The following is a 56919-nucleotide window of genomic DNA, read 5'->3' on the forward strand; positions in this document are numbered from 1 at the left end:
GCAAAACCGAAGATGGACTCATCAATATCCCAGATAAAGGCCGCCTTATCTTCGTAGTAGACGTTGTTGTCGCCGCCTTTGTCATTGGGGTCTTTGAGCTTTTTCCAACTTCCGTCCGCCTGTTTTTGGTACGGAGCGCGTTGGTAGTTCAAGGTCGCATCCTTGTACTGCATCAAGAAGTAAACCATGTCGCCGGCATAGGCGGCTTGGATGGTTCCGGTGGTTTCGCCCTTGCCACCAAAGTTCCCACCCTTGACGAACTTGAGATCGGTTTTGGGGGCGGCGGCCCAAACCGCATCGTTTGCCATACCGTCCAAAGTCGGAGCGGCGGCGGCCTTGACGGCGTTGACGGTCAAGCTTTTGTCCTTGGCCTGTCCGTCGGATGCAACGGTTATCAGGCCCATGGCTAACGCGGCACAGGCTATCGGTGTGATGTACTTCATCGCTCTCTCCTGTTGTAAGCTTCCTGTTGTAAGCTCTTGTGGTTTCTGTGGTCTTTTGGCTATTCGTCGACCGTTCGGCTCAACCCGTCCGGACGGCGGTCTTACTTATCTTTGTTAAGAGGGTGGGGCGGATGTTCGTGCCATCCGGTGATCATCATTTTGAACCCGGCACTGGCGGTGATCCCCATGGTGCCCATGTAAATGTGCCCCAGCATGAACATGGAAAGCAGGAACCCAATCACGTAGTGGCCGACGGCGATGGGAACCAAACCGTAAAAACCGAACAGCGTTTCAGGCACCAGTTCAGGGAAGAAAAAGGCGATCCCGGTGATCGTCAGAATTGGCATGGCGCCGTACATCACCAGCAGATAGGTGATCTGTTGCAAGGCGTTGTACTTCAGTTCCGGAGTCGGCAGCACGGGAGGCTGTTCGCCCTTGAAGATGCCGCTGGCCACGAAGGCGTTCTGGCGGTTGATGTTGTCGGCCAGGTTTCCGAGATCCGGCAGGTACTGCCGCCAGTTGCCGGTCTGAGCATTCCACAGCAGGAACAAGGCATAGAGCACTGCCAGCACAATACCGGCCACGTTGTGCACGGTGCGCGCCAATTCAAACGGCAGGATCGGAACCGGAGAGTCCGTGAAGTGCAGCGCCGCTCCGGAAATCATGAGCAGAAGCATCAAGAGCGCATTCGACCAATGCCACAAACGCAGCCACAAGGGCAGAATGTAGGTACGATCAGTCATGGCGGCGGCTCCTTCGACGGTAGGCGATGATCCGGGCCAGGGTGTGCACTCCGATCCCCGCGACAACCAAAAGGGTGATTCCGCCAAAAGCGAGGTCCAGGTAGCGATTGCGGGTCGCGCCGACCACATAGGCCTCGTTGAGGATGACGCTATTGATGAATCCTAACTTCTCCCGTTCCTGCCCCACCAGGTGCGCGTACTGACGCAACCGCAGCGCCGAGTCCACGGTGTGGCAGGCGACACAGTCCCGCAAGGCCCCTTTGGCGCCCATGATGTTGTGAGACAACAGCTGTTTTTTCCAGGGTGCCGTGTGGCAGTCAACGCAGCGGACTTTTGTCCAGTGGGCCTTGAGGTTGGGCAGCCATTCGTGGTTTTTCTCCAAGTCTTCCTGGCGTCCGCGCCCCAACGTGGCGAGGCTTGAGGTAATGCCATGGCACTGTGCGCACATGGCGTTGTCCTGTGCCACCGCTTCACCCACTGTCTTGAATTTGCTGGCTTTGAGAAATACATGCGGATCGTGACAGGAATCGCACGCGATCTTCGTCGTCATTTGCTTGTGATGAACACTCTCCATGTATTGTTCCTCAATGTAGAGGAACTCCCGGGTGTGGCATTCATCGCAATTATTGATAATCGATTTGCCTTGTTCGAAGTGAGGGTACTCTTTGTATCCCGTCACATGGCAAGCCAGGCAATCGACCAGACCATGGCTCGATGCCTCATAGACTGTCTGATCGACAAAGAGACCCTGCATCTGCTCGTACTCGAACTCTTTTTTTTCGAGCTTGGCGATCCCTGTTTCCGAATGGCATTTCAGGCACGCCGACTGGATACTTCGGATGTTTTGCAGCTCTTCCGGGGTGAGAGGCTTGGCCTCTTTCGCCAAAGCGCTGGAAAATCCTGCAAAAAGCGCAATTGCCACCCCCCACGCCACAAGGTGACGCGCCGAAGCACCCATCATCTGATGGCCCCCTTCCTCAAAATAATTCGAGAAATTACTGTATAAATGTACACTAAAAAAATAGATTGAATCAATTGATATTTGTCATTTTATAATCAATACTAAATTAGTCGGGTTTTATTTTCCCATTGTTTACAATGAAATGTAAGGAAAAATGGGTTGTTATGCAAAAAATGACTACCCCTATGCGTAGGAAAAAATTTAAATCCATTGATCAAAATAAAATAACATACAAAACTAAATATTACATAAATCGAATACATTAATAATTACATTTAATGTGATTTTGTGTATGGTGTTATGTTGTTTCCTTGCGGAATATATTAAAATATAGGTGAGTGTTATGTTGTTGTAAATTATATTATTAGAATGTATTTATTCATAAATAGTTTTGAATGCAGATATTTTATACTTATTGGATGCTTGTGGGTTGTTTGTGATTTGGGTAGTCCTCTTTCACACATCATCACAGTGTGAGATTTTATTGCGGATATTATTGAATGGTCTTGCAAAAATCGATGAGGGTCTACCGCATCCGCCCACCTCAACAGGCGGCGCGCCGCACGCTTTGTTCGGAGGAGCGGGGTGGGCAGAGGGTCATCGGGGGTCCACCAGGTCGAGGTGGCATGCGCGCGCCGACCTGATAAGATTCAAGCGAGCTTTGATCAACTTGAACGCTTGCATGAAGGCTGTCTTGCGCGCCCTGTGGGCACGTGCAAGACCCTGATCATAGTCGGGGCGGGCGGTTTTCCAGATCATGGCTTGGGTCATCGGGTCCTCCGATCTTAGCAGAGATGTATGAATTAGTTTGATTTGTTCATTTAGCCACTCATATTCCGGCTGAATTGGTCAATTTTCACGATTTTGCTCGCATTTTTGAGGCTTCACAAACTACAATTCCTGATCATATGGATTAGAAAAACTAATTTGGAAATCGACGTGGCCGACGATCAGTTGCCGCCTTTGAACAGTTTGCGGGCCTTCGAGGCCGCCGCTCGCCATTTGAGTTTCAAGAATGCGGCGGAAGAGCTGCATGTAACACCGGCGGCGATCAGTCAGCAGATTAAGAATCTTGAATTGCTGGTGGGCGCGCCCCTGTTTCGCCGTCAGCCTCGTGGGCTGCTGTTGACCGACGAGGCTCAACAGGCCTTGCCGCTGATCCGGTACGGATTTCAATCCTTGGCGGCGGGTTTCGGTAAGATGTCCCGCCGCACGGCGGAGGGGCGCTTGACCATTGCCGTGCCGTCTGGTTTCGGGGCCCGTTGGCTGGTGCCCCGACTGGCCGAGTTCCAGCAGAGAAACCCGAAAATCACGGTGCATCTGGACGCTTCGGACCGATTGGTGGATTTTGCCCGCGACCATATCCACATGGCCATTCGCTATGGTCAGGGCGACTACGCCGGTCTGCATGAGGAACTGGTTCTGGCCGAGACTGCCTATCCGGTTTGCAGTCCGGCATTGTTGCGTGGGGAAAGACCGCTCGACGAACCAGGCGATCTCGTTCATCACACCTTGCTGCACCATGGCCGGGAAACGGGCCTGGAGCGACGCCCCTGGTGGTCGAAATGGATGAAAGCGGCGGGGGTGGCGCCGACAAATACCGAGGAGGGGATGACGTTCAATCTGATCAGCCTGGTGATCGCCGCTGCCGTGGCCGGGCAGGGAATCGCGCTGATCAGCAAGGTCCTGGTAGAGGAGGATCTGGCCGCAGGGCGCCTGGTTTTGCCCTTTGGTGGCTATTGTCCGCCGGACTGGCGCTACGGCTATTACGTTCTCTGCCGTCCGGATGCGGTTTCAGATCCGAAAATCGAGTTGTTCAAGGCCTGGCTGCATGAAAGCGCCGAGGCCTATCGCCTGGGTGGCAGTTCGTCGAAGTGAGGTAGCGTGCCGGGATCGGTATGCCAATCGGCGCGTGAGGCGCAGAAAATATTCTGCGTGGGCCGCAGGCCCGGATCCTTGTCCATGGTGCCCGCTGGAACGACCACCGCTTTTCCGGATTTGCCCAGCCAGGGCATCGATGAACCGCAGACCCTGCAAAAGGCGGTGGCGAAATGTTTGGATTCTTCGGGTTCATAGCGCCCGACAAGATCGGCTCCGGCCAGCCACCGGAAGCCATCGGGCGGTACCAGCAGATTTGAGGCGAACATGGCGCCGCTGACCTTGCGGCAGCGTGAACAATGACAGTTTTGAAAGACTCCGAAGGTCTTGGTGACGGCATAGCGCACCGCCCCGCAGAGGCAACTGCCGAATACGCTGATCGGTTGCGCGATCAAACCCTATAGCCTTTAAAACGGAATTTCGTCGTCCAGGTCGGAGCCTGGTGCGCCGCCGCTGCCCGCCGAGGGACCCCAGTCCGGACCGCCGCCGCCTTGTTGGCCGCCGCCACCGCCTTGTTGGCCGCCACCGCCATAGCCGCCACCGTTCTGATTGCCATAGTCGCCACCGCCACCGCCTTCGGAGCGCCCGTCAAGCATGGTCAGTTCGCCCCGGAAGCGGTCCAGAACCACTTCGGTGGTATATTTCTCGATGCCGTCCTGACCGGTCCATTTGCGGGTTTGCAGCGCGCCTTCCAGATAGACTTTCGAGCCCTTGCGCAGGAACCGTTCGGCCACATCGGCGAGGCGCTCATTGAAGATGACGATCCGGTGCCACTCGGTCTTTTCCTTGCGCTCGCCGGTCTGCTTGTCTTTCCATGATTCGCTGGTGGCGATGGACATATTGACAATCTTGCTGCCGCTCTGTGCGAAGCGAATCTCAGGATCGCGGCCCAGATTGCCGACGAGAATTACCTTATTGACGGAACCGGCCATACTATCCCCCGCGTTTTGCCCATGGCTTGAAAACCGCCGCACTCTACACCGTCAGGCCAGGGAGGCAAACCCCCATGGCGTGATATTGAGGCCAAAATAGGGTATAATGAATCTCTGAATGGTTCATACCCCGACGTCGGGAGGTCTGAGATGAAAACAGTTCTTTCCGCCATGGCGATCCTGGTCTTGCTGGCCGGTTGCTCGGGCATTCCGCGATTGCATTCCGAGGAAATCATTGGGATTGGTGCCGGAACGGCGTTGGGCGCCTATTCGGGGCAGAAGTTGTTCGGCACCTACGGCGCGGCCGGAGGCGCCGTGATGGGAGCCGCCTTCGGCATGTATTACGGCGATGCCTGGGCCGATCAGGATCCGGACCGCTACGACCCGGCTCTTTGGCCCTGATTGAAGACGTTTCCCATCCAACCATCGCCGCAATTTCATTCAGCCAGTCATTGCGCGCGCCGGTCAACCCTGATCTACTGACCGTCGGCCATTTTGGCTTGATTGCTGGGCATGCAAGGAGAGGCGGGTTTGGGGCGCATTGATATTGCAACATTGACCGGTATGTTGGTCGGCGTTGCCGTGGTTGGGCTGGCCATCTATACCGGGTCCAATTTTGGCATATTCGTGAACGTGCCTGGCCTGCTGATCGTGTTCGGCGGTACTTTTGCCGCGACCTTGGTCAAGTTTCCCTTGGCCGGTGTGTTCGTCGCCTTGCCGGTGGGCGCCAAGGCCGCTTTCACCAACGAAAAAATCAAGCCACGCGCCTATATCAAAGAATCCCTGCGCCTGGTCAAAAAGGCCCGTCAGGACGGCCTGCATACGGTCGAGGACAACAAGATCGCCAACCCGTTTTTTAAAAAGGGCGTGCAACTGGTGGCCGACGGGCGCGATCTGCCCTATATCCGTAAAATCTTGACCCAGGACATGGCCCATTCCATCGCTCAGCATGAGCAGGGCGCCAAGATCTTCCTGGCCATCGGCGAGGCGGCCCCGGCTTTCGGTATGTTCGGGACCCTGGTGGGGTTGGTGCAGATGCTCTCGACCATGGATGATCCCACCAAGATCGGCCCGGCCATGGCCATTGCCCTATTGACCACATTGTATGGCGTTTTGATCGCCAATCTGGTGGCCTTGCCCATCGCCGACAAATTGGAGAGCAAAAGCCGCGAGGAACGGGATTTGCGCTATTTGGTGATCGAATGCGTGTTCCAGATTCAGCAACGCACCAATCCAACGGAGATGATCGAGATCCTGGAAACCTTCCTGCCGGAAAAACAACGCCGGATCGGCGCTCCCAACGCCTATACCGACAGCAAACGCAAAGGGTAGGGCATGGAATACACCCGTGCGGAACCACAGCAAGAGGTCGAGACAAAGCGCAAGGGTGCGCCGCGCTGGATGTGGACTTTTGCCGATTTGATGTCCTTGCTGTTCGCGCTGTTCGTGCTGCTGCTGACCTTTGCCGAATTCGATCCCCAGCGGTTTTCCAGCACCGCTGATTCCGTGCGTGCCACCTTCGATGCGGATCAGGGGCGGCGCATTGTCCGCTCCATCGCGCCGGGTATCTTGCCGTTCAATGACGGCGATACGATTCAGGAAACCACCCTCGACGACGAGGAACTGCGCAAGGCCGAGGAACTGAAGCAGCGCAAGGAAGACACCCTGCACGACCTGCGGCGGAGCCTAGGGGGCGAAATCGACCGGAACGTGGTGCAATTGGAAGAGACGGAGCAGGGGATTTTGTTGCGTTTCCCCAGTGCCTCGGCCTTTCCCTCCGGCGGCAGTGACTTGAAGGGCGAGATCTTGCCTGCCATTGCCGAGACCGTTGAAGTGCTCGCCCGCACGCCGGGCCACATCGAGGTCTCCGGCCATACGGATGATGTGCCGATCTCCACCGCCCAGTACCGGTCCAACTGGGACCTATCCACAGCCCGCGCGGTGTCGGTGGTGCACGAAATGCTCGAATTGGGGCTGGAACAGGGGCGCCTGTCGGCCACCGGGTTTGCGGAATCCCGACCACTCAATGCCAATGACACACCCGGCAACCGGGCCAACAACCGACGGGTGGAAATCGAGCTGATCCTGGGGACGGAGGAATAGGGAGAGCGATCCCTGACGGCGCCCCTAAACCGCTTTCAAAACGGCCGCGTCAACGTGATTGAGAGATTGGGCCACGACATAATAGGTTCCACCCGGTTGCAGGGGCCGATGGCTCGTCGCTATTGATCGGAATAGGATGCTCGCCCGACAATCACGAAATTTTTAATTTAATTATAAGACGCATTCTCATATACTGAGGCAGCTTGGGGAAGCGGCAATAGAAGGGGTATGCAAATGCTCGAATCATATGTCGACCCTACGAAATTCTTGGAAACCGCATTGCAGGGCCGGGCTGTCTCCCTCGAACGGTATGTGTTCGCCGACGGCGACGTCATCTTTGAAGAAGGGGAGGAAGGGTCTCAGGCCTATTACTTGTTGTCTGGCGCGGTGGAAATCCGCAAGACCTGCCAACAGGCTTTCGCCATTCGCCTGAATAGGATCTGCACGGGGCAGGTGTTCGGTGAAATGGCGTTGATCGACGGCCAACCGCGCATGGCGACAGCCAAGGCAATCGGATTGACGGAATGCATTGCCTTGCCGCGAGATCTGTTTTTAGGTGAATTGTCCAAAGCCGATCCCTTTACCCGTTTTATGATGAACACGTTGCTCATCCATGTGCGCACCATGGGGGTCCGAATGGCCGCTCAGGCAGATCTGGCCCGGGTACCGTTTACCGAGCGGTTCGCCAACGCCTATGTGGCCCATGGCCGGGGGGTGAGCGATATTGACTACTTTTTCTGCGATGGCGACGGCGACAGGGTGGAAATCGCCGCCGACATTATTTACGAGGACCCGGTCTGCCGGACTTGGAATTCCATTTGCTCCAAGCTCAGCTATGTGGATGACCTGAATGTGCTCGACGGCATGGAACTGCGCAGCCTGCACAAGCTGATCGGTTCGGAAATTCTCAGTGGACGGGAGTCGGAGTTCATGGATCTGATTTACCAATCCGATGATCTGCGGGACCTTCTGACCGAGCGGGCGCGAGGGATCTGTGCCCAGCGCTGCGGATCCTAATGCCTTACGCGTTTCATATGATCCCCCGCGGCGTCAAGCTCCCTCACCGATGCGCCACATCGCTTTCAGGACCTTTCCCGGCGGTTTGATTCACCGGAGACCATCAAAATGGGTCAAATGAAACGCCAGGGGCTTGTCTTATGAAGAAGGTGTCCAAGGGCTGTAAGCTCAAGGATGCCAGGGTGTGGCTAACATGTTGAAAGCTCAAAGGCCCTCATGCTGAGCTTGTCGAAGCATGTGTCGCCACGCTCGCGAAATCGGACTTTTTCGGCAGCCTGTTAAACCTTGAATCCAATGATCGAGATATCATCCCGCCGAGGTTCCCGCCCTTGATAGTGTTTCAGGGCTTCGAGAATGGCCTGCTTCTGATCCGGCATGGGGTTTCCCGCAATGGATCGGAGCAAGGTCTTGAAGCGTTTCTTGCCAAACATGCGGCGGCGCTCACCGCCGATCTGATCGGTCAAACCGTCGGTGCTCAGGTAAAAGGCGCATCCTTCGGTGGACCCCACATCGATTGTATCGAAGGTCTGATCCAAAGGGATATTCCGATAACCAATCCCGCATCGGTCTCCTTTGATGGACTCGATGGTGTCCGCGGACGCCACGAACAGGTCGAACTTGGCCCCCGCGAAGCTGAGGCGCCTCGTGCCGCGATGAATGCGGCAGATCCCCATATCCAGACCATCATCGGATTCGCCGTCCGTGCGATGCTGACGCAGCGATTTCTGTACGCTTTTGTTGATGATGGACAACATGCGGCCCGGGTCACCATCGGGTTCCTCGCGGCTGGCCCGGTCCATGGCCCCCGTGGCGATCATGGTGAGGAAGGCACCGGGAATGCCATGGCCGGTGCAATCGGCCAGGGCGATCAAAAAGCCGTCCGGTAACCGGCGGTACCAATACAGATCACCGCCGACCCGATCCCGTGGTTCCCAAATGACAAAATGTTCCGACAGGTCTTCGTCCAGAAAGGAGGCCGGTGGTAGAATCGAGCGCTGGATCCGCGAGGCGTAGTCAATGGAGCCACTGATGATCCCATGGGCCTTGGACAGATTCGCCTCGGCCCGTTGCCGCTCCTTGATATAAGCGCCGACCTCATGGCTGACCTGATCGAAGGTGCGTGCCATCTCGCCGATTTCGTCCTGGCGGTCCGTATGGGGAATATCCGCCGCCTGATGGGTCTGGCCAAATGTGGCAAAGGCCTCGCTGATTTGGGCCAAGGGGCGGATGGTCACCGAGGACAGGAAGTAGCCACCCAAGGCCAGCGCAAGGGTGACCGCGAGACCGATCGCCGTCATGTCCCGGCGCAGATCCACGATGGATTGTTCGATCTCCTTGCGGTCCATTTCGGCAATCAAGGCCCAACGGGTGCCGAGGAAATCCAGCGGCTGATAAGAGGAGAGGGCCTCGTAGCCACGGTAGTTGATGGTGATTCCGATGCCGGTCTCGCCTTCGAGGGCACGGGCAACGGCCTGGGTATTGACCGCGCTTTTCAAAATCGTTGACGGGTCCGAGAAGCGGGAATCACTGCGCATCAGCTGATCGTTACCGACCAGATAGGTTTCGCCAGTTTCCCCCATGCCGTCGGTTACCTGAAGGATCTTGTTGATCCGCGCGGTGGGCATCTGAATGGCCATAACGCCGACGGGATCGCCGCTGTCCAGGACCGGCATGGCCAGGAAGGCGGCGGGGCGGCCTTCAAGGGGCCCATAGGGAGAGAAATCGATGAAGATCGCCCGGTCTTGATCGTCTGCCGGGTCGTCGACGGCGTCTAGGACCCGGCGGAAGGCCCGGCCGATTCCCTCGTCTTTCCAGGCGCCATCCATGACGTTCGTGGCAAATTCCCGGCCTTTGTCGGCGGAATAAATGAGATCGCCGTCCAGGGTCATCAGGGAGATATCGAAGTATCCCAACTGCTCGCGGACCAACTGGAACCAGTCGTTCAGCCTGAAGTGGGTGCGGGCATAGTTCTGCAGTCCGTCAATTTTCAAGGTCTTGAGCGTTTTTAGGTCACCGGTGGGGGTGACCGCATTGTACAGGCGTTGCAGGACCTCGGTTTTTCGGTCCGGGGGAAGATCGATTCCCTCCCAGGCCGCCTCCGTTTCGAACAAGGTGTTTTTCACCGCCGAACTGGACGCCAGAACCGCCAGGGTCTGCTCCGTTTGCTTGAGGTAGGAGACCAGGGCCGTGTGGCGGATGGTGCGCAGGGTCTGGAGTTGTTCCTCCGCCTCGTCGAGCAGGGATCCTGACAGATTGACATAGCTGATCACCCCAAACGTGATGGCGGTGATCACGGCGCTGAAGGCGACAAACAGCGGAAATTTCAGTCGGAAGGTCATCGGTCCGTTCCGCGGTTTCAGCGCCTTTTCGCAAGAGCTGCGTTCAAACGGCGGATGTGATCGTCATCCGTGGCTTTGGAGCAGATCAGATAGCGTTTGCCGCCCGGCGGCATGTCTTCCAGTTGCAAGAGGGCGATGTCGTTGCCCGCCACGCCCAGCATATGGATCAGTTCCTCGGCTTCTTCCGCCGAGACAATCATATAGTCGAAGCGCTGCCCCAACAGCATGCGGATCATGCCCACGTTGTCCTGGGACGAGGTCACGGCGGCCAGATCGTATTTTTTCAACAGCGGATCCACGTACGGACCATAGGAAAAGCCCAGCTTGCGGCCCATGGTCAGGGCTTTGTTGGACAGCAGCGCCTCCACCGACTTCATTTTCAGGGCGGTGACGTTGTCCGCCCTCACCAGCGCCACTTGAGGGGCATCCTGATAGACGGCCTCGGTATATTTGCCGAAGGCCTCCCGCTCGGGGTTCTTGAACCAGCCGGCGGCACAGACCGGCTCGCGATTCTTCTGGATGGTCTTGAGATGCCGGTTGGCGGCCATGATTTTCCATTTGAACGGTAGGGCGGCTTTTTCGAAGGCCTCGGCGATGGGGGTCGCGACCTTGCCGGTAAAGCCGCCGTCGAGTTCCTGCACGTAATAGGGCGCGCGCTCGAAAATGAGTACCTTGAGCGGCTTGTCCGCCGCCCATACGGAAGCCGAAAGACTGGCCGCAACCAAGACCAAGAGAACAAGAGCAAAGGGCCGTTTCATAGGTCAATCCTGACGGGTTGCCGATCAAAGGGGAAAATATCGGCATAGCTTAGCCGACCCGCTTTCGCCGGGATACGTCTTTTTGCTTGTTGTCCTGGCGGGAATGGAGACAAAGGGCGTAGAGAACGGACTCGATTTCCGCCGCCATCCGGGCCATATAAGCGGCCATGGAAAAGCTCATCGTACGCGGCGCCCGCGAACATAATCTGCGTGATGTCACCGTCGAGATTCCCCGCGATCAACTGACCGTCATTACAGGGCTGTCGGGCTCGGGAAAATCCTCGTTGGCCTTCGACACCATCTATGCCGAGGGACAGCGGCGCTATGTGGAGTCCCTGTCGGCCTACGCGCGACAGTTTCTTGAACTGATGCAGAAGCCGGACGTGGACTCCATCGAGGGCCTGAGCCCGGCCATCTCCATCGAGCAAAAGACCACGTCCAAGAACCCGCGCTCCACGGTGGGCACGGTGACCGAGATCTACGATTATATGCGATTGCTCTGGGCGCGGGTCGGTATTCCCCATTCCCCGGCCACCGGCCTGCCCATCGAAAGCCAGACGGTGAGCCAGATGGTCGACCGGGTGATGGCCATGGAAGAAGGCACGCGGCTCTATCTGCTGGCCCCCATCGTGCGCGGTCGCAAGGGGGAGTATCGCAAGGAATTCCAGGAGTTGCGCGGCAAGGGCTTCGCCCGCGTGCGGGTCGACGGGGAGATGTATGACATCGAGGAAGTCCCCGACCTGGATAAAAAGATCAAGCATTCCATCGAAGTAGTGGTGGATCGTCTTGTCCTGCGCAAGGAACAAGGCGAGGCGGCCGTGGCCTTGATGAAGCGCCTGGCCGATAGCTTCGAGACGGCGCTCGATCTGGCCGACGGCCTGGCCTTCGTCGAGGATGCCAAGAGCGGTGAGAGTACGACCTTTTCCGCCAAGTTCGCCTGTCCGGTTTCCGGCTTCACCATCGAGGAGATCGAGCCCCGGCTGTTCTCCTTCAACAATCCCTTTGGTGCCTGTCCGTCCTGTGACGGCTTGGGCACCGAGATGTATTTCGACCCGGAATTGGTGGTCCCGGACGACCGGCTGTCCTTGACCGATGGCGCCATCGCCCCCTGGGCCAACGCCTCGTCGCGGATGTATCGGCAGACGCTGGAGAGCCTGGCGGTGCATTACGGCTTCGACATGGTCACGCCTTTCGGCCAATTGCCCAAGGCGGCGCAAAAGGTGGTTCTTCATGGATCGGGCGATGAGGTCATCTCCTTCGTCTATGCCGAGGGCAAGAAGAGCTATTCGGTCGAAAGGCCTTTCGAGGGCGTCATTCCCAACATGGCGCGGCGTTGGCGGGACACGGATTCCGCCTGGGTGCGCGACGAGTTGGGCAAGTACCAGACCATCACCACCTGCGATGCCTGCGGCGGGCGGCGCCTGAAGCCCGAGGCTCTGGCGGTGAAGATCGACGGAAAGGACATTTCCGAAGTGACCCAACTGTCCATTCGCGGTGCCCTGGAATGGTTCAGCCAACTCGATAACCACCTGTCCGACCAGCACAGCGAGATCGCCCGGCGCATCCTGCGGGAAATCAACGAGCGGCTGGGGTTTCTGGTCAATGTGGGGCTGGATTATCTGACCTTGTCGCGCACATCGGGGACTTTATCCGGCGGCGAGAGTCAGCGCATCCGCCTGGCATCGCAGATCGGCTCGGGCCTGACCGGGGTGCTCTATGTGCTCGACGAGCCCTCCATCGGCCTGCACCAGCGGGACAATGACCGATTGCTGGCCACCCTGGTGCGGTTGCGCGACCTGGGCAACACGGTGATCGTCGTCGAGCATGACGAGGATGCCATCCGCTCCGCCGATCATCTGATCGACATGGGGCCCGGCGCCGGGGTGCATGGCGGCAAAGTGGTCGCCGAGGGCACGCCCGAAGAGGTCATGGGCGTTGCCGACAGTCTCACTGGCCAGTATCTGATCGGCATGCAGCAGATCCCGGTGCCCAAAAAGCGCCGCAAGGCCAAGCGCGGGCGTAAGTTGAAAGTTATCGGCGCCGAAGCCAATAACCTGCAAAAGGTCGATGCCACCTTCCCGCTGGGCACCTTTACCTGCGTCACTGGCGTATCCGGTGGCGGCAAGTCGTCACTGGTCATCGAGACCTTGTGGAAGGCCCTGGCCCGTCGCCTGCACGGTGCTCGGTTGCATGCCGGGCCGCATCAGCGGATCGACGGGATCGAGCTGATCGACAAGATTGTCGATATCGATCAGTCGCCCATTGGCCGCACGCCGCGCTCCAACCCGGCCACCTACACCGGCGCCTTCACCCCCATCCGCGACTGGTTCTCCGCCCTGCCCGAGGCCAAGGAGCGCGGCTACAAGCCGGGGCGCTTCTCGTTCAACGTCAAGGGCGGGCGCTGCGAGGCCTGTCAGGGCGATGGCGTGATCAAGATCGAGATGCATTTCCTGCCCGACGTCTATGTGCAGTGCGACGTCTGCCACGGCAAGCGCTACAACCGCGAGACCCTGGAAGTGACCTTCCGGGGCAAGTCCATCGCCGACGTGCTGGACATGACGGTGGAGGAGGGGGCGCAGTTCTTCAAGGCCGTGCCTTCCATCCGCGACAAGCTGACCACCCTGGAACGGGTCGGCCTGGGCTATATCCACCTGGGCCAGCAGGCCACCACCCTGTCCGGCGGCGAGGCGCAACGGGTCAAACTGGCCAAGGAGCTGTCCAAACGGGCCACCGGTAAGACCCTCTACATCCTCGACGAACCGACCACCGGCCTGCATTTCGACGACGTGCGCAAGCTCCTCGAAGTACTCCACGCCCTGGTGGAGACCGGCAACACGGTGGTGGTCATCGAACACAACCTGGAAGTCATCAAGACCGCCGACTGGATCCTCGACATCGGCCCCGAGGGCGGCGACGGCGGCGGGCAGATCGTCGCAGCGGGCACGCCGGAGGATGTGGCCGACGTGGCGGAAAGCTATACGGGGCGGTATTTGAAGGGGGTGTTGGGGGGGCGTTGAACCATGCGATCGGATATTTTAGGATAATATCGTGTGCTATCCTATTTATACGACCGGTAGGGTGTCATGACGAGATTTTCGATTGCCATGTCTGACGACCTAGGTGGCTACGTCCGGAACACCATTGCCGAAAGGCACTTTGACAATGTGAGCGAGTATTTCCAGCACTTGGTCCGGAGCGAGATGGAATCCCGCAAGAGTGATGCCCAATTGCGCGAACTCATTGACGAAGGACTGGCCAGCGGAGTTTCCGAACTCAGTCTAGACGAGATATGGGCTGGGGCGGCTGAAGATGGCGCGAACAAGAGTCCCTGACTATCTCCTGAGCCGGGCGGCCGCGGCCGATCTGAGGGAGATTGCCCAGTAAACCATTGAGCGGTTTGGGGTGGATCAGGCGGATACGTATCGGCAGGATTGCAGTGACTGTTTCGCGCTCATCGCGGCCAATCCTGAAATGGGCACCAAGCTCGACCATATTAAACGCGAAAGGCTTTTGACTCGGGATACGGCGTCACAATCATCGCAGCCACGCCAATTACTATATGGTGACCGACCAACGGCTTGTGGTCGTTCGGGTGCTTCATGCGAGCCGGTTGTTCCCTGGATCGGATTCCTAACCTTCCACCCCCAGCCTTTGATGCCATGCCGCGATACTCTCATCGGGATATTCTTCGAAGGTCTTGTCGCGCGGCCCGGCATGGACCGGCACCCAATCAGCCTTGGAGCCGAGCATTAAGTGAGTGCGTTCCGGCGGCACCGGTAGCGGCGTGTCGATGGCCGAGGCGAAGGGGTGGACCAATTCCGGCCAGCGCGGGTCCCAGGCCCACAGACCCGAGCCGCAGATTTTGCAGAAATGGCGCTTCATGGGGCTTGGGCGGGTTTCGCCCGTGTCCGGATCGGTAAGGATCACCTGATAAACGCTGAGGTTTTGCTCGCCTTGGATTTCGAGGGTTTCCGCCTCGCCTGACAGGTTGATCGCGTAGCCGCCGCCGCCCTGGGTCTTGCGGCAGATGGAGCAGTAACAACGATTATAGGGATAGGGGTGCGGCGAATGCAGGCGGAATGTCACCCCCTTGCAGTGGCAGGAACCTTCGAGCAGCATGAGCCTGTCTCTCTCTCCATCAATCCATGAGGCCATCATGACCGAAAGCGAGATCGTTCGGCAACTGCAAGCGGAAGGCTACGGCCAAGTATTCGTCTGGGAAGATGCTTCCGGCGCCCGTTATCCCCATCATAGCCACCCGGGCCAGACCGCCCATGTGGTGCTGGCCGGTGCCATCACCATAGCCACCGCCACTGGTTCCAGGACATACCGGGCCGGAGACCGCTTCGATGTTCCGGCGGGGGAAAGCCATGCCGCGGAAGTAGGGCCCGAGGGCTGTCGCTATGTGGTGGCGGAATAGTGTCGGTCATCACAGCCAGGAAGTCGGATATTGGTTATGATAAGGGTGAAAGCTTAGGAGGCGATCATGACCCGGACCGTTATGCCGACCATCCCAACCCCCATGGACCTTTGGGAACCGGAAGAGGACCTGACCGATCTGATCGCTGCCGCCATGCAGGCTGATGAAGAACTGCGTCGCCAGCGTGAACTGGAACGGGCCCCAATTCAAATTGAAAGGCCCTCCGAGGAGTGGCTCTATCCGCCCAAGGATTGAGGCAGCCATTGCCATCCGGTTGCCGGCATTATGGGTGAACGGGGACCCGAACAGGGTCGGGTCAACAAGGGGCATTGCTGTGCCGCACCCTCTGCTATACTGGCATCATGGCTGATGACATTACCGAATCACCTCTGCCGGAAATAGATCCGGCCACCGCCCTGGATTGGCAAATGCGGGGCGATGCGGTGATTCTGGACGTCCGCGAGGCGTCGGAATACGATTTCGAAAACATCCCGGGATCGGTGCTGCTGCCCTTATCGTTTCTCGACCCCAAACGGGCCCCGGCCATCTTCCACAACAAGGTCGTGGTGATCTGTGCCATGGGCAAAAGGGGCGCGGCGGCTCAGAAACAGCTCACCGAATACGGCATGCTGGAAATCTATAACCTCACCGGCGGCATCGCCGCGTGGAAAAAGGCCGGATTGGAAGTCCAGGGCGGCAAGTACGAGGCCATGGACTATTCCATTTAAGGCGAGCCTTCCAGGCACCCGCCGCCGCGTTGCGCAATCAAATCTCGGACCTGCGCCGATTCGGCCATCTGGCGCGCCACCAGTTCGCCGAACAGGCGATTTCCCTCCTTTGTCATATGGATGCTGTCCGTATAGTAGCGATGATCGCTCCGTATGAGGTCCAAGGTAGCGATCCTGGGAACGGCCTGTGCCTTCGAAGTTTGGTCGATTGCCTGATTGTAGACATAGGGCCCTTCGACAATATCCGAACGAGGGACACCCGGCAGGTAAAGCAGCCGGGAGTGAATGATCGCCATCTGTGCGGAGACAGACTGTTCCCGCCGTGCCCGGGGGGCCTGTTCCACGAAAACCGGCAGGGCGTCAACGGAGCGGGCCGTCTCGACAAATTGCTTCAGGTCGGTCTCCATATCGCCAAGAAGAGACCGGAAATCCATTTGAAATGCGCCCCTCTCGCGGGTGGCCTGACGTTGCAGGTAGAGGGCCGTGGCATTCTTTTCCAGCTTTAGCCAAAGCAGGGAGGCGCGGGCAAAGGCACTGGGTTGATACCCCTTGAAGGGGAAGCCCGCCTTCCGGGCCTGTTCCCGGGCCCGAAACACCAGATCAGAAGGCAGAAGGACCGCCAAGTCGGGGGAAAATCGCGCCGCGTCCTCTAGCAAGCGCCTGGTGAAGAACGAAATACGGTCACCGGATATGCCGGCATTGAAAAAGTCAAACCGGCATCGGGGAAAGCTCTTTTGGAGCAGATCCACCACCACATGCGGCCAGGTGTCTCCGTCGTTCCTTATATGCCGGTTCAAGGTGGTCGAACTGCCAAAAAAACCAAGGCGAATTACCCCTTCGGGTTTCGGTTTCCGGAGGGCGAGGCCGCGAAATCCATCTTCTGAAAAGACCAAGCTTCCCCATCGGCTGCCTGGGCGAGGGCGTTGACGTCCATCTATCGATTCCCAGATTTCCGCTACGCGACGGATTTCAATCGCCGGAATTGCGCCATAGGTCTTCCATTGCGCCCCCCGAAGCAAGACTTCACCGGCCAACAGCAAGAGCAATAGAAACGCGGGAATGGCGAGCGCGACGAGGATCTCCTTGGTCCTCGGAGAGCATTCTTCCCATTTGAATAGCAGCGCCGAAATCATCAGACCCTACATGGCCAAATAGTGAAAGTCGGCGCGTGGCTCGAACATTCCGAAGAGCGCCAGTCCCAGCATGGCCAACAACCATATAGCTGAAAGGGCGGAAATCTTGGCGGCGGAAAGGTCGGGAAACCGATGGCTTAGGAACCCGAAAACGCCTTGCTTCACATCAGGAAGCCGATGGTTGCTGTCTTCCATATGTCAAAAACCTCCGACAGGTTGGCCTTACGCACGATGGCAAAGCCGAACCAGACATAGTGAACGGTAAAGAGGATGGAAAGGCCGGTCAACGCGGCCCTTAGCCAGGGGGAGTGGATCGCTGGCAAAGAGGGTTTCAGGCTTTGGAACCGTTGCCAGATGACCAGGCCGATGCCGTGGTACAGGCCCCAACAGATATAGCGCAGGGACAATTCATGCCACAGGCCGAGAACAAGCAAGGTGGCAATGGCGCCCAAGGCCGGACTGCGGGTCACGGAAACCACCGAGGTATATATGTAATCCCGGCACCACCCGGTCAGGGAGATGTGCCAGCACTGCCAATACTCAGAGAGGTTCCGGCGGAAGAACGGCCAATTGAAGTTCTCCATGACCCGAAAACCGAGTAACCGGGAAAAGCCGATGGCAATGTCGGCGAACCCGGAAAACTGGAAATACAGGTTCAATCCACCCAGGACAATCCACAAATAAGCCGCCAGGGCGGTCTGTTCGGGCGGTAGCTGATCCACATAGTCGCCAAGCAATCCGTTGATCAGGTAGTTGCCCAGAAAGCCAATTTTCACATAGCCGTAGAGGATGCGCTCGATCCCCTCGGGCAGCATGTCCCGCTCCATGCGGGTCCGATACAGGTCTCGCTGGTAGGCGTCGAAGCGGTGAATGGGACCGACAAGAATGGTCGGCAGAAAGAACAGATAGCCGACAATTTCCATGGGGGTGGTCTCTTGAAATCGGCCCCGATATCGTTCGAACAACAAATGCAGACAGCGGAAGGTGTAATAGGACAGGCCCAGGGGAATGATGGCGTCGGAGATGATGGACTCGATAGACTGTCCGGCGGCATTCAGTTTGAAATAAACCAAAACCGAGATGAAGAGCAGGCCTGTTGCCGCAATGGTGGGGCCGTTGGGATCACGCCGCCCCGCCACATAGGTTGTCACCAAGGTGAAAAATGTCAGAATACCCGCCGACAAGGGGGATGTGCGGAGCAAAAATGCCAGGGTTAAAACAATCAACACCCGCGCACGCCAGCGGGCTGGGGCGAGCCAAAAGAGACTGAAGGTCCCAATCATCCACAGCAGATATTCCAAGGAAAGGTAATGCATGGGGGCTCAGTCCTCCCCATCCGAAGGCCGGGATAGGCGGTCTTCAAGAAGCCTTTGGAGATCCCCCAGGCATTCAATAATCATGATTTCCCGGTGACTTAACGAAAGGCCGAATTGGATTTCCGTCTCCGTCAAGAGCGTGACGAAAGCCAGAGAATCCCATCCCGTCGTGTTGCCTGGTGTCGAGCGGCGCGACAGCTGATCCGGCTCGACATTGAAGACGGATGCGGCAATGCCCCGCAATCGTTCCCATACCGAAGGCCCCTCGCCGACGGTCGAGGGGTCCGAGGTCGGCAGGGGAGACAAACGCCATTGACCGCCGAGCTTGGTCAGCAAAAAGGGGGGCAATCCAAGAGCTTCAAAGAACCGGGCGGTGATTTCAGGCGGTGGTGACGGACTCACGATCGCCAGTCGTTGGAAGCCCTCGTGGGGGCGACCATCGCTCAAATGGCGGTCCGCCTCGGCCCACCGGACGGCCCGGTTTGAATCAAGAAGGATATGGCGGGCCCGGGTCCGGTAGAGCGCGCCCAAATCGGCGGCGACCGAGCAACGACCGCGGTCGAGAAAGAGCACTCGGGACTGGTGTTTCAAAGTATGCAGGATGAGCGAAGCGGTGAGGGGGGCCGTTTCGGAATCATCAACGATGGCCAGGGTCCGTTCCGGCTCCAGGGGAAACAGCTCACGCCATTGGACTGCCTCCCGGGCCAGAGCGTTGTCACCGGTGGTCCGTTCCCGCATCAACAAGTCGAGCGCGGGCGAACCGGTCGGCGCCTGCTTTATCAATTTTGCCGCCAAGCGTCGCCGGGAGAGATTCATTCCGCCTTCCACCGCGGGCCATCTGGGACGAATTTCCATCAGGTCGGTGATGAGGGTTTCGACGGTGTACAGTGCGGTTTCTTGCATAGCCCGCGCGGTTTCGGCCAGGGCAGCGCGGCGAATTTTGGCGGTGCCGGTGGTGCGCGGCAATTCATCGACGGCCACCAGCTGGCGGGGAATCTTGAAGTTGGGTAGCCGGTCGCGCAGGTGATCGCGCACCACTTCGAGATTGAGATCAAGATCAGCGCCGTTGGTTTCAATGAACAATGCAGGCACAAACCCCTCGATTTCCGCCGGATCCGCCATGGCGGCCACGGCATAGGCCCGGGGCTGCATCAGGTCGGCGAGAGCTTCTTCCACCTCTTGCGGGGCGACCTTGAGGCCGCCCACATTGATCATGTCGTCCGTGCGGCCCACGTAGGTCAGGTAACCCTCCGGGTCCAAGGTGCCAATGTCCCCGGTGATCAGCCAGTCGCCGTCCCTTTTGGTGGTCCAGGCCTCCGGCTGGTCAAAATAGCCGCTGGCCATGTTGGGCCCCGAGACCTGGATCTGACCTTCTTCGCCACCGTCGATCGGTTGACCGGCGGAATCGGTCAGGCGCAAGGCAATACCGGGGGAAGGGCGTCCGACCGTATCGATTTTGTCCCGCTCGGCGTTCAATTCGAGAATGGTGCAGCGAATGGCCTCGGTCAGGCCGTAGCTGATGAAGCAGCGGGTCGTTGGGAAGGTCTCAAGCAGCGTTTCGCGATGGTGGTGGGGCAGGTGGCCGGATCCCAATTCGATCCATTTCAGGTTAGCGGCCGATTGTCGCAGGGCGGGCAGATAGCCCTCGATCAGGATGGTCATGGCGGAAACAGCCGCTGACAGCATGGTGCATTGCTTGTCGACAAGATCCTCGGCCACGGCAGCCGACGAAAACAGACCCGACCGTAAGACTGCCGTGCCGCCAAGGTGCAGGGCGCAACGGACACGGCCCAAGCCGAACCCATGTTCCAAAGGGGCGCTGACCAGATCGCGTACTGTGTCGTCCAGTCCCATGCGTTGGTTCATATAGGCAGCCGTACGGCACAGGGAACGATGGGAAAGCTGGGCACCCCGGCGGACACCCTGAGTGGTCCCGGAGGTCAGGATCAACAAGCCGATGGATTCCGGGTCCAGGTCGGGCAGGGTACCTGGTGCCTGGCTATCGAATGCGCTGACGTCGAAGCGATGCTTGGCGGATGCAAATGCCTCGGCGCGAAAGCTATTGCGATCCAGCAGGATGGCATGGGGACGAAAATAGCTTTCGGCGGCGCCCAGGTCTTCCTCGGCAGCGGAAACCGGTAAGACTGCGGCGCCTGTTCCCATGCCCGCCAAGACAGCGATCATCAGATCGATCTTGTTTTGTGCGACCACCATGACCCGCGCTCCAGGGCCGATGTTCCTGGCTGAAAGAAAGGCAACGCCTTGTCGCACGCGTCGATCAAGCGCGGCATAGGAAAGGACATCGTCGCCGTCAACGAGAGCGGGACGGTCAGGCACAGACGATGCATGGATCGCGATATGCCGGGGTAGAGGTGGATAGATCGAATGCATATTATGCGTGAAGTGGGGGTTGTATGCCGATATTACGTGCGGCCATGGTAGCGCGTTTAGGAACGATTGGAAAAGAAATTGCCGTCTCAGGGGGAGCCATACCCGCCGCCGCCCGGGGTTTCGATGACGAAAAGGTCACCGGCCGCCATGGCCACTTGGTCGTTTCCTTTCAAAGTATCGACCGCGCCATCGGCCTTTATGAGCCGATTGCGTCCCCGAGCCCCTGCCTGGCCACCCTTCAGGCCGTATGGATCGGTTTCCCGATGGGACGACAGGATGGTCGCGGTCATGGGCTCGAGTACCCGCATTTGACGGATGACACCATCGCCGCCGGGGTATTGTCCCGTCCCGCCGGAGCCGCGGCGGATGGAAAACGCCTCGATCCGGATGGGGTAACGCCATTCCAACACTTCCGGATCGGTCATGCGGGTGTTGGTCATGTGGCTATGCACGGCACTGGTGCCCGGATGATCGGGACCGGCGCCAGTGCCGCCGCAGATGGTTTCGTAGTTTTGATGGGTTTCGTTGCCATAGACAAAGTTGTTCATGGTGCCCTGGGATGATGCCAAGATTCCGAGGGCTCCGAACAAAGCATCGGTGATGGCTTGAGAGACCTCGGTATTCCCGGCGATCACCGCCGCCGGGTAGCGGGGATGGATCAGGCTGCCCTCCGGTACGATCAGATCGAGCGGCTTCAGACAGCCCTCGTTGAGGGGAATGCGGTCATCCACCAGACAGCGGAACACATAGAGCACCGCCGCCTTGCAGACCGCCAAGGGGGCATTGTAGTTGCCCGGGTCCTGGGGCGAGGTGCCGGTGAAGTCGATGGTCGCTTGACGGTTCATTTTATCAACCGAGATGCGCACGCGGATCTCCGCACCGCTATCCAATGGATAGGTGAACGAGCCGTCCGTCAGCACATCAAGCACCCGGCGCACGGATTCCTCTGCGTTGTCCTGCACATGGCCCATATAGGCGCGCACCACATCCAGACCAAAATGGGTGATTATTTCGCGCAGCTCGCGCAGGCCGGTCTCGTTGGCCGCCACCTGGGCGGTCAAATCCTGAATATTCTGATCCGGATTGCGGCAGGGATAGCGGCCCGACGCCAGCAGGGCGCGGGTCTCGGACTCGCGGAAACGGCCTTGCTCGACCAACAGGAAATTGTCGATCAGCACGCCTTCCTCGTCGATATGTCGGCTGTCCGGCGGCGAAGAACCGGGGGTGCGCCCTCCGATGTCCGCATGATGGCCTCGCGATCCCACATAGAACAGCACCTGGTCGCCTGATTCGTCGAACAGTGGCGAGATGACGGTCACGTCGGGCAAGTGAGTGCCGCCATTGTAGGGCGCGTTGAGGGCGAAGTGGTCACCGGGTTTCATGGTCGCATGGTTGTCACGGATGACCGTGCGTACCGTCTCGCCCATGGAGCCCAGATGCACCGGCACATGCGGCGCATTGGCTACCAGGTTGCCTTCGCCATCGAACAGGGCGCAGGAGAAATCCAGCCGTTCCTTGATATTCACCGACGACGCCGTATTGGCCAGGGTGCCCCCCATCTGCTCGGCGATGGACATGAACAAGTTGTTGAACACCTCCAGCATCACCGGATCGGCGCGGGTACCGATTGCCTCGGTGACCGGACGGGCTTCATGGCGTTCCAGGATCAGGTGTTCGAAGCCGTTGACCTGGGCCTGCCAACCGTTTTCCAGTACTACCGTGCCGGTGGCTTCGACAATAATCGCCGGACCGGTGAAAGTCTGCCCCGGGCACAGGTCGTCGCGATGATATAGCGGCACGGTTTGCCAACGGTCTTGTCCATGCAGGCGCACTTGGTCGCGGGGCGCGGGCGGGGCGGCGGTGCCTATGGGATGGTTTACTTCGTCGGCGGTTTCCGTGGTTGCCATGGCTTCCACCGTTACCGCCTCGATGACCATATCCCGATCGGCATTGATGAAGCCGAAGCGTTGCCGGTGAGCCTGCTCGAAATGCGCGCGCATGGCAGTGGTTGACCCGGCCGGGACGGGCAGGGCGGTATCGGTTCCGGCATAGCGCAGCAGAGCTGTATGCGCCACGGTGATGAGGTCGGCGGTAACGCCTTGTTTCGACAGCTCAGCGCGCGCCTCTTGTTCGGGCTTCGTGCAAGCATCGGCCACCGATGTTCCGGCGTCGGGTCCGAACACTCTTTCCACTTGCGCTTCCCGCATCGCCCGCACATCCGCCAGTCCCATGCCATAGGCCGATAGAACGCCCGCGAAAGGATGCAGAAACACCCGGGTCATGCCCAAGGCATCGGCCACCCGGCAGGCATGCTGCCCTCCGGCGCCGCCGAAGCATTGCAGGGTATATCGGGTGACGTCATAGCCCCGTTGTACCGATATTTTCTTGATGGCATTGGCCATGTTTTCAACGGCAATACGCAAGAATCCCTCGGCCACTTGTTCGGCGGTCGGGCGGTCGGGCAAATCGGCGGCCCGGGCTTCGAATTTGTGTCGTACGATTTCGGCGTCCAGCGGTTGATCGGCCTGGGGGCCGAAGACCTTGGGGAAGTGGTCGGGCTGAATGCGGCCCAGCATGACATTGCAGTCGGTCACCGCCAAAGGACCGCCGCGCCGGTAGCAGGCCGGACCGGGATCGGCCCCCGCGGAGTCTGGCCCGACCCGGAAGCGGCTGCCGTCGAAGCGCAGGATGGAGCCGCCTCCGGCGGCCACCGTGTGGATATGCATCATCGGCGCGCGCATGCGCACCCCGGCTACCTGGGTCTCGAAGCTGCGCTCGAACTGGCCATCATAGTGGGTGACATCGGTGGACGTGCCGCCCATGTCAAAGCCGATCAGCTTGGTGAACCCGGCCTGCGCCGCCGTCCGTACCATGCCCACCACGCCTCCGGCGGGTCCGGAAAGGATGGCGTCCTTGCCCTGAAACAGGCGGGCGTCGGTCAGACCGCCACTGGACTGCATGAACAGCAGGCGAGCCTCGCCCAAGGGCGCCGCCACCTGATCCACGTAGCGACGCAGGATCGGCGACAGATAGGCATCCACCACCGTGGTATCGCCGCGCGGCACCAGTTTCATCAACGGGCTGACCCGGTGGCTGATCGAGATTTGGGTAAAGCCCACTTGCCGGGCGATTTCAGCCGCGCGTTGTTCGTGAGCGGGGTAGCCATAGCCATGCATGAAAAGAATGGCTAAGGCGCGGATGCCCTCGTCATGGGCGGCTTGCAGGGCTGCACGAAGGCTGGGTTCATCCAAGGGGCACAAGATGGTGCCGTCGGCGGCGATCCGTTCGTCGGCTTCTATGACACGTTCATGCAATAGATCAGGCAGCACCACATGGCGGGCAAACAGGTCCGGACGGGCCTGGGTGCCAATGCGCAAGGCATCGCCGAATCCCCGCGTAGTGACCAGCACGGTGCGATCTCCACGGCGTTCCAGCAGCGCATTGGTGGCCACCGTGGTGCCCATCTTCACTGCGTCAATGGCCTCGGTTGGAAGGGCCTTGTCCGAATCCAGTCCAAGCAGGTTGCGGATTCCCTGCAAGGCGGCATCTTGGTAATGCTCCGGATTTTCCGACAGCAGCTTTTGAGAGAGCAGCGCTCCGTCGGGGCGTCGGGCGACGATATCGGTGAAAGTGCCGCCCCGATCAATCCAGAATTGCCATTTATCCATGCAAAGCCAACATGCTGTCCGGTTGGTCCGTAAAGATCGCGTCCACGCCCATGGCAAACAGAGCCTTGGCCCGCACTGGATCATTTACCGTATAGGGATGGACGAGATAACCCGCTGCGTGAATATCGGCAACCAGCCGTTTGTGCAGAAAGGCCTGATGGCAATGCAGACTGATGCAATGATGCCGTTTCAAGACCGTCCGCCAACGCAGGGGCACGGCGGTGGTGATCAGTCCCAGAGGAATCTCCGGCAAGGAGGCCCGGAACAGGTCCAAAGAGTCCGGGCTCGCGGAGGAAACCAGCAGCCATTCCCCGGAAACAACGTGGCGTTCGAGGGTTTTGACGACGGCCTGCACCGTCGGCTCTTCCCATCCCGTGGTCGGTTTGAGCTCCAAGTTGAGGGTCATATCCCGCTGGCGAATCAGCTTCAGCGCTTCGTCCAGGGTCGGGATGCGTTGTCCGGCAAAGCCCGGGTCGAACCAGGAGCCCGCATCCAGGGATTTCAGCTCTTCCAGCGTCTTGAGAACCACGGGGCCGCTGCCGTCGGTGCAGCGGTCCAGGGTTTCATCATGCAGGATCACCGGGATGCCATCGGCGCTGACGGTCACATCCAATTCGACGGCCTGGGCGCCCAGATCGGCGGCGAGCGTGATGGCCGCCAAAGTGTTCTCCGGCGCGCGCGCGCTGGCACCGCGATGGGCGATAATGGGGGCAATAATGGGGGCAATAATGGGAGGGGAAGAACCGTCGGGCCCCATGGGTGCTATCCTTTACCGGACGTGTCAGTCCTTGGAGCATGCCCAATCAAGAGCCCGTCGGCAACGGGAGAACGGGTTTAGTCCTGGGTGGTAAGCGACGCGGTGATATCCGGCCGTTCAGTAAGCACTTTCAACACTTCGGGGCGCGTAGCGGGGCGTTCGGAACCGTCCACATAGCGGAGGTAAATGGTTCCCATGCGGTCCATGCGATATCCGGTGTGAATGCTCATGCGTAACTCCGTCCTTGTTGATACCAGAGTATTTTGGTGAGTAATGACATGCTGTCAATATTAGAATCGATATAAAACTATACATGTTGGAAAAGTCGTTGAAAAACAAAGAGTAAAGAGGGAATTTAATTTCGTTTTGAGATCGTAATGGGTAGGGGTTGGGGCGAATTGTCTAATCCCTGAGCGAACATTTTTTGAAACCAGTACAATTCAGTCAGCTAATTGATTGCGAGCGATCACCTGGGCGTAGGCACCTTGTTGCGGAATTTCGAAAGGCTTGTCATTCAGGTTTTTTGCGGAAAACACAGCTTAGTACCGCCTTGGTCGGTAAGGCGTTCGCGGCTTCCAGGGCCTTGTAGTCATCCAGGCTGGTAAACGGGACATAGGCGCCCCGAGGGGTAAAGGCCGCGCAAGCCAATTCGAGAATCTCGTAATCGTTGACCCGGGCCAGATCGAGAAAGAGGGTCGGGCTGACGGAGTAGAATCCATGATTTACTTGGCCGGTCATGGGCTGGGTATGGATCATCAGTCCATTGGGGTGACAGTGGTCGTGGACTGTGCGGTAAACCTGGGCGGTATCGAACACATGCTCCGCTGTTCCTATATTGGTAACCACGTCGAATAGGTCCTTGAAAGGCAGGGGGTGGTTGAGGTCATGCCGCAGGCCGTTGGGGCTGACGAAATCGATGGCGCGATAGTCCCGGTGGTTGAGCACCACGCCATAGAAAGCTTTGACCAGATCGAAGGCGGCGCGAGGGCCGAAAGATTGATTCACCGCTGCCATGTCCTCGGCAAATCTGCGCAGGGTTTCCGGCCGATCCTCGGCGGCGGCCATGCAACGGGCGACCAGGTCCGGGACCGGGACATCGCCCAGCCAGTGCTGTTCCCCCAATTCAAGCAGGCGCGGCGCGCGGGGGAAGTGGCCCAGGTCGCTCAAACGCCAGAAAAGATCAAATTCAACCCGAGTGATGGCCATGGTTGGTTCCGTCTAAACCTGGTCCGTGATCCGGCACCACACCGGTGTATGATCGCTGGGCTTTTCCCATCCGCGCGGGATGCGGTCGATGTCGGCGGCGTCCAATCGGTCGGCGGCCTGGGGGGAGAGGAGCAGGTGGTCGATGCGGACGCCGAGGTCCTTTTGCCAACCGCCGCCGCGATAGTCCCACCAACTGTAGCGGCCCGGCTCCGGATTCAGGGTCTTGTAGGCATCGGTATAGCCCAGCCAGAGCAGCTTGCGGAAGGCGGCGCGGCTGGCCGGGCGGCACAGGGCATCGTCGGCCCAGCCTTGCGGGTCGTGGCAGTCTTCGTCTTCCGGCGCGACGTTGTAATCGCCGCCGAGAATGACAGCCTCTTCGGTTGCCAGCAGCCCCCGGGCATGGGCGCAAAGGCGTTCCATCCAGGCCAGTTTGTAGGCGTATTTCTCGTCGCCGCCGTTGCCGTTGGGTAAATAGATCGACGCCACTCGTATCCCGGCGGTGCGGGCTTCCAAGTATCGGGCCTGGGGATCGTCGGCATCACCGGGTAGGGCGGTTTGCAGCACCTCGATGGGAGTCTTGGAAAGGATTGCCACGCCGTTGTAGGTCTTTTGGCCCGAAGTCGCGATCTGATAGCCCAAGCCTCCCACTTCCAACGTCGGGAACCCTTCATCGACGCATTTGATTTCTTGCAGCAAGACAACGTCGGGAGAGGCCTCTTCCAGCCATTTGAGCAAATGGGGCAGGCGGGCCTTGACCGAATTGACGTTCCAGGTGGCGATGGTGGGCATGGGAGACTCCGAATTCCGACGGTTTATCCCTTCATAGCCGGTTTTCTTGCTCAGGTGCAGGCTCATCGGGCCTGATGTCCGATGCCGCTGATCGCCAGGCAGGGGTTCCAGGCGCCGCCATAGACTCGGACCGATGAGGGCGCCACGATGTCAGAAGACCTTGAAGCCGATGACCGAGACATCGTCCCGCCGCTTTTCGGCGCCTTGAAAGTCGGCGAGAGCCTGAAGAATTCTATGGCTCTGCTCGCTCATGGGGGATTGGGCGACGGATCGTAGCAGGGCACGGAAACGCTTCTTGCCGAACGACCGCCGTCGCTCCCCACCAATCTGGTCGATCAGTCCGTCCGAGGTGAGGTAGTAGCGGCAGTCGTCGCGTATCTGGAGGTTATGCAGGTCGTAGCGCTGAGCGTAATCGATACCGCGATAGCCGATGCCTTTTTTCGTGCCCTTGATTTCCAAGACCTCGTCCCTGTCGACCACGAACAGATCGAAACGGGCACCCGAGTAGGTCAAGGTGCGCGCGGCGGTATTGACGAAACAGGCACCCAGTTCCAATCCGTCGTCGGATTCTCCCCGGTGACTGTCCTGCCCGAGGGTGGTCTGGACATATTGATTAACCCGCTGAATCAAGGTCGACACATCGCCTGCCGCCAGATCGGGTTTAGCCCGTTCGATGGCGCCAATGGCGATCAGGGTCATGAAGGCACCCGGCACGCCGTGACCGGTGCAATCTCCCAACAGGATCAGGACGCCGTCGCCCCAGCGGCCACACCAATAGATATCGCCCCCCACCACGTCCCTCGGCTCCCACAACACAAAGTGATCGGCAAAAGCTCGAGCCATGACTTCCGTGGTTGGCAGCACCGAGCGCTGAATGCGACTGGCGTAGTGGATGGATTCGGAAATGGTATCGAAGGCATCTGTGAGCGAGTTCTTGGTGGCCTGGAGATCCTCGATCACCGACTGATAGAGGACATCCATCTGATCTTTCATCCCTTCTCCGATAGCCCGGTTGGACTCGGAGCGGGCCAGTTGTTTGCGCAGGATGCGGTTTTCCTTTTCCAGCGCGGTGAGGCTGTCGTTCATTTGGTCCCGCACCTCCTATTCCCCCAATAGCAAAGCGATGAAGGACTCATTGTGGAAACGGGCCCGCTGGTCCTCCGCCGTATAGGGGGCGATCTCCCCATACCCGTAGAATCCGCCGTGAGGGAGGTCTTCCCCCAAGACGTCCCGGATGATCGCGCCTTCTTCCCGGACCCGGGTGCCGAGAAGCATGCGTCGACCGGCGCAGGAAAAGAATAGTGCCGCCTGAGGCTGTTTGTCGTTCGGGAAACGGTCGTGGGCCTGTTGGGTGGATGTTCGGCAGCCGTCAAGGATGGAGTCCCGATCGGCAACGGTAATCTGAACCCGCGCACCCTGGCGCACATGGGCCAGGAAAGTGATGGAGCCGGTTTCGCCATCAACAATGCCGGGAGGGGCACGAAGGGCTTCGATGCGTCCCTGGTCGTCGAGCAGAGCCAGGGGTATGCTGCCACTGGGCATGGCATGGTCCCCCAAAAACTTACGGTAGAATTCGATTGCCGGTGCGCCGTCCACCTCGTACACCACCGGTCCTTCGGAGCGGGTGACGATGCCCGGTTCGCCGATCCCCTTCCAACCACTGGCTACGGCATAGGAATAGGCGAGGGGGCCGCTGAACAACAAAATGGGAAGGCTGTCGCTGACAACTTCCGCGCCGAAGAACTGCTTGCTGCCGGTGAACTGCCATTGGTCGGCGGTGGTGGCGCCCAGCAGCGGGACATCCTGCTCGCCCAGGATGCCGGTAAAGGTCTCCACCAGGGTCTGCCCATCCAAACCGACCGACTCGGGAACGGTAATGCAGAGAGCGGGCACTTTCTCTGTTCCGGCACGCGCCTCGTCGAGCGCCTGATGGCAGGCGGTCACCATATCTTTGCCCAGGTTTCTGCCCAGACCGGCGGTGATGTCCACCAGCTCCGAGCAAAACAGCATCAAGACAGTGGAATCCTCTGCGAAGGGCAATGCATTGGAAATCTCGCCATCGGTGGTACCGCCGATCAGGGTCAAACCGGGCCAGGCTTGGTTGATTCCCGACAACAGCTTTTGGTGGTCCATGTCAAAGGCGGCCAGCAGCAGGGCGGCGCTGGGTTGGCGATCTCCGAGGTTTCGCCTGGCATCGTCGAGAAGATCGTCGAGAGCCCCATCCACATCGGGATCTTCGCTATGGGCGGTCACCACGGAAAGCATTCAAGACTCCCGATAAATGAAGAGGTTGGAAGCTTACGTGAAAAATAGTGGACCGCAAAACCGGAAAATTGGCGGCGAAATTCCTTCGCGGCCCTTGGAAGCGGATGAGCTTGGCCTTACCTTACTCCCATGCGAGTCCTGCTTTCCGTTCTGGCCCTGATCCTCCTTGCCCAGCCCGCCAACGCACAACAGCGCTGCCCGGGCGGCGATACCCTGGTGGATGTGGCCCTGACCAGCGACCGGGGCGGGGTGCGATTCTATAACACCAAGACCCTCACCGATCTCAAACGCATGACCGGGCCGGGCAACTACGGCAACGGCGAACGGGTGCTCGGCCTGACCCGGCGGGTGCTGGACTATCGCCTGCAGGCCCGGACCCGCACCACCACCACCGACGGGCGGCGCTATTGCGTCTCCCTGTCCCGGGTCGATCTGCATCTGGGGTTCAAGGACTTCGAGGTCTATATCGCCCGCAAGTACCGCCCCGGCAGCTGCGCCTATCGGGTGACCAAGGAGCATGAACTGACCCATGTGGCCCTGTACCGCCGCGAACTGGCCGACTCCCTGGCGGCCTTCAAGGCCCGGGTGATCGATGCGGCCATGCGCGAGCCGGTAGTCTGGACCTCAGACATCAATGCCACCACCCAAGCCATGCTGAACCGTCTTAGCCGCCGCCTGCAAGCAGACCTGCGGCGCCTGGAGGACAACATGGACCGCGCCAACAGCGCCATCGACACGCCGGAGGCCTATCGGCAGGAGCATAACAAGTGTCGGGATTGGTGAGGAGGGGCCTCGCCCAAGTTCAGAGGCGCCCAGCCCGGGCCCGCTGTTTCATCTGCTTTCCCCAGGCCATCTCGCTGCCGCTTTCCAGCGCGTCCATGAGCATTTGATGCAGTTCCCGGTGGTCGGGCGTCTGGCGTAGATTGAGCAGGCGTGCCGTGGCGTCGGCCAGGGCGTGGCGCAGGGTGTTGGCGCGGCCCATCCGTTCTCCGTCGGCGGGCATTTTCACCGCGTGGTCGAGGGTCAGCCGGGACAGGTGGCAGGCCTCCACGTCGAGGCTGTTGTAGCCTCGACAGGCCAGCGGGCGGGCGGCGTAGATGCCACAGGTCCCGGCGTCGGGTTCCAGGAAGGCGCAGGGGATTTGCTTGGCCCAGCGGGAGCCTGGATTCAGGTCCGCCACCTGTTGGGCCACCTGTCGGACTCGGGGAAAGAGGGCGGCGGTTTCCGCCTCCGTGCGGTTCGCTTGCAGGTATTGGAGGATGGCGAAGGCCTCCGCCGGTTCGATCCCCACATGAGAGTGACAGCAGCCACCGCAGCCCGCCCGACAGGCGATGTCCTCAGGATCGAGGTCGGCCACGTTGGTTTCGTAAAGGGCTTGGGCCGAACGGGCGGCCTCCGCCAAGGCGTGGCGTTTGGGTGTCTTCCGGATATCGGCCAGGATGGTCTTGGCCAACCGGACGACGAGCTGTTTTTCCTCGGGTGTCAGGCGCTCAGATCCCGAACGAGGTGCCGCAGCCGCAGGTGGAGCTGGCGTTGGGGTTCTTGACCTGGAACGAGGCGCCCATCATGTCCTGGACAAAATCGATCTCCGAGCCGCCGAGCAGGTCCAAGGAGGTCTCGTCGATGATCACCTTTACGCCGTCATGCTCGAATTGCACGTCATCGTCGTTGGTCGCCTTGTCGAGGCTGAAGCCATAGGAGAATCCGGCGCAACCGCCGCCGGAAATAGACAGACGCAACATAAGGCTTTCGTCGCCTTCCATCTCGATGAGTTGGGCAATGCGCTTGGCGGCATTGTCGGAAATGGTCACCTGGGGAGTCTCGGACATGGTCTGGGTCCTCAAAATGCATATAACTCTTTGCTCATATTTGGGGTCGCTTCACCAATTGTCAATTTCCAAGAGGTAGGCATTGCGGGTGGTTCCACATTCCGAGTAGGGTCCCGCCATGTCACCCATGTCCAGCCTCGCCCCCTATGCCTGCCGTCCCGAGCAAAGCCGGGGCCGCCTGTATCCCGAACCGGAAAGCGAGACGCGCTCGTGTTTCCAGCGCGATCGGGACCGTATTATCCATTCGGCGGCCTTCCGGCGTCTGGAATACAAAACCCAGGTTTTCGTCAATCACGAAGGCGATTTTTTCCGAACCCGGCTGACCCATAGCCTGGAAGTCTCGCAAATCGCCCGTTCGGTCTGCCGCTCTCTGTCGTTGAACGAGGACATGGGCGAGGCCCTGGCCCTGGCCCATGATCTGGGTCATCCGCCGTTCGGTCATGCGGGGGAGGACGCCCTGCAGGAAATCATGACTCCCTATGGCGGCTTCGACCATAACGCCCAGTCCCTGAAGGTGGTCACCGCGCTGGAGAAGCGCTACGCCCAGTTCGATGGCTTGAACCTGACCTGGGAGACTCTCGAAGGGGTGGTTAAGCACAATGGGCCTTTGGTGGATGGGCAGGGGGCTCCCATCAAGCCGCTGCCCGGGACCATTGTCGACTACAATGCCCATCACGACCTGGAACTGAGCACCTATGCCGGGCCCGAGGCGCAGATCGCCGCGCTTTCCGACGACGTGGCCTATAACAACCACGATATCGACGACGGCCTGCGAGCCGGGCTGTTCAGCATCGCCGATCTGGCCGACGTGCCGTTGGTCGGGCCGGTATTCGCCCAGGTGGAGAAAGAGCACCCGGATATCGACTGGTCTCGCAAGGTACACGAGGCGGTGCGCAGGCTGATCGGGCTGATGGTGCATGACCTTTTGGCCGAAACTCGGCGGCGGATCGCCGATCTGGGAGCCCAGCATCCGGACGATATCCGCAACCATGCCCAGCCGGTGGCCGGATTCTCGGAGGTCATGGCCAGCAATGACAAGGCGTTGAAGAAGTTTCTTTTCGAAAACATGTACAGGCATTACAAGGTCAACCGCATGACCAGCAAGGCCCGTCGGGTGGTGCTGCAACTGGCGACCTTGCTGCTTGAGGAGCCCAATTGTCTGCCCGATGAATGGCAGGCGGTGGCCGGGGACCCGGGCAGTCCGGAAACCGCCCTGGCGGTCATGGACTACATCGCCGGCAAGACCGACCGGGCGGCGCTGGATGAACATCAAATCCTTTTCGACGTGCAGGCAAGGACCTCATGAACCTCTTCAAGACCTTCACCGATAAACTGAATACCGTCCTCGACCAGCTGGCCGCCGAGGGGGAGCTGCCCGAAGGCTTGGATGTCAGCCGTATTTCCGTGGAACCGCCGCGTGATCCGTCGCATGGGGATATTTCCACCAATGCCGCCCTGGTGCTGTCCAAGCAGGCCAAGATGAAGCCGCGCGACCTGGCCGAAAAAATCGCCGCCAAGCTGGACGCCCTGGAGGAGGTCACCGGAACCGACGTGGCCGGGCCGGGATTCATCAATCTGCGTATCGCCGATGGCTTCTGGCTGGATCTGCTGAAAGCGGTGCTGGTCGCCGGACCGTCCTATGGGGAGTCGGGCATGGGCGGCGGACGCAAGGTCAATGTGGAGTACGTCTCGGCCAATCCCACCGGTCCCATGCATGTGGGCCACGGGCGCGGCGCGGTGGTCGGTGATGTGCTGGCCTCGCTGCTGGCCAAGGCGGGCTTCGATGTCACTCGCGAGTACTACATCAACGACGCGGGCGCCCAGGTGGATGCCCTGGCCCGGTCGCTGCATTTTCGCTACCTGATCGCCCTGGGGCGCAAGACCCCCGCTGATTTCGACGCGGCCCGCGCGGCGGGAACGGTGGAGTATGGCGGTGACTATCTAGTGCCCGCCGCCGAGGCCCTGGCCGCGCGTGACGGGGATAAGTGGGCCGACCTGGATGAAGCGCTTTGGCTGCCTGAACTGCGCCTCTATGGCGTGGACAAGATGATGGACCTGATCCGCGCCGACCTGGGGGCCTTGGGCGTGGAATTCGCTGCCTTCACCTCCGAGCGGGAATTGGTGCAGGCCGGGGCGGTGGACGCCGCGGCCCAGTACCTGGAAGAAAAAGGACTGGCCTATACGGGCGTGCTGGAACCGCCCAAGGGCAAGAAGCCCGATGACTGGGAACCGGTGCCGCTATATCTGTTCAAGGCCTCCGAGTTCGGCGACGACGTGGATCGACCGTTGAAGAAGTCCGACGGCGGCTGGACCTATTTCGCCACCGACATGGCCTATCACAAGGACAAGGTGGCGCGTGGTTTCGCCGACATGATCGATGTCTGGGGCGCCGACCACGGCGGCTACGTCAAACGCATGCAGGCGGCGGTCAAGGCCCTGACCGGCGGCGAGGGCGAACTGGACGTCAAGCTCTGTCAGATGGTGAACCTGCTCAGCGACGGAAAACCGGTGAAAATGTCCAAGCGGGCCGGAACCTTCGTCACGCTTCGTGAGGTGATCGATCAAGTTGGCAAGGATGTGGTGCGCTTCATCATGCTGACCCGCAAGAACGACGCCCACCTGGATTTCGATCTGGTCAAGGTGACAGAGCAATCCAAAGATAATCCGGTGTTCTATGTGCAGTACGCCCATGCCCGCTGCCATTCGGTTTTCCGCTCGGCGACGGAGATGTTCGATGGCCTGGATCTGAGCGCCGGAGCCCTGGCCGAAGCGGACCTGTCTCCCTTGAGAAGCGAGGACGAACTGGCGCTGATCAAGACCCTGGCCGCCTGGCCGCGCCAGGTGGAAGCTGCTGCCGAGGCTCACGAGCCGCATCGGGTGGCCTATTACCTCTATGAACTGGCCGCGCAATTTCATACCCTATGGACCAAGGGCAATCGCGATGCCAGCCTGCGCTTTATCGCCGAAGAGGACCGGGACCTGACCCGCGCACGTCTGGCGCTGTTGATGGGCGTGGCCACGGTGGTGGCATCGGGCCTGGGTGTATTTGGCGTGACGCCGCTCGAGGAGATGCGCTGAGATGTTTGGCCTGGGGGGAAAGAAGGCACCGAGAGTCGAGCCGCAGTTGGAAGGCGGCTGGGAAGACGGCGCCATGCCTGAATTGCCCGACGTGGAAGCCCTGGCAGCGCGTCGCTCGCCGTGGGGACGCCGCGTTGCCGTCCTGTCTGTTTTGGCTCTGCTGGCCGGAGGCGGGGCCTGGTTGGCCCTGAGCCAGGGCGCCATCGATATCGACGGTGAGGTCGGCGTGCCACTGGTTCGCGCGCCTGACGGTCCAGCCAAGGTGCGCCCTGAATCCCCGGGCGGCATGGATGTGCCCAATCAGGACAAGCTGGTCTACAACCGGGTTGGCGACAATGGCGAGGCGCCGAAGGTGGAACATCTGTTGCCGCCGCCCGAATCCCCGCTACCGCCGCCGGCCCCGGCCCCCAAGCAAGAAGCCGCTCCGCTGCCGCCTCCGACCGCCAATGCGCCGACGCCCTTGAAGCCGGTCACGGCGCAACCTTTGACCAAGCCCGAAACAATATTGAAAGCCGCACCGAAGCCGGCGCCCGCGCCGCCTCCCGCGCCGGTGGCCAAGGCGAAGCCGGAAGCCAAGCCCGCGCCCAAGCCTGTGGTCAAGCCCAAACCGGTGGCCAAGCCCGTTCAGCGGCCTTCGGCCTTGGCGAAATCGGTAGGCAGCAAGTCATTGGGCAAGGTCTATCAGGTGCAGGTGGCGGCCTTGCGGGACCGCAACAAGGCCGTGCAGGCCTGGAGTACCTTGCAAAAGAAACACAAGGACCTGTTGGGCACCTTGTCGGTTGCCATCGTGCGGGCCGACTTGGGGGCCAAGGGGATCTATTACCGGGTTCGTGGCGGACCCTTGGCGAACAACGACAAGGCCAAGGATCTTTGTGCCAAGCTGAAGCAACGAAAAGTGGGGTGTCTGGTTGTCCGGCCTTAATCCTTCCCGGCCGCCGCTGGCGGTGCTGTACGGTTGTGCTGGTCTTCGCCTGAGCGATGACGAGCGGGCCTTATTCCGCGAGACCGATCCGTTGGGCTTTATTCTGTTTGCCCGCAACTGCGACGCCCCCGATCAAGTCAGGGCCTTGGTTGAAGACCTGAAAGCCACCGTGGGTCGCGATGACGCGCCCGTGTTGATTGATCAAGAAGGCGGGCGGGTCGCACGCCTGAAGCCACCCCATTGGCGCCAAACACCTGCCGCCGGTCGGTTCGGCGCCTTGGCCCGGCAGGATTTGAAATCAGCCCGCGAGGCCGTGTTCCTCAATGCCAGGCTGCTCGCGGCGGAACTCAGTGACCTGGGAATTAGCGTGGATTGTGCACCGGTGTTGGATCTGCCCACCGACGAGGCCGATCCAATCATCGGCGACCGGGCGTTCGGCAACCATATCGAATTGACGATTGATCTGGGGCGCGCCGCCTGCGAGGGCTTTTTGGCAGGAGGCGTGTTGCCGGTATTGAAGCATGTGCCGGGTCATGGCCGGGCGCCGGTGGATAGCCACCTGCGGCTGCCGGTGGTACACGACTCCCGCGCCGACCTGGAGGCCACCGACTTTGCGCCTTTCAAGGCCTTGGCCCAGATGCCCTGGATGATGTCCGCTCATGTAGTCTACACCGACCTGGATCCGGCGGCTCCGGCGTCCTGTTCTCTTCGTGTTGTGCATGAGGTAATTCGTGTATATATCGGATTTGATGGTGTTTTAGTTTCTGATGACCTGAGCATGAAGGCGCTACGAGGCAGTTTCAATAATCGGGCGAAAGACGTGCTCTCGGCGGGCTGCGATCTGGTCCTGCATTGCAATGGCGACATGGACGAGATGGAAGCCGTGGCCAAAGGGTCGCGTGCCTTGGACAAAGACGGTCTGCGCCGGGTCGCCGCCGCGGAAGCCCGTCGGGCATCGGATGACACCTTCGATGTGGATGCGGCCCTGTTGCGACGCGACGCACTCTTGTCGGTTCTGGAGAGCTGAACGACATGGAACGTATTCTTGAACTGGCGGCCATCTGGACCGTCCCCATTCTGCTCGCCGTGACGTTACACGAGGCGGCCCATGGCTGGGTTGCTTGGAAGTTGGGCGATGATACGGCCAAGCGGCTCGGCCGGGTGACCTTCAATCCGATCAAACATATTGATCCTTTCGGGACCATTTTGCTGCCCGCCATGATGCTTTATGCCAGCAGCGGACAGATGATGTTCGGTGCCGCCAAGCCCGTGCCGGTGCATTTCGGACGGCTGGGCAGCCCGCGCCGGGACATGATCCTGGTCGCTTTGGCCGGGCCGGTGGCCAATATTTTGATGGCCTATGCGGCCGCCCTGGCCTTGCATCTGGCCCATTTCATTCCCGGTCAGGCCGCGACCTGGGTGTTCTTGAATCTTCAGTCGGCGGTGTACATCAATCTATTGCTCTGCGTATTCAACCTTATTCCCTTGCCGCCGCTGGATGGGGGACGCGTCGCCGTGGGATTGTTGCCGGCCCCGCTCGCCTATCAATTGGCACGCTTGGAGCGGTTCGGGATTATCATTTTGTTGCTGGTGATTTTTGTCTTGCCCTGGGTTGGCAGGCAGGTGGGGCTCGACCTCAATTTCTTCTGGTGGCTTGTCATGGCCCCCATGGATATGCTCTTTGACGTGATCAAAATCCTGTCGTTCAACGGGGGCTGACACGGCGTGGCAGCGGAACAAGACGATTTCGAGGACGGAGAAGTCAGGCGGGCGGTGGAAGCTCCCTCCGTGGGCGACCTTGTGCTCGACCTGGAGGGCTTCGAGGGGCCGCTGGACGTGCTTTTGTCCCTGGCCCGGGAGCAAAAAGTCGACCTGATCCATATTTCCATTCTTGCCCTGGCTGAACAGTATTTGGGCTGGATTACCGAGATGCGCCGCGCCAATTTGGAGTTGGCGGCGGACTATCTGGTCATGGCAGCCTGGCTGGCCTATTTGAAATCCCGCCTGTTGCTGCCGGCGCCGCCCGGTGAAGCCGAACCGTCGGGCGAGGAAATGGCCGCCGCCTTGCAATTTCAATTGCAGCGCTTGGAATCCATGCAGGAAGCCGGGATACGGCTAATGGCCCGGCCCCGCTTGGGCGAGGACTTTTTTGCCCGCGGCATGCCGGAAGACATCTCCAACGAGGTCACGGCGGTCTATGACCTGACTCTCTATGATATTCTCCGGGCCTATGCGGACCATAAGCGACGCGAGGAAATGGGCGGGCCGTTGCAGATCGCGCCGGTGGAGCTCTATTCGGTGGAAGCGGCATTGGAACGTCTGCGCCAATTGATGGGCGATTTGGTGCCCGACTGGCAAACCCTGGCCAAATTCCTGCCCGAGGGGCTAAAAGACCCTTTGATGCGGCGCTCGGCCATGGCCGCGACCTTTGTTGCCAGCCTGGAACTGGCCAAGGAAGGGCAATTGGAATTACGGCAGACCGAGACCTATGGCGATATCCAACTGCGGCGCTCCCGCCGCGCGGCCATGGAAGCGGAGGAGGGGAGCGATGACTGAATCGCAACAGGAATATCTCCGGCTTTTGGAGGCCGTGCTTTTTGCGTCCCCCGAGCCGCTGGCCGAGAAATCCCTGGCCCAGCGCCTGCCCGAGGAAGCGGATCTCAAGACTCTCCTGGCGGATCTCAAGGACCACTATGCCGGTCGCGGCGTGCGGCTGGTACAGGCGGGCAAGACCTGGGCTTTCCGCACCGCGCCGGATTTGGCCGGACGGCTGAACATGGAAACCGAAGCCGTGCGCAAGCCATCCCGCGCGGCGGTGGAGACTCTGGCCATCATTGCCTATCACCAGCCGGTGACCCGGGCTGAGATCGAAGAGATTCGCGGGGTATCGTTGAGCAAGGGGACTTTGGACTTGTTGTTGGAAGCCGGTTGGATCGCGCCCAAGGGCCGTCGTCAGACGCCGGGACGACCGGTGACCTGGGGCACCACCGATGCTTTCCTGGACCATTTCGGCATTGAGCGGGTGGGCGATTTGCCGGGTATCGAGGAACTGAAAGCCGCCGGGTTGCTCGACAGCCGCCCCTCCATCCAGGCCTATGGGGAACGCGGTGCCTTGTCTGAAGAGGACGACACGGAGCCGGAACTGGATCTGCCGGAACCGTTGGACCCGGAGAGCCGGGACTGAAAAAAGATCAAGGGGAAACAGCGCCCGTTGCGGTCCCGTCCGTTTTCGGCCATTATCCGCCGCAACGCACGATCAACAGCGAGACAGAGAACAGATTATGGGTACATTCAGTATATGGCACTGGTTGGTGGTGCTGGCCGTCGTCCTGATTCTTTTCGGCGGCAAGGGCAAGATCTCGGCGCTCATGGGCGACCTGGGTAAGGGCCTGAATTCCTTCAAAAAAGGCATGAAGGACGAGGGGGCTGCGGCGGAAGCCGACGACCCCAAGGCCATCGAGAACGAGCAAGCCGAGAAGGTCGAAACCACGACCACCACCGACAAGGACAAGACGGGCGCCTGAGACGGCTCCGTCGTTTCCCCTTCATGATTCCCATCAAGACCAGGGCCTACGAGCATGTTTGATTTGGGCTGGCAGGAGATGTTCCTGGTCGCGGTGCTGACCCTTATGGTGGTCGGACCGAAGGAAATTCCAAAGGTTCTGCGGACGGTTTCGAAGCTGGTCAAACAAGGGCGGTCGCTGGTCGGTGACTTTCGGTCTTCCGTGGGCGATGTGATTCGCGAGGCGGAACTGGACGAAATCAAAAATCAGGTGACGGCCGCGGGTCATGTGGACCTGAAAAGCAGCGTCGAGAACATCATTGATCCCGGGGGCGATGTTTCCGGGGAGTTCGAACTGGACGATAAAACCCGGCGCGCCGTGGCCGAGATGAATGGCGAGGACGACGACGCGGAAATCGGGCCGGATGTAGATGTCGCCAAGGCACCTGAACCGGAAAAGGCCGCGCCTAAAAAGACCGAGCCCGAAAAGACCGAGGCGGACAAGGCATGACCGTGGTCGAAGAAAACAAAATGCCCTTGATGGAGCATCTGATCGAACTGCGCTCTCGATTGTTGCGCAGCTTCATCGGGCTTATTTTGCTGTTTTTCGTCTGCTACTACTTCGCGCCGCAGATTTATCAGTTCCTGGTGCAGCCCCTGGCCGATATCGTCAATGCGCAGGGCGGCTCCCAGCGGTTGATTTATACCGCCCTCCACGAGGCCTTTTTCACCTATATCAAAGTCGGCTTTTTCGCCGCCATGTTCCTAGGATTCCCGCTGTTTGCCGCCGAACTCTGGAAGTTCGTCGCGCCGGGGCTCTACAAGCACGAGCGCAAGGCGTTGCTGCCGTTTCTGGTTGCCACCCCGATCTTGTTCTTTATCGGTGGGGCCATGGCCTATTACTTGGTCTTTCCCATGGCCTGGCAGTTCTTTCTCGGTTTTCAGATGGCCGGGGGCGACGGCGCGATGGCCATCGAACTGGAAGCCAAGGTCAACGAGTACCTGTCTTTGGTGATGCGGCTGATTTTCGCCTTCGGGCTTTGTTTCGAGCTGCCGGTGGTGATGACCCTGTTGGCGCGGGTCGGCATGGTGACCGCCAAAGGCATGCGGGAAAAACGCAAGTACGCTATCGTCGTGGCGTTTGTCGCCGCCGCCATCCTGACGCCGCCCGACGTGATCAGCCAGATCATGTTGGCCGTGCCAACCATGATTCTCTATGAAATCTCCATCCTCTCGGCGCAGCTGATCGAAAAGAAACGGGACGAGGGGGACGACGAGAGGGCCGAGGATAATCCGGACCACGACCCGGACGAGATGCCGCCCGAGGAAACCGACTTCAACAGTTGACGGTTCATGATCCGTCGGTCCGGGGAGATTGTCAGCCGATTGATTGGGCCCGACACGCGCCAAAGGGCGATCCCTTGATGTGCATAACCCCAAACGGAATCAGGTTGCAGAAGGGTTTTTTGCGATTCGGCATTTTGGGCGGATCGGATGGGGAAGGGTATCTAGATCACGTCGTGTTTGATCGGATTCGATCAAACATGAAAAACGTGATCGATTCCAATAAGGTCGCGCGTGTCTAGCGGGTCCGATTGGACCCGACACGCGCTAGATCACGTCGTGTTTGATCGGATTCGATCAAACACGAAAAACGTGATCGATTCCAATAAGGTCGCGCGTGTCTAGCGGGTCCGATTGGACCCGACACGCGCTAGGTGCCTTTTTGTGTTTGAAGGAGCGGGCGGATCCTCCCGGGAGAAACGCGGAATCGGCCTCGTCCCTGCCCCTAAGGAATAAGGGAGAGGCGATTGTCTGCCTATCAAATCCCTTGAAACACACTTTTCCACGACAATCAGTTGTTTCGAATGTGTAATTCTTGAATCATTTGTTGCGCACCCCATCTATGGGGGATAGCCTTTTTCCCTCTTGGGGAAAGTGTAGAAACGGACGATGCTACAAGGATGAATTTCCAGGCCGTCTGCCAGCAGATCGAAAAGTCCTATGCCGGATTGAGCCCGCAGCTCAAACAAGCGGCACGCTATGCGCTTGACCACCCTGATGATGTTGCTCTGCAGTCCATGCGCCGATTGGCCTCCATGGCCGGTGTGCACCCATCGACCATGGTCCGCCTGGTCCGGGAATTGGGCATGGAGGGCTATACCGAATTCCGCGAACCGTTCCGCACCCGCCTGCGCACCGCACCCGGCGCTTATTCCCGGGATGCCCGATCGTTGCAGCAAGGCACTTCGGTCGAACGTTTGATGCAAGACGTCTTTGATCAGGGACGGAGCATTCCCCGGGAACTGACCAATCAATTGTCCCACTGTGCCGACCTGTTGGGTCAGGCCCGTCATATCTATGTGGCCGGGGTGCGCAGTTGTTTTCCGGTGGCCTTCTACTTCCAGTACGCCTGCCGCATGTTTCGCGACAATGTGGTCTTGCTGGATGGTCAGGGCGGCACCTTTGCCGATGACCTCCGCCGCATTGGGCCCGAAGACGTGGTGCTGGCGGTCAGTTTTCAGCCCTATAGCCGGAACGTGGTGCGCGTGGTGGATTTCGCGATCAGCCGGAAGGCCCGGGTGATCGCTTTGACCGATAGCCCGTTATCACCCTTGCTGCCCGGCGACGATGTGGTGCCGCTTGTATTGCGTTCCGCCACGCCCTCGTTTTTCCATAGTGTGGTTCCGGCCATGGCGGTGATCCAGGGGCTGGTGATGATGCTGATCGCCAATGGCGGCGACGCGGCTCTCGATGGATTGGAAGATTCGGAGTCCCAGTTGGATGCTTTCGAGGCCTATTGGCTCGATGGGGACCGACGGCGCGGAGGATTGCTGTCTTGAACCATGTGTTTCACCGCGCCCCCAGGGTCACCTTGCCCCACGCGGTCGGTGGGGACGGGGTCTATGTGATTGGCGAAGATGGGACGCGTTATCTGGATGCTTGTTGCGGGGCGGCGGTGTCCTGTCTGGGCCATAGCGATGCCACGGTGCGCCAAGCCATGCATGCCCAGATCGATAAGCTGGCCTATGTGCATAGCGGCTTTTTCACCACCGACGTGATGGAGGAACTAGCCGACCGGTTGATCGGATTGGCACCGGACGGGTTGGAAAGGGTCTATCTTCTGTCCGGCGGGTCGGAGGCCATGGAGGCCGCGATCAAGCTGACCCGGCAGTATTTCCTTGAAATCGACAAGCCTGACAGGACCCGCATTATCGCCCGGGAACAAAGCTACCACGGCAATACCCTGGGCGCTTTGGCGGTGGGCGGCAACAAGCTGCGACGCTCGCCCTTTATGCCTTTGCTCATCGACAAGGTAAGCCATATTCCGGCCTGCAACCCTTATCGCCTACGCGAGGACGGGGAGAGCCTGGAAGACTATGCCTTGCGCTCGGCCAACGAATTGGAAACGGAAATCCTGCGTTTGGGACCCTCCACGGTCGCCGCCTTTGTTGCCGAGACAGTCGTCGGGGCCACGGCCGGGGCCTTGGTTCCGCCGCCGGGCTATTTCAAACGTATCCGGGAGATCTGTGACCAATATGGCGTGTTGCTGATTTTGGATGAGGTCATGTGCGGCATGGGGCGCACCGGCACCTTGTTTGCCTGTGAGCAAGAGGGCATCAGCCCCGATCTGCTGACCACGGCCAAGGGCCTGGGCGCGGGCTATCAGGCCATCGGCGCCTTGTTGGTTTCAAAAGAGATCTTCGGCACCTTGGTGGAAGGCAGCGGTTCGTTTCAACATGGTCATACCTACATGGGGCATGCCACCGCTTGTGCCGCTGCCTGTGCGGTTCTGGATGTCATCGAGCGGGATGATCTGTTGGCCAACGTGCGCCGGCAGGGGGAAACCCTGACCCAGTTGCTGCACGAAACCTTCGACAATCATCCCAACGTCGGTGATGTGCGCGGGCGCGGCCTGTTCCAGGCCATCGAACTGGTGGCCGACCGCAAGACCAAGGAGCCCTTCGACCCGTTGATGAAGGTTCAGGCCCGCATCAAAACGCAAGCCATGGACCGGAATATGATGTGCTATCCCTTCGGCGGCACGGCGGACGGCAAGCGCGGCGACCATGTGCTGCTGGCGCCGCCGTTCATTGTCACCGATGAACAGATTCATGAAATCGTCCGCCGCCTGAAAGAGGCGGTGGATGCAGCCGTTCGGGAGGTTTCCACATGATTCCTCCCTATGGCTCGCTCGCCCACCGGCCACATCCGGCGGACAGGGCAACCTCATCGCCGGACCCGCCTCGTCGGCTGCGCCTGGCGTCCACAACATCAAGCCGACATCAAGAGTGTGAAGACGAACCAACTATGGGAGAAGATAGAAATGAATAAGGTATTCAAGGGATCCATGCTGGCCGCGGCGGCTGTTACCGCCGTTTCCCTGACGGGAGCGCCACAAGCCTCGGCGGCTGGTCAGCAGTATATCTCTATCGGCACCGGCGGTGTGACCGGTGTGTACTATCCGACCGGCGGTGCCATCTGCCGTCTGGTGAACAAAACCCGCAAGGAACATGGCATCCGCTGCTCGGCGGAAAGCACCGGCGGTTCGGTCTATAATATCAACACCATTCGCGCTGGCGAGTTGGAGTTCGGTGTCGCCCAGTCCGATTGGCAGTACCATGCCTATCATGGCACGTCCAAGTTCAAGGACCAGGGACCGTTCAAAGATCTGCGCGCCATGTTCTCGGTCCATGCCGAGCCCTTTACCTTGATCGTTCGTGCCGGAACCGGCATCAAGGGGTTCGCCGATCTCAAGGGTAAGCGGGTCAACATTGGTAACCCGGGCTCCGGTCAGCGGGCGACCATGGAAGTGGTGATGGATGCTTTCGGCCTCAAAGCCAGCGATTTCTCCTTGGCTTCCGAGTTGAAGGGTTCTGAAATGGCGGCGGCCCTGTGCGATAACAAGATCGACGCCATGATCTACACGATCGGTCACCCGGCGGCGGCCATCAAGGAAGCCACCACCGCTTGTGACGCCATGTTGGTGGATGTGAGTGGCGCGCCGATCGAGAAGTTGATCGCCGACAATCCTTATTACCGCAAGGCGATCATCCCCGGCGGCATGTATCGGGGAACCGACAAGGACGTCACCACCTTTGGCGTTGGCGCTACTTTCGTGACCTCCGCCAAGGTGCCGGACAAAGTGGCCTACATCGTGGCCAAGGAATCCATGGCCAACATCGATACCTTCCGCAAGCTGCATCCGGCTTTTTCGACCTTGGATCCGAAAACCATGGTCTCCGATGGTCTTTCCGCGCCGCTGCATCCGGGCGCTATGAAAGCCTATAAGGAACTGGGTCTGCTGAAGTAAGCCCCTAATACCATCCGCCGGAACCCTAGGGTTCCGGCGGAATTCATTGGTTTATACCGATTTCTCCAGTTGAGTGAGGATACCATGTCAGCAACCGATACAGACACTGTGGCACCGAATGGTGTAAATGCCGAGGATCTGGTCGCCGAGAGTGATACCGGCGCCCGTGACCCTTATGGTCTGCCCGGCAAGATGTTGATCTGGGTTCCGCTTACCTGGTCACTATTCCAACTCTATATTTCATCGACGGTTCCATTTTGGCTAACACGCATAACAGGGATCAATCTGACATTTAATTCAGATGAAGCCCGAGCCATCCATCTTGCTTTTGCGCTATTCCTCGCTGCGACAGCTTTTCCCTTGTTCAGGACATCACCGCGGCATCACATTCCTTGGTACGATTGGCTCCTGGCTTTCGTTGGCGTGGCTGCCTGTTTGTATATGCCCGTCTTCAAGGAAGAGATTTCACAGCGCCCCGGTCTTTGGACCATGAACGATTTGATTATCTCGGGCACCGGTCTCGCCATTTTGTTGATTTCCACATATAGAGCCTTGGGATTGCCGTTGGTGGTCGTGGCCTCTGTATTCATGTTCTATGTGTTCTTCGGCCACTTGGAGGCCTTGCCGGATGTGCTCCGTTGGAAGGGGGCGTCCTTTACCAAGGCCCTTGGCCACTACTGGATGCAAACCGAAGGCGTGTTTGGGGTTGCCCTAGGCGTTTCCGCCTCGATGATTTTTCTGTTCGTGCTATTCGGCTCCATTCTGGAGAAAGCCGGGGCGGGCGCCTGGTTCATCAAGACATCCGTGGCCATGCTTGGGCATTTCCGAGGAGGCCCGGCCAAGGCGGCGGTTTTGTCTTCCGCCATGACCGGCCTGATTTCCGGCTCTTCCATCGCCAACACGGTGACCACCGGTACCTTCACCATTCCGCTGATGAAGCGTACGGGCTTTCCGGCCGAGAAAGCGGGCGCCGTCGAGGTGGCATCAAGTACCAACGGTCAGTTGACTCCACCTGTGATGGGCGCTGCGGCGTTCTTGATGATTGAGTATGTGGGCGTGACCTATCTTGAGGTGGTCCGCCACGCGTTCCTGCCAGCGCTGATTTCCTATATCGCCTTGCTCTATATCGTGCATTTGGAGTCCCTGAAGCTCGGGCTCAAGGGCCTGCCTCGTGGGGGAGTCTTGAAAAGCATTCCGGCACGAATTGCCAATGTGGTGCTTGGTTTCCTGATCGTCGCCGGATTGGGCGGCGCGATATATTACGGCCTGGGCTGGACCAAGGAAGTCTTTGGCGAAGGCACCATCTATGTCGCCATGTTGATGTTCCTGGTGGCCTATGTGGCACTTGCCGCAGTGGCCGCCAGGCTGCCTGACCTGGACCCGGACGAGCTTTCCAAGCCGATGTTGGAAACGCCGGTTCTCGGCCCGACCGTCCAGACCGGTCTTTACTACCTTCTGCCCATCGTCGTGCTGGTTTGGTGTTTGATGATTGAGCGCTTCTCGCCGGGGCTTTCCGCTTTTTGGGCCACCATGGGGATGATCTTTATCACCTTGACTCAAGACAGCCTTAAGGGCGTTCTGCGCAAACAGAGCGATATTTTGGGCGGTCTTCGCAGCGGCCTCCAACATCTCAAGGATGGCATGGTCGCGGGCGCTCGTAACATGATCGGAATCGCTGTCGCCACCGGTGCTGCGGGGATCATTGTCGGCACCATCTCCTTGACTGGTGCCCATCAGATCATGGGCGAGTTCGTCGAATTCCTGTCCGGCGGAAACCTTATGTTGATGTTGTTTTTGGTGGCTGTCCTCAGTCTGATCCTGGGGATGGGCCTGCCGACGACGGCCAACTATATCGTTGTTTCCAGCCTCATGGCTCCGGTGATCATTGCCGTCGGGGCGAAAAGCGGCCTGATTGTGCCGCTTATCGCCGTGCATATGTTCGTGTTCTACTTCGGTATTCTGGCCGATGATACGCCACCGGTGGGTCTGGCGGCTTTCGCGGCCTCCGCCATTTCCGGCGGCGACCCGATCCGGACCGGTATTCAAGGGTTTATGTACGATATCCGTACCGGAATTCTGCCCTTCTTGTTCATCTTCAATACGGATCTTCTGCTGATCAATGTTTCTCCCGGTCACGCGATTATCGTGTTCCTGGTTGCGCTGGTTGCCATGCTGACATTTGCTTCCGCGACCCAGGGGTATTTCTTGGTAAGGAACAGACTCTGGGAATCGGCTTTGATGCTGTTGGTCGCCTTTACCATGTTCAGACCTGGGTTCTGGCTCGATCAGGTTCACCCACCCTTTGTGGAGTATCCCGGTACGGAAATCGTTCAAGTCGCCGGGACATTGCCCGAAAATGGAGAGATCCGTTTTGTCATCGAAGGGCCGGATAGTCGCAACGGTGAGCCTGATGGCACGACCCTCGTCGCGCCACTTGGAGCATCGGGAGACGGTGAAGGTCGGTTGATGACCGCAGCGGGACTGATGCTACGCATGGAGGATGGCAAGGCGATCCTCGAAGAACCCATGCCCAATTCACCGCTTTTCCAAAAAATGTTGGCTTTCGATTTTTATGGAGATGACCCTGTCCATGTGGTTCGGGTCGAGGTGCCCGCGGAGCGCATTGCCAAGGAATATTTCTATATTCCGGCAGCTATCGTGCTGATATTGCTTGTTGTTCTGCAACGCCGCCGTCAACGTACCGAAGCCCCGGTCTAGGAGGGACCCCGCCATGTATAACGATGTTCTTTTGGCCATTGACTTGGACGACGATTCCTCCTGGTCCAAAGCCCTTCCTGTCGCTCTCGAGTTTGTCCGCAATTCCGACGGAATGTTGCACGTTATGACGGTCGTGCCGAATTTCGGCATGTCTATCGTCGGCCAGTTCTTCCCGAAGGGTTACGAAGAGGAACTGGGCACCAAGATTCTGCAAACCTTGAAAGATTTTGTGGCCAATCATGTTCCCAAGGACGTCAAAGTCCAGCATATCGTCGGGGAAGGGACGGTATACGAAGTGATTCTTAAAATTGCTGGGAAGATCAATGCCGATATGATTGTCGTGGCCTCGGGCCGGGATGACCTCAAGGACTTCCTCCTCGGCCCCAATGCCGCGCGGGTGGTGCGCCATGCCAAGTGTTCGGTCACGGTGGTGCGTTAAACAGCCCAACGCCATTTCGCAAAACCAAAGGCTTAGAGGAGGGATCCTCTAAGCCTTTGTTTCGTGTGCCGTAAATGGTCGGAGTGAGAGGATTCGAACCTCCGGCCCCCGCCTCCCGAAGACGGTGCTCTACCAGGCTGAGCTACACTCCGGCATGGGTGAGGGCGCCTTATAGCCTCGATTTCGGCGCCCTGCAAGATCAATGGGCGCGTTCGATGCAGAAATCGACGATATCGATCAAGGCCTGACGTTCCGGGTTGTCGGGAAAGATCCCCAGGGCATCGCGGGCGATGGCCCCATAATGGCGGGCGCGGGCCACCGTATCCACCAGGGCCTCGCGTTTTTCCATCAACTCGATGGCACGTTCCAGGTCGCCTTCGTCCTGATTAAGGTTCTCCAGGGTGCGGCGCCAGAACTCGCGCTCTTCCTCGGTGCCGCGTCGGAAGGCCAGGATGATCGGCAAAGTAATTTTGCCCTCGCGGAAATCATCGCCGACGGTCTTGCCCAATTCCGCCTGCTTGGCCGAATAGTCAAGCATGTCGTCGATGAGTTGGAACACGATGCCTAGGTTCATGCCGTAGCTATCGAGGGCTTCTTCTTCCACGTCCGGGCGGTCGGCCACCACCGCGCCAACCCGGCAGGCGGCGGCGAACAGGGCGGCGGTCTTGCCCTTGATGACATCCAAATAGGCTGCTTCGCCGGTATCGGTGTCATTGGTGGTGATCAACTGATGCACCTCGCCCTCGGCGATGGTGGAGGAAGCGCCGGAGAGAATCGCCAGCACCTTGAGCGAGCCATTTTCGACCATCAGCTCGAAAGCCCGGCTGAACAAAAAATCACCAACCAGCACCGATGGCTTGTTTCCCCACAGGGCATTGGCCGAGGATTCGCCGCGCCGCAGGTCGCTTTCATCGACCACGTCGTCGTGCAACAGAGTGGCGGTATGGATGAATTCGACGCATGTGGCGAGGCCAACATGGCGTTGTTCCTGGTGTCCGCACATGCGGGCCGAGGCGAGAGTCAGCATGGGGCGCAGTCGCTTTCCACCGGCTGCCACGATATGCCCGGCCAGCTGTGGAATCAGCGCCACCGGGCTATCCATGCGTTCGACGATCAGGCGATTGACGCCCTTCATATCGTCGGCCACCAGGGCCGTCAGAGTTTCCAGAGCCTTTTTGCGGCCCCGTTCTTCTTCTAAATTGACGACAACACCCACGTTCCGTGGCCTCCGAAGTTCCCCCAAACTGCATCGTCGCCCTTGACGGGGCGGGATACAGGGCGGAGCATATGGAGCCCACCCCGTCCGGTCAAGCAACACATCTATACCAATGGCTGATACCATGAAGGAATTGCTGCGCACCGATAACCCCGTTTTGCTGTCCTGGCTGACCGCCCGGCTTGAAGGCGAGGGGATCGAGGCCCTGGTCTTCGATGCCCATACTAGTTCCGCCTATGGCTCTGGATTGTTGGCGTTGCGCCGTCGGGTCATGGTCGATGATGACGATCTTCCCCGGGCCAAGCGGCTGCTGGACGAGGTCCCCGCCGATGATCTGTGAGCCATCGGAAGATTCCCTTCTCGATGGCCGCGTGCGCCTGTTTCAGCCGGAAAACGGCTATCGGGCGGCGGTTGATCCGGTGTTGCTTGCGGCATCGGTTGGCGCCGTTGCCGGAGACCGGGTGCTGGATCTGGGGTGTGGGACCGGGGCGGCCGGGCTTTGTTTGTTGGCCCGGGTCGCAGGCCTGGAGGTCACCGGGTTGGAGATTCAGTCAGACATGGCCGATTTGGCAAGAAAGGGGCGGGGGAATGGTCATGCTTTGAGGGTGATCACCGGCGATGTGGCCGATCCCCCCGACAGTCTCAACGGCGCGATCTTCGACCATATCATCGCCAACCCGCCTTATGTGCTGGAAGGACGTGGCAATTGTCCGCCCGACCCGGGCCGGGCTGTGGCCCATGTGGAGACCGAAGGTGCTCTGGGGGACTGGGTGGCGGCGGCCTTGCGCTGGTGTCGTCCCAAAGGGAGCATTACCTTTATTCATCGGGCCGATCGGCTTGTGGATCTGTTGGCGCTGATGCGAGACCGGGTCGGTGCCTTGGTGATTTTCCCCCTATGGCCCATTCAGGGTAAAGAGGCCAAACGGGTCTTGGTGCAGGCCCGCAAGGGCCGCCGCACGCCGCCGCGATTGGCGGCCGGGCTGGTTTTGCATGATGCCGACGGGCGCTATACCGATGAGGCCGAACAAATCCTGCGCCACGGTGCGCCGTTGGACGGCTTGGCCAATTGATGCTATCCAGCTACGGCGTATGGCGTTGGGTCTAGATTAAGATGAATCCGTAGGAACTTGTTTATGTTTGGGTTTAGTTTTCCGAAATTGTTGTTTACCGCGTTGGCGATCGCTGCTGTTTGGTACGGATTCAAGTATATTACCCGGCTTCAGGAGCGGCGCGATCAGGCGCCGAAAGTACGTCGGGGCAAGCAAACCGGTCCGGCCCGCGAGGCGTCTGTGGAAGATATGATTCAGTGTGAAATATGCGGCGATTTCCTCTCTGGAGCCCGGCCCAGGTCCTGTGGGCGAAAAGACTGTCCTTATCCTGGTTGAATCAGCGTTGACCGCAGCGGCTCCGGGGCGTACCTTGCGCCTCGCATTTCCCGGAACCCCCCATATCTAAAAAGCCAGACTCATGGCCAGTACAGACTTCCAATCGCTGATCCTCACGCTGCAATCCTTTTGGGCGGAGCGGGGATGCGTATTGTTACAACCCTATGACATGGAAATGGGCGCGGGGACGTTTCACCCGGCGACCACCTTGCGGGCCTTGGGCCCGGAACCCTGGAAGACCGCCTATGTGCAGCCGTCCCGACGGCCGACAGATGGGCGCTATGGCAACAATCCAAACCGTTTGCAGCACTATTATCAGTTCCAGGTGATCCTCAAACCCTCGCCGGACAATGTGCAAGAGCTCTACCTCGACTCGCTCCGGCATTTGGGAATCGACCCGGACCTGCACGACATCCGCTTTGTCGAGGATGATTGGGAAAGCCCGACTTTGGGTGCCTGGGGCCTGGGCTGGGAAGTCTGGTGCGATGGCATGGAAGTCACGCAGTTCACCTATTTCCAACAGGTGGGCGGGTTTGACTGCGATCCGGTATCGGCGGAGCTGACCTATGGCCTGGAACGGTTGGCCATGTACATCCAGGGGGTCGAGAATGTCTATGATCTGGCTTGGAATGCCGATGGGGTAACCTATGGCGATGTCTATTTGCAAAACGAACAGGAACAGTCGGCCTTCAATTTCGAACATGCCAACACCGATATCCTGTTCCGCCACTTCACCGATGCGGAAATCCAGTGCGCCGAACTGCTCGCCTTGAACAAGCCCCTGGCGCTGCCCGCCTATGAGCAATGCCTCAAGGCCAGCCATACATTCAACCTGCTGGATGCACGCGGGGTGATTTCAGTCACCGAGCGGCAGGCCTATATCGGGCGGGTCCGGGCATTGGCCAAAGGCTGCGCCGAGGCTTGGCTGAAATCCCGTGGCCATCTGACCGACGGGGAGGGCTAGGCCATGGCGGATCTGCTGCTCGAACTTTTCTCAGAGGAAATTCCCGCCCGCATGCAGGCCAAGGCCGTTGCTGATCTGTCGCGCCTGGTCATGGATGGCTTGAAGAAGTCTGGATTAGACTCTGATAAGACACAAACTTATGTGACCCCGCGTCGCCTGGTCTTGGCCGTCGAGGGACTGCCTGCGCAAGCGCCGGATATTACCGGAGAACGCAAGGGGCCAAAGATCGATGCCCCGGAACAGGCCATCGCCGGGTTCAAGCGGTCGATCCCCGACGGGGCAAAGATCGAGGAACGGGAGACCAAGAAGGGCACGCTCTATTTCGCCACCTGGGAAGAGAAGGGCCGGGCCACCGCCGAGATCCTCGCCGAGGTGTTGCCCGAAGCCCTGAATGCGCTGCCTTGGCCCAAATCCATGCGTTGGGGCTCCAATGCCAGAAAATGGGTGCGACCGCTGCATTCGATCATCGCGCTGTTCGAAGGCGTGGTGGTGCCGTTCAGCTTCGGGCCGGTAAACAGCGGGAATACCACCCGCGGCCACCGGTTCATGGCCCCGGAAGAGATCACCGTCAGCGGCATCGCCGACTATGTGAAACAGATGCGCGGCGCCAAAGTGATGTTGGACCGTGAGGAGCGCAAGGCGCTGATTCTCGAAGAGGCCCTGCGTCTTTCCGACGAAGAATCCCTCGTGCTCAAGCGCGACCAGGGCCTTTTGGAAGAGGTGGCTGGCCTGGTGGAATGGCCGGTGCTCTATATGGGGCAGATCGACAAGGCCTTCATGGAAGTGCCCAAGGAAGTCCTGATCACGTCCATGCGGGCGCACCAGAAATATTTCTCCTGTCTGACCCTGGATGGGCTGTTGGCCCCGCGATTCATTGTTGCCGCCAATCGTGAAACCCCCGATCATGGCAAACAGATCATCGCCGGTAACGAGCGGGTGCTGCGCGCTCGGCTGTCCGATGCCCGATTCTTCTGGGATCAGGACCACAAGTCGACCCTGGAAGATCGCATTCCGGCCCTGGATGACATGGTGTTCCACGCCAAGCTGGGCACGGTGAAGGACAAGAGCGAGCGTATTGCCGAGATCGCCACGGCGCTGTGCAAGTATGTTCCCGGCGCCGACCCCGATAAGGCCCACCGGGCCGGACGCCTTTGCAAGGCGGATCTGGTTTCGGAAATGGTCTACGAGTTTCCGGAGGTGCAGGGGATCATGGGCCGCTATCTGGCCCGTGACGAAGGCGAGGACATGGCCGTCGCCGAAGCCATTGCCGAGCACTATGCCCCGCAGGGTCCGGGCGATGACTGTCCTTCGGCGCCCGAATCCGTTGCCGTTTCCTTGGCCGACAAGATTGATACGCTGGTGGGATTCTGGGCCATTGGCGAGACACCGACAGGCTCCAAGGATCCCTTTGCCTTGCGCCGCGCGGCCCTGGGCGTGATCCGCTTGATCGTCGAGAACAAGTTGCGGGTGCCGCTGTATGGGGCTTTCAATGTTGCCGGGGGCTGGCTGACACACCAGGGCGCCGTCGCCGAAGCCAGGAATCTGCCGGAACTATTGGACTTCTTCGCCGACCGACTGAAGGTCCACCTGAAGGAACAGGGCGTGCGGCATGACTTGATCTCCGCCGTGTTTGCTTTGGGCAACGAGGACGATCTGGTGCGCCTTTTGGCCAGAGTCGAGGCTTTGGGCCAATTCCTGGACAGCGACGACGGCGCCAATTTGTTGGTTGCCTACCGACGGGCCACCAATATCGTCCGCATCGAAGAAAAGAAGGATGGCCTGACCTATGGGGATCCAGTGGATCCGGCGGTCTTGGTACAGGACGAAGAAAAGGCCCTGGTGGCGACGCTCGAAGAAGTGGAGCCGATGGTGGCCCAGGCTCTGATAGATGAGAATTTCGAGGCGGCCATGACCAATCTTGCCCAACTGCGCGGGCCGGTGGACGCCTTTTTCGACCAGGTGACGGTGAATAGTGACGACCCGGCCCAACGGGTCAATCGATTGAGACTATTGGCGCGGATTGGACATGTCATGGGCGGCGTGGCCGACTTTTCCAACGTGGAGGGATAGACTATGACGAAGTGGGTATACGGGTTTGGCGACGGCAATGCCGAGGGGCGTGCCGATATGAAGAACTTGCTTGGTGGCAAGGGCGCCAACCTGGCCGAGATGGCGAGCCTGGGTATTCCGGTTCCGGCGGGCTTTACCATCACCACCGAGCTTTGCACCTACTTCTATGAAAATGATCAGACCTATCCCGCCGACCTGAAGGAACAGGGCGCGAAGGCGCTGTCCGACGTGGAAAAGATCATGGGCGCCAAATTCGGCGATTCCGACAACCCGCTCTTGGTCTCGGTGCGTTCCGGCGCCCGGGCTTCCATGCCTGGCATGATGGACACCGTGCTCAACCTGGGTCTCAACGATGACACCGTCAAAGGCCTTATCGCCCAGTCCGGTGACGAGCGGTTTGCCTATGACAGCTATCGCCGTTTCGTGCAGATGTATTCCGACGTGGTGCTCGGCGTCGAGCATCATCACTTCGAGGAAATCCTGCAAGACCACAAGGATAGCAAGGGGTACGTGCTCGATACGGATATGACCGCCGATGACTGGAAACTGATTGTCGCATCCTTCCGTACCAAGGTTGAACAGCAACTGGGCCGTCCGTTCCCCATGGATCCGCAAGAACAGCTCTGGGGAGCCATCGGCGCGGTGTTCGGATCCTGGATGAACCAGCGGGCCATCACCTACCGCAAGCTCAACGACATCCCCGCCGAATGGGGGACCGCCGTCAACGTGCAGGCCATGGTTTATGGCAACATGGGCGAAGATTCCGCCACCGGCGTTTGCTTCAGCCGAGATCCCTCCACCGGCATGAACCGGTTTTACGGCGAGTTCTTGATCAATGCCCAGGGAGAAGACGTGGTGGCGGGCATTCGCACGCCGCAGCCGCTGAACCTGGTCGAAAAGGAAACCTCCCATTCGGAGCTTCCGTCCATGGAAGAGGAAATGCCGGCGCTCTACAAAGAGCTGAACGGCTACCGGGATCGTTTGGAACAGCATTATCGCGATATGCAGGATATGGAGTTCACCGTTCAGCGCGGCAAGCTCTGGATGCTGCAAACCCGCAACGGCAAGCGGACCGCCCAGGCGGCGCTGACCATTGCCGTTGAAATGTGCGAAGACGGGCTGATCGACAAGGAAGAAGCCATTCGCCGCATGGATCCGGCGATGCTCGATTCCCTGTTGCATCCGATGCTCGACCCCAGCGCCGACCGGACCGTCTTGGCCAAGGGCCTTCCGGCATCGCCGGGTGCCGCGTCGGGACAGGTGGTGTTCAGCGCCGATGAGGCCGAGAAATGGGCCGGGGCGGGCAAGAAAGTCATGCTGGTACGTATCGAAACCTCGCCCGAGGATATCGGCGGCATGCATGTGGCCCAGGGCATCCTGACCACCCGTGGCGGCATGACCAGCCACGCGGCGGTTGTTGCGCGCGGCATGGGGACCCCTTGTGTTTCCGGTACCGGTGAGATCAAGGTGGATTACGCCTCCAAGTCCTTCTCCGTTGGCGGGACCACGGTGAACGAAGGGGATGTCATCACCATCGACGGCGCCTCTGGCGAGGTAATGCTCGGCGAAGTGCCGACCATGCAACCGGAATTGACCGGCGATTTCGCCAAGCTGATGGCCTGGGTGGACAAGATTCGCACCTTGACGGTACGGACAAATGCCGAAACCCCGACCGATGCCCAGACCGCTCGCAAGTTCGGCGCCGAGGGCATTGGCCTGTGCCGCACCGAACATATGTTCTTTGACCCGGCACGGATCATCCATATGCGCGAGATGATCGTGGCCGAGGACGAGGAGACCCGCCGGGCCGCGCTGGCCAAGCTGCTGCCGTATCAGCGCCAGGATTTCTCGGAGCTGTTCGAAATCATGGCCGGGCTGCCGGTGACCATCCGTCTGCTCGATCCGCCACTGCACGAGTTCCTGCCGCATTCGGAGGCCGACATGGCCGATGTGGCTTCCGCCGCCGGAACCACGGTGGACAAGATCAAGGCGGCTTCCGCCCAGTTGCAGGAATCCAACCCCATGCTCGGTCATCGCGGCTGTCGTTTGGCGATCACCTATCCGGAGATCTGCGAGATGCAGGCCCGGGCCATTTTCGAGGCCGCCTGCGAGGTGACCAAGAAGGGCGGGGCGCCGGTGGTGCCGGAAGTGATGGTGCCGCTGGTGGGTCTGTTCAACGAATTCGATACCTTGAAAAAGGTGATCGAGGGCGTTGCCAAGACCGTCATGGCTGAACAAGGTATCGAACTAGAGTATCTGATCGGCACCATGATCGAATTGCCGCGCGCCGCCTTGCGGGCTGGTCACATCGCCGAGCAGGCCGAATTCTTCAGCTTCGGCACCAACGATCTTACTCAGACGGCCTTCGGTTTGTCTCGCGATGACGCGGGCAACTTCCTGAAGATCTATATCGACAAGGGCATCATCGAAGTGGATCCCTTCGTCTCCATTGATCAAGATGGTGTCGGCGAGTTGATCAAGCTGGCTGCCGAACGCGGCAAGGCCACCCGCCCGGACATCAAGCTGGGCATCTGTGGCGAACATGGCGGTGACCCGGCCTCGGTGGTGTTCTGCCATCACGCCGGTCTTAACTATGTTTCCTGCTCTCCTTACCGGGTGCCGATTGCGCGCTTGGCGGCGGCGCAGGCCGTGTTGGGCGCCGGAAGCTACTCGACCAAGTAGGACCGAGCGCCTGTTGGGTCGGTCCAATCGGACCCAATCAAACACGACGTGATCTGGACATCATTTGAGGAACAACGGCGGGGCTTGGGTCCCGCCGTTTTTCATGGTCTTTCGATTTCAGGGCATACAATGGGTGGGGACCAAGGCGGCAGGAGGCGACGCAGGCTGCCTTGGTTTCCCTGTTTTCTATGAACCGGTCCGGGCCTTGCTGCCCCTGAGCGGGCAGCCAAACAACGGACCGACCAGGCAGATGTTGAACAGACCGGTGAGCATGGGACCGGTACCGAGGGCGGCGATGATCATGCCGTCGGTTCCGCCGATACCCCAAATGCCCCAAGTCACCAATGCGCCCCCGGCGAAGATGCGGATCAGCCGACCGGCAGGGGATGCCATAAAGGATGTAAATGCGTTCATGATGGGTTCCTGTTGTCTTGATTGACGATGCAGGAATCCTAACGGGCGGAACCCGTTGGTTCTGTAACCTGGGCTACACAGAGGGCTACACAGAGTCAGCTAAATAGCGGGAGGTTCAGTCCTTCGGCAATGCTGTCGGCGAAGCGGACCTCGTAGTTCTCGCGGGCCTCCGCCTGGACCGCTTCCAGTTCGCCATCGTCGGAGCCATGTCCGGTCTTGACGTGCAAGCCACCGGCCAAACCCGCCAGCCGTCCGGCCCCGATGTCGCTGGCCCGATCGCCGATCACCCAGGACTGTGGCATGACGATCCGGAGATGATCCGCCGCCCGTTCCAGCATGCCGGGATTGGGTTTGCGGGCCGGATGATCCTTGTGAGCGTAAAGCTTCTTGGTGCCTTTTTCGTGGTGGGGACAGGCGTAGACGGCGTTCAGGTAAGCCCCCTCGGCCTCCAGCAGGTGTATGAGCCGTTCTTGAGTGGCCGCGAATTCGGACCAGCCATACAGTCCTCGGGCAATACCCGCCTGGTTGGTGATCAGCAC

General features: G+C 59.5%; 54 protein-coding genes and 1 tRNA gene (2 of these 55 only partly in view). 31 read left to right on the forward strand and 24 right to left on the reverse strand.

Annotation, left to right across the window (positions count from 1 at the left end; all coding sequences use genetic code 11):
- The 3 genes from MGMAQ_RS08050 to MGMAQ_RS20685 form a co-directional block, all read right to left on the reverse strand.
- Nucleotides 1–443: the 5' end (the start) of an ethylbenzene dehydrogenase-related protein gene (locus MGMAQ_RS08050; RefSeq protein ID WP_046021133.1), read on the reverse strand. The gene continues 601 nt to the left of window position 1, outside the view; the window shows 443 of its 1044 coding nt (coding positions 1–443); the start codon lies at nucleotides 441–443; its stop codon lies beyond the left edge, outside the window.
- Between the two features lie 101 nt (nucleotides 444–544).
- Nucleotides 545–1186: a cytochrome b/b6 domain-containing protein gene (locus MGMAQ_RS08055; RefSeq protein ID WP_046021134.1), complete on the reverse strand. Its 642-nt coding sequence runs from the start codon at nucleotides 1184–1186 to the stop codon at nucleotides 545–547.
- Nucleotides 1179–2147 (reverse strand): cytochrome c3 family protein, encoded by a 969-nt coding sequence (locus tag MGMAQ_RS20685; RefSeq protein ID WP_046021135.1) that lies wholly within the window; start codon nucleotides 2145–2147, stop codon nucleotides 1179–1181. The genes MGMAQ_RS08055 and MGMAQ_RS20685 overlap by 8 nt, the downstream gene beginning before the upstream one ends.
- Before the next feature lie 927 nt (nucleotides 2148–3074).
- On the opposite strand from MGMAQ_RS20685, the gene gcvA reads away from it, so the two are divergent.
- Complete coding sequence (gcvA, locus tag MGMAQ_RS08065) at nucleotides 3075–4025, forward strand: transcriptional regulator GcvA (protein WP_046021136.1); 951 nt, start codon at nucleotides 3075–3077, stop codon at nucleotides 4023–4025.
- Here the strand turns inward: gcvA and MGMAQ_RS08070 are convergent.
- Both MGMAQ_RS08070 and ssb read right to left on the reverse strand, forming a co-directional pair.
- Nucleotides 3995–4420: a GFA family protein gene (locus MGMAQ_RS08070; protein WP_198409176.1), complete on the reverse strand. Its 426-nt coding sequence runs from the start codon at nucleotides 4418–4420 to the stop codon at nucleotides 3995–3997. The genes gcvA and MGMAQ_RS08070 overlap by 31 nt on opposite strands.
- A gap of 12 nt (nucleotides 4421–4432) precedes the next feature.
- Nucleotides 4433–4957 (reverse strand): single-stranded DNA-binding protein, encoded by a 525-nt coding sequence (gene ssb, locus MGMAQ_RS08075; protein ID WP_046021137.1) that lies wholly within the window; start codon nucleotides 4955–4957, stop codon nucleotides 4433–4435.
- Nucleotides 4958–5107: 150 nt separating this feature from the next.
- On the opposite strand from ssb, the gene MGMAQ_RS08080 reads away from it, so the two are divergent.
- From MGMAQ_RS08080 to MGMAQ_RS19490, 4 genes are all read left to right on the forward strand, one after another.
- Nucleotides 5108–5359, forward strand: a complete 252-nt coding sequence (locus tag MGMAQ_RS08080) for a hypothetical protein (protein WP_046021138.1) — start codon at nucleotides 5108–5110, stop codon at nucleotides 5357–5359.
- Nucleotides 5360–5488: 129 nt separating this feature from the next.
- Nucleotides 5489–6289, forward strand: a complete 801-nt coding sequence (locus tag MGMAQ_RS08085; protein ID WP_198409177.1) for a motility protein A — start codon at nucleotides 5489–5491, stop codon at nucleotides 6287–6289.
- A 3-nt stretch (nucleotides 6290–6292) separates the two neighbouring features.
- Complete coding sequence (locus MGMAQ_RS08090; protein ID WP_052716239.1) at nucleotides 6293–7060, forward strand: OmpA family protein; 768 nt, start codon at nucleotides 6293–6295, stop codon at nucleotides 7058–7060.
- Nucleotides 7061–7294: 234 nt separating this feature from the next.
- Entirely contained in the window at nucleotides 7295–8077 is a 783-nt protein-coding gene (locus MGMAQ_RS19490) for a Crp/Fnr family transcriptional regulator (RefSeq protein WP_052716240.1), read from the forward strand.
- A gap of 278 nt (nucleotides 8078–8355) precedes the next feature.
- Here MGMAQ_RS19490 and MGMAQ_RS19495 read toward each other — a convergent pair whose 3' ends face one another.
- Both MGMAQ_RS19495 and MGMAQ_RS08105 read right to left on the reverse strand, forming a co-directional pair.
- Nucleotides 8356–10416, reverse strand: a complete 2061-nt coding sequence (locus tag MGMAQ_RS19495; RefSeq protein WP_052716241.1) for a SpoIIE family protein phosphatase — start codon at nucleotides 10414–10416, stop codon at nucleotides 8356–8358.
- Between the two features lie 17 nt (nucleotides 10417–10433).
- A complete protein-coding gene (locus MGMAQ_RS08105) occupies nucleotides 10434–11174 on the reverse strand; it encodes an ABC transporter substrate-binding protein (protein WP_046021139.1) in 741 nt (246 codons plus the stop codon).
- Between the two features lie 167 nt (nucleotides 11175–11341).
- On the opposite strand from MGMAQ_RS08105, the gene uvrA reads away from it, so the two are divergent.
- Both uvrA and MGMAQ_RS08115 read left to right on the forward strand, forming a co-directional pair.
- Entirely contained in the window at nucleotides 11342–14191 is a 2850-nt protein-coding gene (gene uvrA / locus MGMAQ_RS08110; RefSeq protein ID WP_046021140.1) for an excinuclease ABC subunit UvrA, read from the forward strand.
- 66 nt (nucleotides 14192–14257) lie between these two features.
- On the forward strand, nucleotides 14258–14506 hold the full coding sequence (locus MGMAQ_RS08115; RefSeq protein WP_046021141.1) for a hypothetical protein: 249 nt from the start codon (nucleotides 14258–14260) through the stop codon (nucleotides 14504–14506).
- 298 nt (nucleotides 14507–14804) lie between these two features.
- Here the strand turns inward: MGMAQ_RS08115 and MGMAQ_RS08120 are convergent, their stop codons facing one another.
- Nucleotides 14805–15332: a GFA family protein gene (locus MGMAQ_RS08120; protein ID WP_252508701.1), complete on the reverse strand. Its 528-nt coding sequence runs from the start codon at nucleotides 15330–15332 to the stop codon at nucleotides 14805–14807.
- Here MGMAQ_RS08120 and MGMAQ_RS08125 point away from each other — a divergent pair.
- The 3 genes from MGMAQ_RS08125 (at nucleotide 15331) to MGMAQ_RS08135 (ending at nucleotide 16322) form a co-directional block, all read left to right on the forward strand.
- The gene (locus MGMAQ_RS08125) at nucleotides 15331–15594 is read left to right on the forward strand and encodes a cupin domain-containing protein (protein ID WP_046023114.1); all 264 of its coding nucleotides are present in this window, start codon (nucleotides 15331–15333) and stop codon (nucleotides 15592–15594) included. The genes MGMAQ_RS08120 and MGMAQ_RS08125 overlap by 2 nt on opposite strands.
- Nucleotides 15595–15660: 66 nt before the next feature.
- The gene (locus tag MGMAQ_RS08130) at nucleotides 15661–15849 is read left to right on the forward strand and encodes a hypothetical protein (protein ID WP_046021143.1); all 189 of its coding nucleotides are present in this window, start codon (nucleotides 15661–15663) and stop codon (nucleotides 15847–15849) included.
- Between the two features lie 107 nt (nucleotides 15850–15956).
- The gene (locus tag MGMAQ_RS08135) at nucleotides 15957–16322 is read left to right on the forward strand and encodes a rhodanese-like domain-containing protein (protein ID WP_046021144.1); all 366 of its coding nucleotides are present in this window, start codon (nucleotides 15957–15959) and stop codon (nucleotides 16320–16322) included.
- Here MGMAQ_RS08135 and MGMAQ_RS08140 read toward each other — a convergent pair.
- From MGMAQ_RS08140 to MGMAQ_RS08180, 10 genes are all read right to left on the reverse strand, one after another.
- Entirely contained in the window at nucleotides 16319–17455 is a 1137-nt protein-coding gene (locus MGMAQ_RS08140; RefSeq protein ID WP_046021145.1) for an SGNH/GDSL hydrolase family protein, read from the reverse strand. The two genes, MGMAQ_RS08135 and MGMAQ_RS08140, sit on opposite strands and share 4 nt — an antisense overlap.
- A 161-nt stretch (nucleotides 17456–17616) precedes the next feature.
- Entirely contained in the window at nucleotides 17617–18771 is a 1155-nt protein-coding gene (locus MGMAQ_RS08145; protein WP_046021146.1) for an MBOAT family O-acyltransferase, read from the reverse strand.
- A gap of 6 nt (nucleotides 18772–18777) precedes the next feature.
- Nucleotides 18778–21162: an AMP-binding protein gene (locus MGMAQ_RS08150; RefSeq protein ID WP_082085338.1), complete on the reverse strand. Its 2385-nt coding sequence runs from the start codon at nucleotides 21160–21162 to the stop codon at nucleotides 18778–18780.
- A gap of 86 nt (nucleotides 21163–21248) precedes the next feature.
- Nucleotides 21249–24830: a hydantoinase B/oxoprolinase family protein gene (locus MGMAQ_RS08155; protein ID WP_046021148.1), complete on the reverse strand. Its 3582-nt coding sequence runs from the start codon at nucleotides 24828–24830 to the stop codon at nucleotides 21249–21251.
- Nucleotides 24823–25587 (reverse strand): glycerophosphodiester phosphodiesterase family protein, encoded by a 765-nt coding sequence (locus MGMAQ_RS08160; protein ID WP_046021149.1) that lies wholly within the window; start codon nucleotides 25585–25587, stop codon nucleotides 24823–24825. Before MGMAQ_RS08160 ends, MGMAQ_RS08155 begins: the two co-directional genes overlap by 8 nt.
- A gap of 77 nt (nucleotides 25588–25664) precedes the next feature.
- Nucleotides 25665–25817, reverse strand: a complete 153-nt coding sequence (locus MGMAQ_RS21025; RefSeq protein WP_158498813.1) for a hypothetical protein — start codon at nucleotides 25815–25817, stop codon at nucleotides 25665–25667.
- Between the two features lie 280 nt (nucleotides 25818–26097).
- Nucleotides 26098–26793, reverse strand: a complete 696-nt coding sequence (locus MGMAQ_RS08165; protein WP_046021150.1) for a hypothetical protein — start codon at nucleotides 26791–26793, stop codon at nucleotides 26098–26100.
- Between the two features lie 12 nt (nucleotides 26794–26805).
- A complete protein-coding gene (gene xth / locus MGMAQ_RS08170) occupies nucleotides 26806–27582 on the reverse strand; it encodes an exodeoxyribonuclease III (RefSeq protein ID WP_046023115.1) in 777 nt (258 codons plus the stop codon).
- Nucleotides 27583–27732: 150 nt separating this feature from the next.
- Nucleotides 27733–28668: a SpoIIE family protein phosphatase gene (locus MGMAQ_RS08175; protein ID WP_052716244.1), complete on the reverse strand. Its 936-nt coding sequence runs from the start codon at nucleotides 28666–28668 to the stop codon at nucleotides 27733–27735.
- Nucleotides 28669–28683: 15 nt separating this feature from the next.
- Complete coding sequence (locus MGMAQ_RS08180) at nucleotides 28684–29847, reverse strand: FIST signal transduction protein (RefSeq protein WP_046021151.1); 1164 nt, start codon at nucleotides 29845–29847, stop codon at nucleotides 28684–28686.
- Between the two features lie 129 nt (nucleotides 29848–29976).
- On the opposite strand from MGMAQ_RS08180, the gene MGMAQ_RS08185 reads away from it, so the two are divergent.
- Nucleotides 29977–30630 carry a hypothetical protein gene (locus tag MGMAQ_RS08185; protein ID WP_046021152.1) on the forward strand — a complete coding sequence of 218 codons (654 nt, stop codon included), beginning with the start codon at nucleotides 29977–29979 and terminating at the stop codon, nucleotides 30628–30630.
- A gap of 19 nt (nucleotides 30631–30649) precedes the next feature.
- Here the strand turns inward: MGMAQ_RS08185 and MGMAQ_RS19500 are convergent, their stop codons facing one another.
- Together MGMAQ_RS19500 and erpA are read right to left on the reverse strand one after the other, a co-directional pair.
- On the reverse strand, nucleotides 30650–31300 hold the full coding sequence (locus tag MGMAQ_RS19500; protein WP_052716245.1) for a YkgJ family cysteine cluster protein: 651 nt from the start codon (nucleotides 31298–31300) through the stop codon (nucleotides 30650–30652).
- Nucleotides 31301–31337: 37 nt separating this feature from the next.
- Nucleotides 31338–31676 (reverse strand): iron-sulfur cluster insertion protein ErpA, encoded by a 339-nt coding sequence (gene erpA, locus MGMAQ_RS08195; RefSeq protein ID WP_046021153.1) that lies wholly within the window; start codon nucleotides 31674–31676, stop codon nucleotides 31338–31340.
- A gap of 118 nt (nucleotides 31677–31794) precedes the next feature.
- Here erpA and MGMAQ_RS08200 point away from each other — a divergent pair, with 118 nt between their 5' ends.
- From MGMAQ_RS08200 to MGMAQ_RS08275, 15 genes are all read left to right on the forward strand, one after another.
- Complete coding sequence (locus MGMAQ_RS08200) at nucleotides 31795–32982, forward strand: deoxyguanosinetriphosphate triphosphohydrolase (RefSeq protein WP_046021154.1); 1188 nt, start codon at nucleotides 31795–31797, stop codon at nucleotides 32980–32982.
- Entirely contained in the window at nucleotides 32979–34754 is a 1776-nt protein-coding gene (argS, locus tag MGMAQ_RS08205; protein ID WP_046021155.1) for an arginine--tRNA ligase, read from the forward strand. The genes MGMAQ_RS08200 and argS overlap by 4 nt, the downstream gene beginning before the upstream one ends.
- A gap of 1 nt (nucleotide 34755) precedes the next feature.
- Nucleotides 34756–35676 carry an SPOR domain-containing protein gene (locus MGMAQ_RS08210; protein ID WP_046021156.1) on the forward strand — a complete coding sequence of 307 codons (921 nt, stop codon included), beginning with the start codon at nucleotides 34756–34758 and terminating at the stop codon, nucleotides 35674–35676.
- Nucleotides 35663–36703, forward strand: coding sequence for a beta-N-acetylhexosaminidase (gene nagZ / locus MGMAQ_RS08215; protein ID WP_046021157.1), 1041 nt, complete (start codon nucleotides 35663–35665; stop codon nucleotides 36701–36703). The genes MGMAQ_RS08210 and nagZ overlap by 14 nt, the downstream gene beginning before the upstream one ends.
- Before the next feature lie 5 nt (nucleotides 36704–36708).
- Entirely contained in the window at nucleotides 36709–37395 is a 687-nt protein-coding gene (locus tag MGMAQ_RS08220; RefSeq protein ID WP_046021158.1) for a site-2 protease family protein, read from the forward strand.
- 6 nt (nucleotides 37396–37401) lie between these two features.
- On the forward strand, nucleotides 37402–38232 hold the full coding sequence (locus tag MGMAQ_RS08225; protein WP_052716246.1) for a ScpA family protein: 831 nt from the start codon (nucleotides 37402–37404) through the stop codon (nucleotides 38230–38232).
- Complete coding sequence (scpB, locus tag MGMAQ_RS08230; protein WP_046021159.1) at nucleotides 38225–38860, forward strand: SMC-Scp complex subunit ScpB; 636 nt, start codon at nucleotides 38225–38227, stop codon at nucleotides 38858–38860. Before MGMAQ_RS08225 ends, scpB begins: the two co-directional genes overlap by 8 nt.
- 97 nt (nucleotides 38861–38957) lie before the next feature.
- Nucleotides 38958–39200, forward strand: a complete 243-nt coding sequence (locus MGMAQ_RS08235) for a twin-arginine translocase TatA/TatE family subunit (protein ID WP_046021160.1) — start codon at nucleotides 38958–38960, stop codon at nucleotides 39198–39200.
- 54 nt (nucleotides 39201–39254) lie between these two features.
- Nucleotides 39255–39689 (forward strand): Sec-independent protein translocase protein TatB, encoded by a 435-nt coding sequence (tatB, locus tag MGMAQ_RS19505; protein WP_052716247.1) that lies wholly within the window; start codon nucleotides 39255–39257, stop codon nucleotides 39687–39689.
- A complete protein-coding gene (gene tatC / locus MGMAQ_RS08245) occupies nucleotides 39686–40525 on the forward strand; it encodes a twin-arginine translocase subunit TatC (RefSeq protein WP_046021161.1) in 840 nt (279 codons plus the stop codon). Before tatB ends, tatC begins: the two co-directional genes overlap by 4 nt.
- 617 nt (nucleotides 40526–41142) lie before the next feature.
- Complete coding sequence (locus MGMAQ_RS08255; protein ID WP_046021163.1) at nucleotides 41143–42021, forward strand: MurR/RpiR family transcriptional regulator; 879 nt, start codon at nucleotides 41143–41145, stop codon at nucleotides 42019–42021.
- Nucleotides 42018–43355 (forward strand): aspartate aminotransferase family protein, encoded by a 1338-nt coding sequence (locus MGMAQ_RS08260; RefSeq protein ID WP_046021164.1) that lies wholly within the window; start codon nucleotides 42018–42020, stop codon nucleotides 43353–43355. Before MGMAQ_RS08255 ends, MGMAQ_RS08260 begins: the two co-directional genes overlap by 4 nt.
- 150 nt (nucleotides 43356–43505) lie before the next feature.
- Complete coding sequence (locus tag MGMAQ_RS08265; protein ID WP_046021165.1) at nucleotides 43506–44492, forward strand: TAXI family TRAP transporter solute-binding subunit; 987 nt, start codon at nucleotides 43506–43508, stop codon at nucleotides 44490–44492.
- An 84-nt stretch (nucleotides 44493–44576) separates the two neighbouring features.
- Nucleotides 44577–47210: a TRAP transporter permease gene (locus MGMAQ_RS08270; protein ID WP_046021166.1), complete on the forward strand. Its 2634-nt coding sequence runs from the start codon at nucleotides 44577–44579 to the stop codon at nucleotides 47208–47210.
- A gap of 13 nt (nucleotides 47211–47223) precedes the next feature.
- Complete coding sequence (locus MGMAQ_RS08275) at nucleotides 47224–47649, forward strand: universal stress protein (RefSeq protein WP_046021167.1); 426 nt, start codon at nucleotides 47224–47226, stop codon at nucleotides 47647–47649.
- 75 nt (nucleotides 47650–47724) lie between these two features.
- Here the strand turns inward: MGMAQ_RS08275 and MGMAQ_RS08280 are convergent.
- Both MGMAQ_RS08280 and MGMAQ_RS08285 read right to left on the reverse strand, forming a co-directional pair.
- Nucleotides 47725–47801, reverse strand: a tRNA-Pro gene (locus tag MGMAQ_RS08280).
- 47 nt (nucleotides 47802–47848) lie between these two features.
- On the reverse strand, nucleotides 47849–48865 hold the full coding sequence (locus tag MGMAQ_RS08285) for a polyprenyl synthetase family protein (protein ID WP_046021168.1): 1017 nt from the start codon (nucleotides 48863–48865) through the stop codon (nucleotides 47849–47851).
- Nucleotides 48866–48977: 112 nt separating this feature from the next.
- On the opposite strand from MGMAQ_RS08285, the gene MGMAQ_RS08290 reads away from it, so the two are divergent.
- From MGMAQ_RS08290 to ppdK, 5 genes are all read left to right on the forward strand, one after another.
- Nucleotides 48978–49205 carry a DUF2007 domain-containing protein gene (locus tag MGMAQ_RS08290; protein WP_252508702.1) on the forward strand — a complete coding sequence of 76 codons (228 nt, stop codon included), beginning with the start codon at nucleotides 48978–48980 and terminating at the stop codon, nucleotides 49203–49205.
- Nucleotides 49195–49935, forward strand: a complete 741-nt coding sequence (locus tag MGMAQ_RS08295) for a tRNA1(Val) (adenine(37)-N6)-methyltransferase (protein ID WP_046021169.1) — start codon at nucleotides 49195–49197, stop codon at nucleotides 49933–49935. The genes MGMAQ_RS08290 and MGMAQ_RS08295 overlap by 11 nt, the downstream gene beginning before the upstream one ends.
- A gap of 397 nt (nucleotides 49936–50332) precedes the next feature.
- Nucleotides 50333–51214, forward strand: coding sequence for a glycine--tRNA ligase subunit alpha (locus MGMAQ_RS08300; RefSeq protein ID WP_046021170.1), 882 nt, complete (start codon nucleotides 50333–50335; stop codon nucleotides 51212–51214).
- 3 nt (nucleotides 51215–51217) lie between these two features.
- Entirely contained in the window at nucleotides 51218–53284 is a 2067-nt protein-coding gene (glyS, locus tag MGMAQ_RS08305) for a glycine--tRNA ligase subunit beta (RefSeq protein ID WP_046021171.1), read from the forward strand.
- 3 nt (nucleotides 53285–53287) lie between these two features.
- Complete coding sequence (ppdK, locus tag MGMAQ_RS08310; protein ID WP_046021172.1) at nucleotides 53288–55966, forward strand: pyruvate, phosphate dikinase; 2679 nt, start codon at nucleotides 53288–53290, stop codon at nucleotides 55964–55966.
- Between the two features lie 186 nt (nucleotides 55967–56152).
- Here the strand turns inward: ppdK and MGMAQ_RS08315 are convergent, their stop codons facing one another.
- Together MGMAQ_RS08315 and MGMAQ_RS08320 are read right to left on the reverse strand one after the other, a co-directional pair.
- Nucleotides 56153–56380, reverse strand: a complete 228-nt coding sequence (locus tag MGMAQ_RS08315; RefSeq protein WP_046021173.1) for a DUF2892 domain-containing protein — start codon at nucleotides 56378–56380, stop codon at nucleotides 56153–56155.
- A 95-nt stretch (nucleotides 56381–56475) separates the two neighbouring features.
- Nucleotides 56476–56919: the 3' portion of an HAD-IIIA family hydrolase gene (locus MGMAQ_RS08320; protein ID WP_052716248.1), read on the reverse strand. The gene runs 222 nt beyond the window's last position; 444 of the gene's 666 nt are visible here — the last part of the coding sequence; the start codon falls outside the window, past its right edge; its stop codon occupies nucleotides 56476–56478.

It is taken from the genome of Magnetospira sp. QH-2, assembly GCF_000968135.1.
In the GTDB taxonomy this organism is placed as follows: domain Bacteria; phylum Pseudomonadota; class Alphaproteobacteria; order Rhodospirillales; family Magnetospiraceae; genus Magnetospira.

Excerpts from the sequence above, each read along its gene's own strand:
- ppdK (WP_046021172.1), top strand. The coding sequence starts at position 53,288 with ATGACGAAGTGGGTATACGGGTTTGGCGACGGCAATGCCGAGGGGCGT.
- MGMAQ_RS08090 (WP_052716239.1), top strand. The coding sequence starts at position 6,293 with ATGGAATACACCCGTGCGGAACCACAGCAAGAGGTCGAGACAAAGCGC.
- MGMAQ_RS08125 (WP_046023114.1), top strand. The coding sequence starts at position 15,331 with ATGACCGAAAGCGAGATCGTTCGGCAACTGCAAGCGGAAGGCTACGGC.
- MGMAQ_RS08120 (WP_252508701.1), bottom strand. The coding sequence starts at position 15,332 with ATGATGGCCTCATGGATTGATGGAGAGAGAGACAGGCTCATGCTGCTC.
- MGMAQ_RS08265 (WP_046021165.1), top strand. The coding sequence starts at position 43,506 with ATGAATAAGGTATTCAAGGGATCCATGCTGGCCGCGGCGGCTGTTACC.
- MGMAQ_RS08210 (WP_046021156.1), top strand. The coding sequence starts at position 34,756 with ATGTTTGGCCTGGGGGGAAAGAAGGCACCGAGAGTCGAGCCGCAGTTG.
- MGMAQ_RS08150 (WP_082085338.1), bottom strand. The coding sequence starts at position 21,162 with ATGCATTCGATCTATCCACCTCTACCCCGGCATATCGCGATCCATGCA.
- MGMAQ_RS08290 (WP_252508702.1), top strand. The coding sequence starts at position 48,978 with ATGGCTGATACCATGAAGGAATTGCTGCGCACCGATAACCCCGTTTTG.
- glyS (WP_046021171.1), top strand. The coding sequence starts at position 51,218 with ATGGCGGATCTGCTGCTCGAACTTTTCTCAGAGGAAATTCCCGCCCGC.
- argS (WP_046021155.1), top strand. The coding sequence starts at position 32,979 with ATGAACCTCTTCAAGACCTTCACCGATAAACTGAATACCGTCCTCGAC.
- xth (WP_046023115.1), bottom strand. The coding sequence starts at position 27,582 with ATGCCCACCATCGCCACCTGGAACGTCAATTCGGTCAAGGCCCGCCTG.
- MGMAQ_RS08080 (WP_046021138.1), top strand. The coding sequence starts at position 5,108 with ATGAAAACAGTTCTTTCCGCCATGGCGATCCTGGTCTTGCTGGCCGGT.
- MGMAQ_RS08255 (WP_046021163.1), top strand. The coding sequence starts at position 41,143 with ATGAATTTCCAGGCCGTCTGCCAGCAGATCGAAAAGTCCTATGCCGGA.
- MGMAQ_RS21025 (WP_158498813.1), bottom strand. The coding sequence starts at position 25,817 with ATGAGCATTCACACCGGATATCGCATGGACCGCATGGGAACCATTTAC.
- MGMAQ_RS08175 (WP_052716244.1), bottom strand. The coding sequence starts at position 28,668 with ATGAACGACAGCCTCACCGCGCTGGAAAAGGAAAACCGCATCCTGCGC.
- uvrA (WP_046021140.1), top strand. The coding sequence starts at position 11,342 with ATGGAAAAGCTCATCGTACGCGGCGCCCGCGAACATAATCTGCGTGAT.
- MGMAQ_RS08105 (WP_046021139.1), bottom strand. The coding sequence starts at position 11,174 with ATGAAACGGCCCTTTGCTCTTGTTCTCTTGGTCTTGGTTGCGGCCAGT.
- MGMAQ_RS19490 (WP_052716240.1), top strand. The coding sequence starts at position 7,295 with ATGCTCGAATCATATGTCGACCCTACGAAATTCTTGGAAACCGCATTG.
- ssb (WP_046021137.1), bottom strand. The coding sequence starts at position 4,957 with ATGGCCGGTTCCGTCAATAAGGTAATTCTCGTCGGCAATCTGGGCCGC.
- MGMAQ_RS08055 (WP_046021134.1), bottom strand. The coding sequence starts at position 1,186 with ATGACTGATCGTACCTACATTCTGCCCTTGTGGCTGCGTTTGTGGCAT.
- erpA (WP_046021153.1), bottom strand. The coding sequence starts at position 31,676 with ATGTCCGAGACTCCCCAGGTGACCATTTCCGACAATGCCGCCAAGCGC.
- MGMAQ_RS08180 (WP_046021151.1), bottom strand. The coding sequence starts at position 29,847 with ATGCTTTCCGTGGTGACCGCCCATAGCGAAGATCCCGATGTGGATGGG.
- MGMAQ_RS08235 (WP_046021160.1), top strand. The coding sequence starts at position 38,958 with ATGGGTACATTCAGTATATGGCACTGGTTGGTGGTGCTGGCCGTCGTC.
- MGMAQ_RS08295 (WP_046021169.1), top strand. The coding sequence starts at position 49,195 with ATGATCTGTGAGCCATCGGAAGATTCCCTTCTCGATGGCCGCGTGCGC.
- MGMAQ_RS08315 (WP_046021173.1), bottom strand. The coding sequence starts at position 56,380 with ATGAACGCATTTACATCCTTTATGGCATCCCCTGCCGGTCGGCTGATC.
- MGMAQ_RS08115 (WP_046021141.1), top strand. The coding sequence starts at position 14,258 with ATGACGAGATTTTCGATTGCCATGTCTGACGACCTAGGTGGCTACGTC.
- MGMAQ_RS08220 (WP_046021158.1), top strand. The coding sequence starts at position 36,709 with ATGGAACGTATTCTTGAACTGGCGGCCATCTGGACCGTCCCCATTCTG.
- MGMAQ_RS08155 (WP_046021148.1), bottom strand. The coding sequence starts at position 24,830 with ATGGATAAATGGCAATTCTGGATTGATCGGGGCGGCACTTTCACCGAT.
- tatB (WP_052716247.1), top strand. The coding sequence starts at position 39,255 with ATGTTTGATTTGGGCTGGCAGGAGATGTTCCTGGTCGCGGTGCTGACC.
- MGMAQ_RS08130 (WP_046021143.1), top strand. The coding sequence starts at position 15,661 with ATGACCCGGACCGTTATGCCGACCATCCCAACCCCCATGGACCTTTGG.
- MGMAQ_RS08135 (WP_046021144.1), top strand. The coding sequence starts at position 15,957 with ATGGCTGATGACATTACCGAATCACCTCTGCCGGAAATAGATCCGGCC.
- MGMAQ_RS08160 (WP_046021149.1), bottom strand. The coding sequence starts at position 25,587 with ATGGGGCCCGACGGTTCTTCCCCTCCCATTATTGCCCCCATTATTGCC.
- MGMAQ_RS08275 (WP_046021167.1), top strand. The coding sequence starts at position 47,224 with ATGTATAACGATGTTCTTTTGGCCATTGACTTGGACGACGATTCCTCC.
- tatC (WP_046021161.1), top strand. The coding sequence starts at position 39,686 with ATGACCGTGGTCGAAGAAAACAAAATGCCCTTGATGGAGCATCTGATC.
- MGMAQ_RS08200 (WP_046021154.1), top strand. The coding sequence starts at position 31,795 with ATGTCACCCATGTCCAGCCTCGCCCCCTATGCCTGCCGTCCCGAGCAA.
- MGMAQ_RS08140 (WP_046021145.1), bottom strand. The coding sequence starts at position 17,455 with ATGATTTCGGCGCTGCTATTCAAATGGGAAGAATGCTCTCCGAGGACC.
- MGMAQ_RS08270 (WP_046021166.1), top strand. The coding sequence starts at position 44,577 with ATGTCAGCAACCGATACAGACACTGTGGCACCGAATGGTGTAAATGCC.
- scpB (WP_046021159.1), top strand. The coding sequence starts at position 38,225 with ATGACTGAATCGCAACAGGAATATCTCCGGCTTTTGGAGGCCGTGCTT.
- MGMAQ_RS19495 (WP_052716241.1), bottom strand. The coding sequence starts at position 10,416 with ATGACCTTCCGACTGAAATTTCCGCTGTTTGTCGCCTTCAGCGCCGTG.
- MGMAQ_RS08145 (WP_046021146.1), bottom strand. The coding sequence starts at position 18,771 with ATGCATTACCTTTCCTTGGAATATCTGCTGTGGATGATTGGGACCTTC.
- MGMAQ_RS08185 (WP_046021152.1), top strand. The coding sequence starts at position 29,977 with ATGCGAGTCCTGCTTTCCGTTCTGGCCCTGATCCTCCTTGCCCAGCCC.
- MGMAQ_RS20685 (WP_046021135.1), bottom strand. The coding sequence starts at position 2,147 with ATGATGGGTGCTTCGGCGCGTCACCTTGTGGCGTGGGGGGTGGCAATT.
- MGMAQ_RS08165 (WP_046021150.1), bottom strand. The coding sequence starts at position 26,793 with ATGGCCATCACTCGGGTTGAATTTGATCTTTTCTGGCGTTTGAGCGAC.
- MGMAQ_RS08300 (WP_046021170.1), top strand. The coding sequence starts at position 50,333 with ATGGCCAGTACAGACTTCCAATCGCTGATCCTCACGCTGCAATCCTTT.